The organism is Rhizobium sp. CB2179, from assembly GCF_057653455.1.
In genome coordinates this window covers 3897997-3955242 of the sequence record NZ_CM172781.1, presented here as the reverse complement: position 1 = coordinate 3955242, position 57246 = coordinate 3897997, and the positions used below count along the sequence as shown (strand labels likewise).

53 protein-coding genes and 1 pseudogene (2 of these 54 cut by a window edge) are annotated in these 57246 nt (G+C 60.8%); 34 read left to right on the top strand and 20 right to left on the bottom strand.

Translation table 11 applies throughout. The annotated features are described in order from the left end of the window. From AC244Q_RS19555 to AC244Q_RS19520, 8 genes are all read left to right on the top strand, one after another. Positions 1–578, top strand: the 3' portion of a protein-coding gene (locus AC244Q_RS19555) for a sugar-binding transcriptional regulator (protein ID WP_012759073.1). The gene continues 376 nt to the left of window position 1, outside the view; only the last 578 of its 954 coding nucleotides appear in the window; its start codon lies off the left edge, out of view; the stop codon is at positions 576–578. Positions 579–724: 146 nt separating this feature from the next. Further along, the gene (locus AC244Q_RS19550; protein ID WP_012759072.1) at positions 725–2035 is read left to right on the top strand and encodes an ABC transporter substrate-binding protein; all 1311 of its coding nucleotides are present in this window, start codon (positions 725–727) and stop codon (positions 2033–2035) included. 139 nt (positions 2036–2174) lie between these two features. Then, the gene (locus tag AC244Q_RS19545; RefSeq protein ID WP_020487036.1) at positions 2175–3047 is read left to right on the top strand and encodes a carbohydrate ABC transporter permease; all 873 of its coding nucleotides are present in this window, start codon (positions 2175–2177) and stop codon (positions 3045–3047) included. A 1-nt stretch (position 3048) separates the two neighbouring features. Beyond that, the gene (locus tag AC244Q_RS19540) at positions 3049–3879 is read left to right on the top strand and encodes a carbohydrate ABC transporter permease (protein ID WP_012759070.1); all 831 of its coding nucleotides are present in this window, start codon (positions 3049–3051) and stop codon (positions 3877–3879) included. 18 nt (positions 3880–3897) lie between these two features. Beyond that, positions 3898–4896, top strand: coding sequence for an ABC transporter ATP-binding protein (locus tag AC244Q_RS19535; RefSeq protein WP_012759069.1), 999 nt, complete (start codon positions 3898–3900; stop codon positions 4894–4896). An 85-nt stretch (positions 4897–4981) separates the two neighbouring features. Next, a complete protein-coding gene (locus tag AC244Q_RS19530) occupies positions 4982–6463 on the top strand; it encodes a mannitol dehydrogenase family protein (protein WP_128407412.1) in 1482 nt (493 codons plus the stop codon). Positions 6464–6559: 96 nt separating this feature from the next. Continuing rightward, entirely contained in the window at positions 6560–7249 is a 690-nt protein-coding gene (locus AC244Q_RS19525; protein ID WP_128407411.1) for an HAD family hydrolase, read from the top strand. Further along, positions 7249–8832: an FGGY-family carbohydrate kinase gene (locus AC244Q_RS19520; protein WP_012759066.1), complete on the top strand. Its 1584-nt coding sequence runs from the start codon at positions 7249–7251 to the stop codon at positions 8830–8832. The genes AC244Q_RS19525 and AC244Q_RS19520 overlap by 1 nt, the downstream gene beginning before the upstream one ends. Positions 8833–8883: 51 nt before the next feature. On the opposite strand, the gene AC244Q_RS19515 is transcribed toward AC244Q_RS19520, so the two are convergent. Further along, positions 8884–9738 (bottom strand): MurR/RpiR family transcriptional regulator, encoded by an 855-nt coding sequence (locus AC244Q_RS19515; RefSeq protein WP_003543085.1) that lies wholly within the window; start codon positions 9736–9738, stop codon positions 8884–8886. A gap of 234 nt (positions 9739–9972) precedes the next feature. On the opposite strand from AC244Q_RS19515, the gene AC244Q_RS19510 reads away from it, so the two are divergent. After that, positions 9973–10686, top strand: a complete 714-nt coding sequence (locus tag AC244Q_RS19510; RefSeq protein ID WP_012759065.1) for a sulfate transporter family protein — start codon at positions 9973–9975, stop codon at positions 10684–10686. A gap of 3 nt (positions 10687–10689) precedes the next feature. Here the strand turns inward: AC244Q_RS19510 and AC244Q_RS19505 are convergent, their stop codons facing one another. Continuing rightward, positions 10690–11115, bottom strand: a complete 426-nt coding sequence (locus tag AC244Q_RS19505; protein ID WP_011653606.1) for a VOC family protein — start codon at positions 11113–11115, stop codon at positions 10690–10692. 81 nt (positions 11116–11196) lie between these two features. Between AC244Q_RS19505 and AC244Q_RS19500 the strand changes: the two genes are divergently transcribed. Continuing rightward, a complete protein-coding gene (locus AC244Q_RS19500) occupies positions 11197–11775 on the top strand; it encodes a TetR/AcrR family transcriptional regulator (RefSeq protein ID WP_012759064.1) in 579 nt (192 codons plus the stop codon). On the opposite strand, the gene nth is transcribed toward AC244Q_RS19500, so the two are convergent. After that, a complete protein-coding gene (gene nth / locus AC244Q_RS19495; RefSeq protein ID WP_020487035.1) occupies positions 11740–12546 on the bottom strand; it encodes an endonuclease III in 807 nt (268 codons plus the stop codon). The two genes, AC244Q_RS19500 and nth, sit on opposite strands and share 36 nt — an antisense overlap. Between nth and AC244Q_RS19490 the strand changes: the two genes are divergently transcribed. Both AC244Q_RS19490 and AC244Q_RS19485 read left to right on the top strand, forming a co-directional pair. Then, positions 12545–13042, top strand: coding sequence for a DUF2244 domain-containing protein (locus AC244Q_RS19490; RefSeq protein WP_113548125.1), 498 nt, complete (start codon positions 12545–12547; stop codon positions 13040–13042). The genes nth and AC244Q_RS19490 overlap by 2 nt on opposite strands. Before the next feature lie 79 nt (positions 13043–13121). Then, positions 13122–13994 carry a methylated-DNA--[protein]-cysteine S-methyltransferase gene (locus AC244Q_RS19485; RefSeq protein WP_113548126.1) on the top strand — a complete coding sequence of 291 codons (873 nt, stop codon included), beginning with the start codon at positions 13122–13124 and terminating at the stop codon, positions 13992–13994. A gap of 14 nt (positions 13995–14008) precedes the next feature. Here AC244Q_RS19485 and AC244Q_RS19480 read toward each other — a convergent pair whose 3' ends face one another. Continuing rightward, a complete protein-coding gene (locus AC244Q_RS19480) occupies positions 14009–14524 on the bottom strand; it encodes a hypothetical protein (RefSeq protein WP_012759060.1) in 516 nt (171 codons plus the stop codon). 6 nt (positions 14525–14530) lie between these two features. Continuing rightward, positions 14531–15508: a sugar-binding transcriptional regulator gene (locus AC244Q_RS19475; RefSeq protein WP_113548127.1), complete on the bottom strand. Its 978-nt coding sequence runs from the start codon at positions 15506–15508 to the stop codon at positions 14531–14533. Between the two features lie 425 nt (positions 15509–15933). On the opposite strand from AC244Q_RS19475, the gene tal reads away from it, so the two are divergent. From tal to AC244Q_RS19435, 8 genes and pseudogenes are all read left to right on the top strand, one after another. After that, entirely contained in the window at positions 15934–16899 is a 966-nt protein-coding gene (tal, locus tag AC244Q_RS19470; protein ID WP_105007430.1) for a transaldolase, read from the top strand. A gap of 92 nt (positions 16900–16991) precedes the next feature. Further along, positions 16992–17660, top strand: coding sequence for a DUF1345 domain-containing protein (locus AC244Q_RS19465; RefSeq protein WP_128407410.1), 669 nt, complete (start codon positions 16992–16994; stop codon positions 17658–17660). Positions 17661–17783: 123 nt separating this feature from the next. Next, entirely contained in the window at positions 17784–18230 is a 447-nt protein-coding gene (locus tag AC244Q_RS19460) for a DoxX family protein (protein WP_017995234.1), read from the top strand. A 125-nt stretch (positions 18231–18355) separates the two neighbouring features. Then, positions 18356–18847, top strand: coding sequence for a hypothetical protein (locus AC244Q_RS19455; protein ID WP_128407409.1), 492 nt, complete (start codon positions 18356–18358; stop codon positions 18845–18847). A 194-nt stretch (positions 18848–19041) separates the two neighbouring features. Then, positions 19042–19320, top strand: a complete 279-nt coding sequence (locus AC244Q_RS19450) for a hypothetical protein (protein ID WP_128407408.1) — start codon at positions 19042–19044, stop codon at positions 19318–19320. A gap of 234 nt (positions 19321–19554) precedes the next feature. Beyond that, positions 19555–20295, top strand: a complete 741-nt coding sequence (locus tag AC244Q_RS19445) for a response regulator (protein WP_017995231.1) — start codon at positions 19555–19557, stop codon at positions 20293–20295. Beyond that, positions 20292–21668 carry an ATP-binding protein gene (locus AC244Q_RS19440; protein WP_128407407.1) on the top strand — a complete coding sequence of 459 codons (1377 nt, stop codon included), beginning with the start codon at positions 20292–20294 and terminating at the stop codon, positions 21666–21668. Before AC244Q_RS19445 ends, AC244Q_RS19440 begins: the two co-directional genes overlap by 4 nt. Positions 21669–21827: 159 nt before the next feature. Continuing rightward, positions 21828–22486, top strand: a pseudogene (locus tag AC244Q_RS19435) (DUF3313 domain-containing protein). A 76-nt stretch (positions 22487–22562) separates the two neighbouring features. On the opposite strand, the gene AC244Q_RS19430 reads toward AC244Q_RS19435, so the two are convergent. The 7 genes from AC244Q_RS19430 to AC244Q_RS19400 all read right to left on the bottom strand — a co-directional run bounded on the left by AC244Q_RS19430 (position 22563) and on the right by AC244Q_RS19400 (position 29493). Continuing rightward, on the bottom strand, positions 22563–22736 hold the full coding sequence (locus AC244Q_RS19430; RefSeq protein WP_003552965.1) for a DUF1328 domain-containing protein: 174 nt from the start codon (positions 22734–22736) through the stop codon (positions 22563–22565). 150 nt (positions 22737–22886) lie between these two features. Continuing rightward, the gene (locus AC244Q_RS19425) at positions 22887–24314 is read right to left on the bottom strand and encodes a gamma-aminobutyraldehyde dehydrogenase (protein WP_128407406.1); all 1428 of its coding nucleotides are present in this window, start codon (positions 24312–24314) and stop codon (positions 22887–22889) included. 14 nt (positions 24315–24328) lie between these two features. Then, positions 24329–25141, bottom strand: a complete 813-nt coding sequence (locus AC244Q_RS19420) for an ABC transporter permease (RefSeq protein WP_128407405.1) — start codon at positions 25139–25141, stop codon at positions 24329–24331. Continuing rightward, the gene (locus AC244Q_RS19415; RefSeq protein ID WP_128407404.1) at positions 25131–26096 is read right to left on the bottom strand and encodes an ABC transporter permease; all 966 of its coding nucleotides are present in this window, start codon (positions 26094–26096) and stop codon (positions 25131–25133) included. The genes AC244Q_RS19420 and AC244Q_RS19415 overlap by 11 nt, the downstream gene beginning before the upstream one ends. Beyond that, a complete protein-coding gene (locus AC244Q_RS19410) occupies positions 26093–27079 on the bottom strand; it encodes an ABC transporter ATP-binding protein (RefSeq protein ID WP_128407403.1) in 987 nt (328 codons plus the stop codon). The genes AC244Q_RS19415 and AC244Q_RS19410 overlap by 4 nt, the downstream gene beginning before the upstream one ends. A 228-nt stretch (positions 27080–27307) precedes the next feature. After that, on the bottom strand, positions 27308–28468 hold the full coding sequence (locus AC244Q_RS19405) for an ABC transporter substrate-binding protein (protein WP_128407402.1): 1161 nt from the start codon (positions 28466–28468) through the stop codon (positions 27308–27310). A 116-nt stretch (positions 28469–28584) separates the two neighbouring features. Next, positions 28585–29493 (bottom strand): LysR family transcriptional regulator, encoded by a 909-nt coding sequence (locus AC244Q_RS19400; protein WP_017995223.1) that lies wholly within the window; start codon positions 29491–29493, stop codon positions 28585–28587. Between the two features lie 178 nt (positions 29494–29671). Between AC244Q_RS19400 and AC244Q_RS19395 the strand changes: the two genes are divergently transcribed. After that, positions 29672–30400, top strand: a complete 729-nt coding sequence (locus AC244Q_RS19395) for a hypothetical protein (protein WP_017995221.1) — start codon at positions 29672–29674, stop codon at positions 30398–30400. Between the two features lie 12 nt (positions 30401–30412). Here the strand turns inward: AC244Q_RS19395 and AC244Q_RS19390 are convergent, their stop codons facing one another. Next, a complete protein-coding gene (locus tag AC244Q_RS19390) occupies positions 30413–31303 on the bottom strand; it encodes an AraC family transcriptional regulator (RefSeq protein WP_128407401.1) in 891 nt (296 codons plus the stop codon). Between the two features lie 132 nt (positions 31304–31435). On the opposite strand from AC244Q_RS19390, the gene AC244Q_RS19385 reads away from it, so the two are divergent. Beyond that, the gene (locus AC244Q_RS19385; RefSeq protein ID WP_128407400.1) at positions 31436–32188 is read left to right on the top strand and encodes an SDR family NAD(P)-dependent oxidoreductase; all 753 of its coding nucleotides are present in this window, start codon (positions 31436–31438) and stop codon (positions 32186–32188) included. Between the two features lie 167 nt (positions 32189–32355). Here the strand turns inward: AC244Q_RS19385 and lysS are convergent, their stop codons facing one another. The 5 genes from lysS to AC244Q_RS19360 form a co-directional block, all read right to left on the bottom strand. Continuing rightward, positions 32356–33852, bottom strand: coding sequence for a lysine--tRNA ligase (gene lysS, locus AC244Q_RS19380; RefSeq protein ID WP_128407399.1), 1497 nt, complete (start codon positions 33850–33852; stop codon positions 32356–32358). Between the two features lie 22 nt (positions 33853–33874). Continuing rightward, positions 33875–35341, bottom strand: a complete 1467-nt coding sequence (gene gltX / locus AC244Q_RS19375; protein WP_012759040.1) for a glutamate--tRNA ligase — start codon at positions 35339–35341, stop codon at positions 33875–33877. A gap of 244 nt (positions 35342–35585) precedes the next feature. Further along, the gene (locus tag AC244Q_RS19370) at positions 35586–36335 is read right to left on the bottom strand and encodes a TerC family protein (RefSeq protein WP_018072717.1); all 750 of its coding nucleotides are present in this window, start codon (positions 36333–36335) and stop codon (positions 35586–35588) included. Positions 36336–36544: 209 nt separating this feature from the next. Next, positions 36545–37384, bottom strand: a complete 840-nt coding sequence (locus tag AC244Q_RS19365) for an AraC family transcriptional regulator (protein ID WP_128407398.1) — start codon at positions 37382–37384, stop codon at positions 36545–36547. A gap of 207 nt (positions 37385–37591) precedes the next feature. Next, positions 37592–38272 carry a TetR/AcrR family transcriptional regulator gene (locus tag AC244Q_RS19360; RefSeq protein WP_128407397.1) on the bottom strand — a complete coding sequence of 227 codons (681 nt, stop codon included), beginning with the start codon at positions 38270–38272 and terminating at the stop codon, positions 37592–37594. 151 nt (positions 38273–38423) lie between these two features. On the opposite strand from AC244Q_RS19360, the gene AC244Q_RS19355 reads away from it, so the two are divergent. From AC244Q_RS19355 to xylA, 5 genes are all read left to right on the top strand, one after another. Then, the gene (locus AC244Q_RS19355; protein WP_012759036.1) at positions 38424–39638 is read left to right on the top strand and encodes an HlyD family secretion protein; all 1215 of its coding nucleotides are present in this window, start codon (positions 38424–38426) and stop codon (positions 39636–39638) included. A 27-nt stretch (positions 39639–39665) separates the two neighbouring features. Further along, entirely contained in the window at positions 39666–41264 is a 1599-nt protein-coding gene (locus AC244Q_RS19350; RefSeq protein ID WP_113548139.1) for a DHA2 family efflux MFS transporter permease subunit, read from the top strand. 185 nt (positions 41265–41449) lie between these two features. Further along, positions 41450–42472: a LacI family DNA-binding transcriptional regulator gene (locus AC244Q_RS19345; RefSeq protein WP_113548140.1), complete on the top strand. Its 1023-nt coding sequence runs from the start codon at positions 41450–41452 to the stop codon at positions 42470–42472. 21 nt (positions 42473–42493) lie between these two features. Continuing rightward, positions 42494–43948, top strand: coding sequence for a xylulokinase (xylB, locus tag AC244Q_RS19340; protein ID WP_113548141.1), 1455 nt, complete (start codon positions 42494–42496; stop codon positions 43946–43948). Positions 43949–44163: 215 nt separating this feature from the next. Beyond that, positions 44164–45474, top strand: coding sequence for a xylose isomerase (gene xylA / locus AC244Q_RS19335; RefSeq protein ID WP_003552938.1), 1311 nt, complete (start codon positions 44164–44166; stop codon positions 45472–45474). A gap of 188 nt (positions 45475–45662) precedes the next feature. Here xylA and AC244Q_RS19330 read toward each other — a convergent pair whose 3' ends face one another. Next, entirely contained in the window at positions 45663–46694 is a 1032-nt protein-coding gene (locus AC244Q_RS19330; protein ID WP_012759032.1) for a LacI family DNA-binding transcriptional regulator, read from the bottom strand. A 170-nt stretch (positions 46695–46864) separates the two neighbouring features. Between AC244Q_RS19330 and AC244Q_RS19325 the strand changes: the two genes are divergently transcribed. From AC244Q_RS19325 to AC244Q_RS19305, 5 genes are all read left to right on the top strand, one after another. Then, positions 46865–48391 (top strand): sugar ABC transporter ATP-binding protein, encoded by a 1527-nt coding sequence (locus AC244Q_RS19325; protein ID WP_113546977.1) that lies wholly within the window; start codon positions 46865–46867, stop codon positions 48389–48391. 78 nt (positions 48392–48469) lie between these two features. Then, entirely contained in the window at positions 48470–49474 is a 1005-nt protein-coding gene (locus tag AC244Q_RS19320; RefSeq protein ID WP_003552935.1) for an ABC transporter permease, read from the top strand. A 68-nt stretch (positions 49475–49542) separates the two neighbouring features. Next, positions 49543–50490, top strand: coding sequence for a substrate-binding domain-containing protein (locus tag AC244Q_RS19315; protein WP_012759030.1), 948 nt, complete (start codon positions 49543–49545; stop codon positions 50488–50490). A 251-nt stretch (positions 50491–50741) separates the two neighbouring features. Next, on the top strand, positions 50742–51794 hold the full coding sequence (locus tag AC244Q_RS19310) for a sugar phosphate isomerase/epimerase family protein (RefSeq protein ID WP_012759029.1): 1053 nt from the start codon (positions 50742–50744) through the stop codon (positions 51792–51794). 223 nt (positions 51795–52017) lie between these two features. Then, a complete protein-coding gene (locus AC244Q_RS19305) occupies positions 52018–53205 on the top strand; it encodes a Gfo/Idh/MocA family protein (protein WP_012759028.1) in 1188 nt (395 codons plus the stop codon). A gap of 177 nt (positions 53206–53382) precedes the next feature. Here the strand turns inward: AC244Q_RS19305 and AC244Q_RS19300 are convergent, their stop codons facing one another. Beyond that, positions 53383–53787: a DoxX family protein gene (locus AC244Q_RS19300; RefSeq protein ID WP_012759027.1), complete on the bottom strand. Its 405-nt coding sequence runs from the start codon at positions 53785–53787 to the stop codon at positions 53383–53385. 238 nt (positions 53788–54025) lie between these two features. Here AC244Q_RS19300 and AC244Q_RS19295 point away from each other — a divergent pair, with 238 nt between their 5' ends. Then, positions 54026–55399, top strand: coding sequence for a GH1 family beta-glucosidase (locus AC244Q_RS19295; RefSeq protein WP_128405907.1), 1374 nt, complete (start codon positions 54026–54028; stop codon positions 55397–55399). 208 nt (positions 55400–55607) lie between these two features. Beyond that, positions 55608–57246, top strand: the 5' portion of a protein-coding gene (locus AC244Q_RS19290) for a putative bifunctional diguanylate cyclase/phosphodiesterase (protein WP_113546980.1). Its footprint extends 572 nt past the window's final position; the window shows 1639 of its 2211 coding nt (coding positions 1–1639); its start codon is at positions 55608–55610; its stop codon lies beyond the right edge, outside the window.

The window sequence follows — 57246 nt, the reverse complement described above, 5'->3', positions numbered from 1 at the left end:
TGAAGGCGGCCGTCGACCAGCTTCCGGCGATCGAATGTCCCAATCACCGCATCGTTTCGCTGACCGGCAATATCGCCCCGGACGGATCGGCGGCCTATTACAACGTCATCTTCAGCATGGCCGATGCGGTGAAGGCGCGGCACTATCCGATGCCGCTGCCGGTGCTCGTCACCTCGGCGGAGGAGCGGGAGCTGCTGCATGGCCAACAGCTGGTGCGCTCGACGCTGAATATGAGTGCGCAAGCCGATGTCACCTTCGTCGGCATCGGCGAGCTCGGCATCGATGGGCCGCTCTGCGTCGACGGGTTTCTCGAGAAGGACGAGATGATGGAGCTGATGCGCGGGGGTGCTGTCGGCGAGATCTGCGGCTGGATCTTCGATGTCGATGGCAGGTTGATCGACAACCCGATCAACGAGCGCGTCGCGTCGGCGCCGATCCCGTCCCGCGACGCGTCGATGGTCATTGGGCTGGCCAAGGGCAAGCGCAAGTTCAAGGCGATCAGGGCTGCGGTTGTCGGCCATCAAATCAACGCTCTGATCACCGACGAAGAGACGGCTGAGTTTTTGCTCAGGAGCTGAGCAAAAAATATTCTCGTTAAATCAATAGGATGACCATCGCCTTCGGCACCGCAGCAACGATTGTCGATTGACATTCCTTATTGTTTATTGAGTAATTGCCCATGAGCGAAGCGAATGCTCACACCCCATCTTCTGGGAGGAAGATTATGACATTGAGAACTTTTCTGCTGGGCGCCTGCTCAGCACTGGCGTTTGCCGGTATGGCTTCGGCCGAAACGCTGACAATCGCGACCGTGAATAACGGCGACATGATCCGGATGCAGAAGCTGACGGATGATTTCAAGGCGAAGAACCCCGGTATCGACCTTGAATGGGTAACCCTGGAAGAAAACGTGCTGCGCCAGAAGGTCACGACCGATATCGCGACCAAGGGCGGCCAGTACGACGTTCTGACGATCGGCACCTATGAAGTTCCGATCTGGGCAAAACAGGACTGGTTGCTGCCGCTCGACAATCTCGGCGCCAATTACGACGTCGACGACTTGCTGCCGGCAATTCGCAGCGGCCTGACTGTGGACGGCAAGCTCTATGCTTCGCCGTTCTATGGTGAAAGCTCGATGGTCATGTACCGTAAGGACCTGTTCGAAGCTGCCGGCCTGAAAATGCCCGACGCGCCGACCTGGGACTTCGTTGCCGACGCTGCCCGCAAGATCACCAACAAGGACAAGGAAATCTACGGCATCTGCCTTCGCGGCAAGGCCGGCTGGGGCGAGAACATGGCCTTCTTGACGGCCATGTCCAATTCCTTCGGCGCACGCTGGTTTGACGAGAAGTGGAAGCCGCAGTTCGATCAGCCGGAATGGAAGGACACGCTCGACTTCTACGTCAAGCTGATGAAGGACGCCGGCCCTCCGGGCGCCTCCTCCAACGGCTTCAACGAGAACCTGGCGCTCTTCCAGACCGGTAAGTGCGGCATGTGGATCGATGCAACGGTTGCCGCTTCCTTCGTCGCCGATCCGAAGCAGTCGCAGGTCGCCGACAAGGTCGGCTTCGCGCTCGCCCCGGACAAGGGCCTCGGCAAGCGCGGCAACTGGCTCTGGGCCTGGAGCCTCGCCATCCCGGCAGGGACCCAGAAGGCCGAAGCTGCTGAGAAGTTCGTTGCCTGGGCAACCAGCAAGGAATACAGCAACCTCGTCGCCGAGAAGGAAGGTTGGCTGAACGCACCTCCGGGCACCCGCAAATCGCTCTATGCGAATGCGGACTACCAGAAGGCGGCTTCGTTCGCCAAGATGACGCTCGACTCGATCGAGTCGGCCGATCCGACCAAGCCGACCGTCAAGCCGGTTCCCTATGTCGGCGTCCAGTTCGTGGCGATCCCGGAATTCCAGGGCATCGGCACGGCGGTGGGCCAGCAGTTCTCCGCAGCTCTTGCCGGCCAGCTCTCGGTCGACCAGGCCCTGCAGGCAGCCCAGCAACTGACCACTCGCGAAATGACCAAGGCCGGCTACATAAAATAAAACCTCCTGAGCAAGAGGCGGATCCTTGACAATCCGCCTCTCTGGGCCGCCGATTGCCCGAACTGCATCGGCGGCCGCTTTTTTCCAGACAAAGCTGCCTTGCGGCCGCTCCCCGCTTCAGTCCAGATCGGTGATTGCCATGGCAACGTTACACACCCGCTCCTCCGCGCGCCTGATGATCGCGCCCTCCGTGCTGCTGCTTTTTGCGTGGATGATCGTCCCGCTGGCGATGACGATCTATTTCTCGCTGCTGAACTACAATCTGCTCAGCCCCGGCATGGAGAGCTTCGTCGGTTTCCTGAACTACGAATATTTCCTGTCGGATCCGGCCTTCTTCGCCGCGCTGATCAACACGCTGCTGCTTGTTGCCGGCGTGTTGCTGATCACCGTCATCGGCGGCATCGCCTTTGCGCTGCTGCTCGACCAGCCGATGTACGGCCAGGGCATCGTGCGCATCCTGGTGATTGCACCGTTCTTCGTCATGCCGACGGTGGCAGCACTGGTCTGGAAGAATATGTTCATGAACCCGGTCAACGGGTTGTTTGCGCATCTTGCCAAGGCGCTCGGCCTGCAGCCGATCGACTGGCTGGCGAATGCGCCGCTGTTTTCCGTCATTCTGATCGTCGCCTGGCAATGGCTGCCGTTTGCCACCCTCATCATGCTGACGGCGCTGCAGTCGCTCGACGAGGAGCAGAAGGAAGCCTCCGAGATGGACGGCGCCGGACCGATCTCGAAGTTCATCTACATCATCCTTCCGCACATGGCGCGCGCCATCACCGTGGTGATCCTGATCCAGACGATCTTCCTGCTTTCGGTCTTTGCCGAAATCCTCGTCACCACCAATGGCGGGCCGGGCACCGACAGCACCAACCTCACCTATCTCGTCTATGCCCAGGCGCTGCTGCAGTTCGATATCGGTGGGGCATCGGCCGGTGGTATCGTGGCTGTTATCCTCGCCAATATCGTCGCGATCTTCCTCGTGCGCCTCGTCGGCAAGAATCTGGAGGCTTGAGATGGCCAGAAAAGTCACAACCAAGCGCAAGCTCATCGTCACCGCGATCGCCTGGACGCTCGGCATCCTGATCTTCTTCCCGATTCTCTGGACGTTTCTCACCAGCTTCAAGTCGGAAGCCGATGCCATCGCCTCGCCGCCGCAGTTCCTGTTCTTCCACTGGACGACGGAGAACTACGCGGAGGTGCAGAGCCGGTCGAACTATCTCAGCCACTTCATGAACTCGGTGATCATCTCCTTCGGCTCGACGCTGATCGGCCTGATCATCGCCATTCCGGCCGCCTGGGCGATGGCGTTTTCGCCGACCAAGCGGACCAAGGACGTGCTGATGTGGATGCTGTCGACCAAGATGATGCCGCCGGTCGGCGCGCTGATCCCGATCTATCTGATGTTCCGCAATTTTGGCCTACTCGACACGCGCACCGGCCTGGTGATCGTGCTGACGCTGATCAACCTGCCGATTATCGTCTGGATGCTCTACACCTACTTCAAGGAAATCCCCGGCGAGATCCTCGAGGCGGCGCGTATGGATGGGGCGTCGCTGATGAAGGAGATCGTCTACGTGCTGACGCCGATGGCCGTGCCCGGCATTGCCTCGACGCTGCTTTTGAACATCATCCTTGCCTGGAACGAGGCGTTCTGGACGCTCAATCTCACCGCCTCGAAGGCGGCGCCGCTGACGGCCTTCATCGCTTCCTATTCCAGCCCCGAGGGTCTGTTTTACGCCAAGCTCTCGGCGGCATCGACGATGGCGATCGCGCCGATCCTGATCCTTGGCTGGTTCAGTCAGAAACAACTCGTCCGCGGCCTGACCTTCGGCGCTGTGAAATAACATAAAAGGGAGAGAAACATGGGCAGCATTACCCTTCAGAAGGTTTCCAAGGTCTTCGGCGAAGCCAAGGTCATCCCTTCGATCGATCTCGACATCAAGGACGGCGAGTTCGTCGTCTTCGTCGGTCCGTCGGGCTGCGGCAAGTCCACGCTGCTCAGGCTGATCGCCGGGCTCGAGGACGTCTCCGGCGGCAAGATCGTCATCGACGGCAGGGACGCCACCGAAAAGGCGCCGTCCGAGCGCGGCCTTGCCATGGTGTTCCAGTCCTATGCGCTTTATCCGCATATGAGCGTGCGCAACAACATCGCTTTCCCGCTGAAGATGGCGGGCATCGACAAGGCGGAGATCGACCGCAAGGTCAGCGATGCCGCCCGGGTGCTTAACCTCACCGACTATCTCGAGCGCAAGCCGCGCCAGCTGTCGGGCGGCCAGCGCCAGCGCGTGGCGATCGGCCGCGCCATCGTGCGCCAACCTTCGGCCTTCCTGTTCGACGAACCGCTGTCGAACCTCGATGCGGCGCTACGCGTCAACATGCGCCTCGAAATCAGCGAGTTACATCAGCAGCTGAAGACGACGATGGTCTACGTCACCCACGACCAGGTCGAGGCGATGACCATGGCCGACAAGATCGTCGTCCTGAACCGGGGCAATATCGAGCAGGTCGGATCGCCGCTCGAACTCTACAGCCGTCCCCTGAACCTCTTCGTCGCCGGCTTCATCGGCTCGCCGAAGATGAACTTCATCACCGGCCAAAACGCCGCCGCGCTCAATGCTCATACCATCGGCGTCCGGCCCGAACATGTGCTGCTGTCGATGGAAAGCGGCGACTGGAAGGGCAGGGTCGTGGTCGCCGAACATCTTGGTTCCGACACTTTCCTGCATATCGATGCCGATGGCATCGGCATGCTGACGGCGCGCGGCAGCGGCGATTTCGCCGCCAAAGCGGGCGATACGGTCTTCCTGACGCCGGACCGTTCGCGTATTCATAAATTCAACGAAGGCGGTCTTGCCATCTGAGGCAGCCGGCCGGGCCGGAGGGCAGGCATGCGAGCCGGACGATGGCGCCCGGCCGTCTCGGCAAGACCTTCAAGAGGACTGAAACATGACGTGCAAACTATCGCTGGCAACGCTTTCGGATGTGGCGCGCACTGCTGCCATCCCTGGATATGACAGGGCGTCGCTGAAGGCCGGCATCGTGCACTTCGGCGTCGGCAATTTCCACCGTGCCCATCAGGCGATCTATCTCGACGATCTCTTCAACGCGGGCACGGATCACGACTGGGCGATCGTCGGCGCCGGCGTGCTGCCGTCGGATGCGGCGATGCGCGAAAAGCTTGCGGCGCAGGATTTCCTGACGACGGTGGTCGAACAGGACAACAACAAGACGGCGGCGCGCGTCACCGCACCGATGATCGACATCCTGCCGGTCGGCGATGCCGCTGCGATCATCGCCAGGCTTGCCGATCCCGAAATCCGCATCGTTTCGATGACGATTACCGAGGGCGGTTATTTCATCGATGCCTCAGGCACGTTCAATCCGGCCCATCCGGCCATTGCCGCAGACGGAGAGAACCCCAACGCGCCGAAGACGGTGTTCGGCCTGATCGTCGCCGGCCTGAAGGCGCGCAAGGACAAGGGCATCGGACCTTTCACCGTCATGTCCTGCGACAACATTCCCCATAATGGCATCGTCACCGCCAATGCCGTCGTCGGCACGGCGGCACTTTCGGATCCTGCCTTTGCCGACTGGATCCGGGCGAATGTCGCCTTCCCGAACGCCATGGTCGACCGAATCACGCCGGCGACCAGCCAGCGCGAGATCGATTTCCTCAGGGACAATTTCCAGATCGAGGACAGTTGGCCGGTTTATTGCGAGGAATTCAAGCAATGGGTGCTCGAGGATAAGTTCACCGCCGGCCGGCCGGCGCTGGAAAAGGTCGGCGTCACCTTCGTTGCCGATGTCACGCCTTACGAGCATATGAAGATCCGCATCCTCAACGGCGGGCATGCCGCGATCGCCTATCCGGCGGCGCTGATGGACATTCACTTCGTGCATGATTCCATGGAAGACCCGCTGATCCGCGCCTTCCTCGCCAAACTCGAGAAAGACGAGATCATTCCGATCGTGCCGCCGGTGCCGAACACGTCGCTGGCGGATTATTTCGCGCTGATCGAACATCGCCTGCTCAATCCGAAGATTGCCGACACCATTCCGCGGCTGGCGCAGGACGGCTCGAACCGCCAACCGAAATTCATCCTGCCGTCGACGCTCGACAATTTGAGTCAGGGCAGGGACGTCGTCGGTCTGGCGCTGGTTTCGGCACTCTGGTGCCGTTATTTCGCCGGCAAGACCGACAGCGGCAAGGATATCGTCTTCAACGACGCGAGCGCAGAGCGCCTGCATGCGGCAGCGCTGAAAGCCAAGGACGATCCATCGGCCTTCCTCGTCTTCGACGATATTTTCGGCGAAGTGGCGAAATCCGAACTTTTCCGCAAGCGTTTTGCCCATGCTCTCAAAACCCTGTGGGAAAAGGGCACGCGGGAGACGCTGCAGCTCTATCTCGACGGCAAGCTCGCAGTGTAAGAAATTCGGTGGCGGTCTCTACTGCCGCCATTCATCCGGCCTTGCGAGTGAAGCGGGACGGTAACGCGTCCGAATTGAAGTCAGGTTGGGTCTTGCATGGCTGATGCTGAAACACGGCTGGTGATCTTCGATTGCGATGGCGTACTCGTCGACAGCGAGCCGATCTCGATCAGCGTGCTCGTCGGGGCAATGAACGATCTCGGCGTCTCGATCACCGAGGACCAGGCCTATGAGCGTTTTCTCGGCCGCAGCCTGTCGACCCTCATCGATACGCTGGAAACCGAATTCAACGTCCATGCCGACGAGGAATTCCTCGAGCGTATCCGCATCGAACTCTACGCTCGTTTTCGCACGGAACTGAAGCCGATCGACGGTATCGCCGCGGCGATCGACAGGCTGGGCGTTCGCTGCTGCGTTGCCTCCTCCAGCCAGATGGAGCGAATCCGGTTGTCGCTGTCGGTGACCGGGCTTCTCGACAGGCTGCCCGACATCTTCAGCGCAACGATGGTCAAGCGCGGCAAGCCGGCGCCCGATCTCTTCCTGCATGCGGCGCGTGAAATGCAGGTCGAGCCGGCTCATTGCCTTGTCGTCGAAGACAGCCCGGCCGGCATTGCCGCCGCCAAGGCAGCAGGCATGACGGTCTTTGCCTTCACCGGCGGATCACACGCCAATTTCACCGGATATCGTGCCGAACTCGACCGCCTTTCGCCTGATGCGGTGTTTGACGCCATGCCGGATTTGATACACCTTGTCCGCAACCATAAGCTGGACGGGACCAAGACTTGATGCGTGATCATGTGGTTGCGGTGGATATCGGCACGGGCAGCGCGCGCGCCGGCGTCTTCGATGTACGCGGCCGTCTGCTCGCCAAGGCCGAGCATCCGATCGTGATGAACCGGCCACGCGAAAACCATGCCGAGCATGATTCCGAAGACATCTGGTCGGCCGCCTGCACGGCAGTGCGCAGGGCGGTGGAGCAATCCGGCATCGCCGCCGCCTCGGTCGGAGCGATTGGCTTCGACGCCACCTGCTCGCTCGTCGTCCGTGACATCGAGGGCCGGCAGCTCAGCGTTTCCACAGGCGGCGACCGGCGTTTCGACACGATCGTCTGGCTCGATCACCGGGCGCTGAAGGAAGCCGATTTCTGCACGGCGACGGAGCACAGGGTGCTCGAACATTCCGGCCACGTGATGTCGCCGGAAATGGAAATGCCGAAGCTGATGTGGCTGAAGAAAAAGCTGCCCGCCACATGGGAAACGGCCGGCTACTTCTTCGATCTCGCCGATTTCATGACGTGGAAATCGACCGGATCGGCCGCCCGTTCGCGCTGCACGCTGACGGCGAAATGGAACTATCTCGCCCATCTCGAAAAGGGCTGGCAGCAGGATTTCCTGGAGCGGATCGGCCTCGAGGACCTTCAGGCGCGCGGCCACCTGCCGGATGAGACCACGCCTGTCGGAGACAGCGTCGGCCGGCTGACTGAGGAAGCGGCAGAAGCGCTGGGGCTGACTGTGGACTGCCGTGTCGCTGCCGGGATGATCGACGCCTATGCCGGCGCACTCGGCGCGCTCGGCGGCTATGCCGCTGATCCTGTCAAACGCGAGCACCAGCTGGCGCTGATTGCCGGCACATCGAGCTGCATCGTTACGTTCTCGCGGGAGCGCAAGCCGAGCCATGGCATGTGGGGTCCCTATTACGAGGCTGTCTTCCCGCAATCCTGGCTGGTGGAGGCCGGGCAATCGGCGACCGGCGCGCTGCTCGACCACATCGTGCGCATGCATGCGGCCGGCGGCGAGCCGACGGCGGCGCTGCATCAGAGGATCGTCGCGCGGATCGCCGAATTGCGGGCCGAGGAGGGCGATGCCTTCGGTGCGCGGATCTTCGTGCTGCCGGATTTCCATGGCAACCGCTCGCCGCTCGCCGATCCGCATGCGGTCGGCGTCGTCAGTGGACTGACGCTCGATACGTCCTTCGACGGGCTCTGCGCGCTTTATTGGCGCTCTGCGGTGGGCATTGCGCTCGGCATCCGCCATATTCTGGAAATGATGAAGCAATACGGTTACATGACCGATACGCTGCATATCGCCGGCGGGCATGTGAAGAACCCGGTGCTGATGGAGCTTTATAGCGATGCGACCGGCTGCAAGGTCGTGGTGCCGAAGATGAACGAGGCAGTGCTGCTCGGCACGGCGATCGCAGCATCCGTCGCCTGCGGCCTGTACAAGGATCTGGCGGCGGCCGGCGAGGCGATGTATCCGGGCGCCGACGAACGGCTTCCCGACAAGGCGAAGCAGGCGCTCTACGACCGCGACTACCGCCGACTTCTCGCCATGCACCGGCACCGCGCCGAATTGGAAACGATGCAATAGAGCGCCGCGCGGCGCTCCATCACTTTGAATCTGCGCATGATCCTTTTAAAATTAGTGGTTCGCCGTCTCGCCGAGCACGGTCGCGAACTCCATCATGCGGCGGCGGCGAAGTGCCGCCTCTTCTCCGACTTGGAGGATGACGGATTCCGACAGGCAATCGAGCAGCGCGATCAGCGGCGGAAGATTGTCGAGATCGGGTGCACGAGCGGGCGGCAGAGGCAGCATGACGTTCGACTGGTCCGCCATCCAGTCCGCTTGCTGCGGCGAAATCAGCACGACCTTATAGCCGTAGCGCCGCGCCGTTCTGGCAAGCAACCGCGCCTTGGCGAAGCGGCGACAATCGATGATGACGAGCAGTGCGTCGTCGACCGCCAGCCGGGCGAAGAGTTCCGCAAAACGGTTGTCGGCGGCGTCGAGCGTGCGCACGCCGTCGCGGGCTTGTGTCAGCCGCTGGCAGAAATGATTGGCCAGGCTTGCGAGCCGCGCATGCGTGGCGATCGACACTTCGCGGGCAGTGCTGATCAAGCCGACGGCTTCCGACCAGTGCGGCTGCGCCGTCAGATGATAGATATGATGGAGGGCCTGGATCTGTTCGGCAACCAGCACGGCCAGCGGTTTGCCCTCCGCGGCGTCGGCATGCAGCTCGCTCATGGCGCTCTGTAATTGCGCCGGCGATGTCGTCACGGTCTCGCGAATCTCCACCTTGACGCTGTCCAATCCCTGATAACCAAGCGAGCGCAGGAAGCGCCCGACGGTCATCGGCGAGAGATCCAGCCTGTCGGCAACGGACGCAGCCGTCTCGAATGGCAGGTCGTTCAGATGTTCGGTGAAATATTTCGCGATACGGCGCTCGGCGGGTGTGCCGGTTTTTGCGTATTGCCTGAGTTTTTGCACAAAGTCTTCCACGGCAGCCTCCCCATCTTCCTCAGAGGCGTTCCGTGGATGCGCTGTTGCGACCCCTTGTCTTTGCAACTATTTCGGAAGCTGCTTCTCAGGCCCGTGCGTATTTCATGTATGCCACAATATTATATTAGTATTTGGTTTTCGACAAGTTTTCTATTACTGAATGCAATTTTATTCTCTCTTGTCGGTGGCCCGCATCTTCCCTACATCTTCGGCGCAACCGGAGACGCCTGAGACATGATTCTTGACGCCGCTCGACTTTCGCTCGCCAATCTGTTCGCATCGGAAACACGCTCTGTCTTCTGGAAGGTGCTCGGCCTGACGGTTCTCGTGCTTGTCGGCCTCTGGTTCGCGCTGCGCGGGGCCTTCATGGCCTTTCTCTTTCCCTGGCTCACGAGCTTCTTTCCCGATATGCCGGATTGGGCGGGGTGGTTCGCTCTCATCTTCGCAATTTTTGCCGGAATCGGCCTTGCTCTCATGCTGGCGCTGCTGCTGTCGCCGGTGACGGCGCTGATTGCCGGCCTGTTTCTCGACGACGTCGCCGAGGTCATCGAAAAGCGCGACTATCCCAAGGACGCGCCGGGCACCGCCATGCCGCTCGGTCCGGCGATGGTAAGCTCGATCAAGTTTCTCGGTGTGGTGATTCTCGGCAATATCCTGGCATTGCTGCTGCTGTTCATACCCGGCGTCAATCTGGTCGCGTTCTTTCTGGTGAACGGCTATCTGCTCGGACGGGAATTCTTCGAATTCGCCGCCATGCGCTTCCGTTCGCCGGATGAGGCGCGGCTCTTCCGCGCCAAGCATGCCTCCACCGTCTTTCTCGGCGGGCTGATGATCGCCCTTTTCCTGGCGATCCCGATCGTCAATCTTCTGACGCCGCTTTTTGCCGCCGGTATGATGGTGCATCTGCACAAGTTGGTTTCCGCTAAGGACACCGGTTTGCGTGCCTAAGACTCAAGCGGGCAGGGCGGAGGTGTCGTACATCGCCGCGAATTCGGCGCTCGGCGGGATCGGCTTGATGATGTCGATCAGCACGCCGTTCGGATCGGCGGTGATGAAATGCCGCTGGCCGAAATCCTCGTCGCGGATTTCTCTCAGAATTGGCAGGCCGGCGCTCCGGCAGGCTGCATAGATCGCATCGACATCGCCGACCTCGAAATTGAGGAGAAGGCCGGACACCCTGCCGCGGGCTATGGCCGGGATGGTCTCGTGGCTGCCGTCAAGGATGGCAAGCGCGATATGCTCCTCCTCTGCCGATTGCAGGTGAACATACCAGTCGCTTTCGAACAGAGCTTTGAAGCCGAAATGCGTGCAATAGAAGCTGGCGGTGCCGGCAACGTCGTCGGTCATCATGACAGGATAATAGCTCGTCGATTTCATCTCGTTTTCCTCCTTTTTTACATACAATCTGTATGTTTTTTTCTATTAACATACATTCTGTTTGTATGTAAAGAGGTGTGCATGGGCCGCAGCAATCGCGAGAGAACGGAGCAGACGAGACAGGCACTGATCGATGCCGGTCGACGTCTCTTCGTCGAGAAAGGTTATGCCGAAACCGCGACGCCGGAGATCGTCGCGGCGGCGGGAGTGACGCGTGGTGCGCTCTACCATCATTTTGAAGACAAGAAGGCGCTTTTTAGGGCGGTTATCGAATGCGAGGCGAAAGCGGTGACCGCGGCGATCGAGGCGCGTTCGGCGTCCTACGACGCGCCGCGTGCCATGCTGATCGCCGGTGCCTCGGCCTATTTCGATGCGATGATGGGGCAAGGGCGCACGCAGCTGCTGCTGATCGAGGCACCTGCCGTTCTCGGCCCGCTGGCGAGTGCGGCGATCGATGCAGAGAATGCGGAAGCGACGCTGCGGGCAGGGCTTGCAGCGATGCTTCCAGAGGCCGGCGCCATGCTCGAACCGCTGACGTCGCTGCTATCGGCGGCCTTCGATCGCGCGGCGATCGCGATCGAGGCGGGCGCTGAAAGGCGGCATTACGAGCAGGCGATCGCAGTCCTACTCGACGGCCTCGCCGATCACCTGCGGCGGTAGCTCGACCAGCGGCGCCGGCACATCCCAACTCTTCTCCGGCGATTTGCAGAGGTCGGCGATGATACAGCGCTCGCATTCGGGGCGGCGCGCCTTGCAGGTATAGCGACCGTGCAGGATCAGCCAGTGATGGGCGTGATAGAGGTAATGGCTCGGGATCACCTTCATCAGCCGCGCCTCGACCTCGTCTGGTGTCTTGCCGGGGGCAAGCCTGGTGCGATTGGCGATGCGGAAGATGTGTGTGTCGACGGCCATCGTCGCCTGGCCGAAGGCCATGGAAAGCACGACATTGGCGGTCTTGCGGCCGACGCCCGGCAACCTCACCAGTTCGTCGCGCGTTTCCGGCACCTTGCCGCCGAATTGGTCGATCAGCATCTGCGAGAGCGCGATGACGTTTTTCGCCTTGTTGCGGTAGAGGCCGATCGTCCTGATGTAATCGCGCAGCCGCTCCTCGCCGAGATCGAGCATCTTTTCCGGCGTATCGGCAACCTTGAAGAGCGCGCGCGTCGCCTTGTTGACGCCAACATCGGTCGCTTGCGCCGAAAGCGCGACGGCAACGACGAGCGTGAAGGGGTTGGTGTGCTCGAGCTCGCCCCTCGGTTCCGGCCGCTGCACCGAGAAGCGGCGGAATATCTCCTCGCGTTCGGTCAGCGAATAGGCCGTGCGCACCGCTGCCGCCGGTTTGCGGCGGGCAATCACATTCGTGCCCTGCGGCGTCTTGGTAACGGATTTGAGTTTCGGATTCGCCATGGAAACTCTATACTCAGCAGCCATGATGGAAAGCAACGCCGACAGCTTCAATGAGCAGCCTGTTTTCGCTGCCGAGCTCTTTCCCCACCGGTCGCTCGGCCGCCGGGGCTTCAAGGTGCTGCTTGCCCTATCCGGTGCCGTCTGCTTGCTTTACGGCACGCTCTTCATCGCGACGGGGGCCTGGCCGATCGGCTTCTTCTTCGGACTGGATTTCCTGCTTCTCTACGGCGCCTTCTGGCTGAATTACCGCTCCGGGAAAGCGCACGAACAGGTGACGGTGTCACGTACGGACGTGTCGGTGCGCAAGTTTGCGCCATCAGGACGGATGGTGGAGCATCATTTCAATCCGTTCTGGGCACGCTTCCTCGTTCGCCGGCACCAGGAGATCGGCATCCTTTCCATGCATATCTTCGGCGAGGGCCGGCGCACGGATATCGGCTCCTTCCTCAATCCCGACGATCGCGAAAGCTTCGCCAAAGCCTTCAAGGGAGCACTGGCGACGGTCAAGCAGCGGATCTGAACCTATCCGGCGGATGCGCAAGAATCGGGTGGTTTGCTCACCGCCTATTGACTATCTCCTGGTTACAAGGAGAAAGACGATGAATATGATTGCCAACCTGCAGACAGACATCACGCCTGACGGCCCTGATTATGACATTGTCCGTCGGGTGATCGAACTGATCACCGAGGATTACCGCGACCAGCCTTCGCTGGAGGCGATCGCGGCGCGGCTCAACCAGTCGCCGACCCAGCTGCAGAAGACCTTCACCCGCTGGGCCGGGCTCTCGCCCAAGGGCTTCCTGCAGGCGGTGACGCTCGACCACGCCAAGCGGCTGCTGCGCAAAGAAGACATGCCGCTGCTCGAGACCTCGATCGAGGTCGGCCTCTCCGGGCCGAGCCGCCTGCACGACCTTTTCGTCACCCATGAGGCGATGTCGCCCGGCGAATGGAAGGCCAAGGGCGGCGGCCTCACCATCCGCTATGGCTTCCACATCTGCCCCTTCGGCATCGCGCTGATCATGGTAACCGACCGCGGCCTTGCCGGCCTTGCCTTCAGCGATTCCGGCGACGAGAGGGCCTGCCTCGAGGATATGACCTGCCGCTGGCCGAACGCCGAATATGTCGAAGACCTGCAGGCGACGGTCCCCTATGCCGCCCGGATCTTCGAGCCCGGCAAATGGTCCTCGGACCAGCCGCTGCGTGTCGTGCTGATCGGCACGGACTTCCAGGTACGCGTCTGGCAGAGCCTGCTGAAGATCCCGTTCGGCAAGGCCGTCACCTATTCCGATATCGCCAACGATATCGGCAGCCCGACGGCGCAGCGCGCCGTGGGTGCGGCGGTCGGGGCAAACCCGATCTCCTTCGTGGTGCCCTGCCATCGGGCGCTCGGCAAGAACGGCGCACTGACGGGCTACCATTGGGGCCTCACCCGCAAGCGGGCGATGCTCGGCTGGGAATCGGCGCACGCCTGAGGGGCCTGCCGCAATTAGTCGAAGTCAAAATTGTTGATCCGGGCGATAATGTCGTCGTCCAGATTCAATAGGGCTTCGGCGATGTCGATGTGACCTTTCGCGACTGCTTGGGCTGCGCCTGCCGAGAGGAGCGTCGATCTGCTCCAGGTTTCATGGCGGTGCAAGCTGACGCAGTCAGTCATCGATGTGATCGCGTGGTGGTAGGCCTCTTCCAGATCAGCGGGTATTTCCGGTCCCCGCCCGGTCATCCGGGCAATTTCGATGCTTGCCGGCAGTTGGTAGAAAGAGAAGTCGATCGGTGCCGTCGTCGCAAGCCCGATCCTGACGATATGAGGGACCGCCGCGTATGAAGCAGTGTAGACGTCGCCTTGATGACAGAGGCTTGACCATAGGCTGAACCAAGGTTCCGCATCGGGAGACAAGTCCGGTCCGGCCGGCAAGTCCAATGCTCTCAGCAGTGCCGGAGTATCGGCTGCCGGGCCATAGCAATGGCTCAACTCACCCCAACGCTTGTTGTCAAGTGGGAGCATGTGTTTCTATTCCGCCAATTCCAGCAATGCCCGGGCAGCACTTTCATCGGTGATCAGCGTGTTGCAGCCGATGCGCTTGATCGTCGCACGGATCGCCACGGCCCGATGGGCGCCACCGGAGGAGAGCACGATGTGCTTTGCCTCCTTCAGCGTGTCGAGATCGACGGACATGACGCGCTGATTGATCGAGTGGTCGACCGAATTGCCGTCCTTGTCGAGGAAGTTGAACATCGTGTCACAGACGCAGCCGGCATCGATCAACTCTTGCAGCTCGGCCTTCGAGATCCAGCCCTCCGACAGCGAGGTCGAATGCGGGCCGATATCGCCGCAGCTGACGATCGCCAGATCGAGGTTCTCGGCGAGGCGGTAGATCGTGTCCAGCCCGCATTTCTCGATCAGATTACGTTTGGTCTCGATGGAATCGACGAGAAGCGGCGCCAGGAACATGTAGCATTCGGCGCCAAGCTGGTTTGCCAGCCGCCATGTGTAATCAATCGGGTTCGTCTGATGCACGGCAACGATGCCGCCGAGCAGCGAGACGACCTTGCAATTGGCGCGGCGCGGCGGCCGGAAGCTCGACAGCGAGGCGGTCATGGTGCGGCCCCAGCCGACGCCGATGGTATAGTCGTCGGGGATGGCTTCGGAGAGGAACTGGCCAAGCGCCAGACCGACATTTCTCGCCAGCGAATTGACGTCGCCATTGACCGGCGCAGGGACGACGATCGCCTCGTCGAGGCCATAGGCACGCTCCAGCTTCACCGAAAGTTCAACGCAGTCGCCAATCGAATCGTTGATCCAGATCTGGACTTCGCTGCGTTTCATCGCCTCGTCGAGCAGGCGGATCACCGTGGTGCGGCTGATGCCGAGCTGTTCGGCGACGTCCTTCTGGGTCAGGCCCTCGTTGTAATAGAGCCATGCCGCCCTGAGCCGCAGCGAAGATGCCTCCGAATAGGCCGTGTGCGTGCCGCGTTTGAGCTTGACCACATCTCCTCCGCACGATTTCCTGCCCTAGATCCCTCATGGGATGAAGGCCTTAGCGACACTTTTGTTGCCGGGGATAATGACGGGTGTGACACTTATGTCAATTGAAATGCACAAATGTCCTTGACTTTTCGCAAGGCGAATGGCGATAGTCCGGGTGACACACGTCGTTCTTGTCCGTCCGAGGAGGACATAGTGCGGGCATGCCGAAAGTCACGACCGGCCTTCCAGCCGCAAGCGGTATCGCTTGTGTGCGAGCAGCCGTTCGTTCGCGGCCGGAACACGGCCACTGTCCTTCACGTTTATGAATCATCCGTGACGGATGCGCGCATTTTCGCCTGCAGCATGCAAACAACCTGTCGGTAGATCACCTTTGCCCGGCGGAACTCGCGCCGGTCGCAGCCCAAGTTCAACAAGGATTATTGACCATGACATCCAAGCTTGACCAACTTCGCGAGATTACCACCGTGGTCGCCGATACCGGCGATATCGAAGCCGTCGCCCGCCTGAAGCCGGTCGATTGCACGACGAACCCGAGCATCGTGCTCAAGGCTCTCGGCACGCCGATGTTTGCCGACGCCATCAAGGAAGCCGTCGCCTGGGGCAAGAAGCAGGGCGGCAATCCCGAAGCCGTTTCTTCCGCCGTCGCCGATCGCCTCGCCATCTCCGTCGGTGCAGCCCTGGTGAAACTCGTCCCGGGCCGCGTCTCGACCGAAGTCGACGCCGATCTTTCCTTCGATACCGAGGCTTCGCTAGCCAAGGCGCGGGCCATCATCGCCGCCTACAAGGATCGCGGTATCGGCCAGGACCGCATCCTCATCAAGCTCGCTTCCACCTGGGAAGGCATCCGCGCCGCCGAAGTGCTGCAGAAGGAAGGCATCGATTGCAACCTGACGCTTCTCTTCAGCAAGGCCCAGGCGATCGCTTGCGCCGACGCCAAAGTGTTCCTGATCTCGCCCTTCGTCGGCCGCATCCTCGACTGGTACAAGAAGTCGACCGGCAAGGACTACACTGCCGAGGAAGATCCGGGCGTCATCTCCGTCCGTGAAATCTACAACTACTACAAGGTGAACGACATCAAGACGATCGTCATGGGCGCCTCCTTCCGCAGCGCCGGCGAAATCGAAGCCCTTGCCGGCTGCGACCGCCTGACCATCAGCCCGAACCTGCTCGACGAGCTCGCCAAGGATGAAGGCAAGCTGGAGCGCAAGCTCTCGCCGGAGAGCCGCAAGCCGGATCCGAAGGTCTCCGTCGACGAGAAGACCTTCCGCTGGATGATGAACGAAGACGCGATGGCGACGGAAAAACTCGCCGAAGGCATCCGCGCCTTCGCCAAGGATCTCGGAACGCTGCGCACCATGGTGCAGAAGGAACTGCAGCTCGCCGCCGCCTGATAAGGCTCGGCCACAATCGGAGGCGCGGCTGCCGGCTGGCAGGCGCGCCTTTTTCATGCTGTTATCAAGGGCATATGCTGTCGGAGACCGATATGGCGGATGAGGAACGGGCAAATTCGCTTGCAGCATTTGCCTACAAGCATGCGAGCTTCATCCTTGCCGTTGTTGCCGGACTGGTGGTCTTCTTGGCGCTGACCTCACGCGACGTCAGCGCCGGCAATATCCTGTTCGGCTGGAATGTCAGCGCCGGCGTTTTTGTCGCGCTCAGCTGGCGCAAGATGCTGCGGGCGACGGTTGAAAGCATCCGGAAACGTTCGGAGGATCTCGATTTCTCCGACACCGTCCTGCTGGCTCTGTCGATCGGTGCCGCCCTTGCCAGCATTGCCGGGATCGGCCTCGAGCTTCATTCGATCAAGGAGGCGGCACCTGACGTCGCGCTGGCGCGGGCAGGTGTTGCGGTTCTGACGATCCTGATTTCCTGGATCTTCCTGCATACACTCTTCACCATCCACTATGCCCATTATTTCTATGGCGGGGCGGACGAGGAGGGTGGGCTGAAGTTTCCGGACGGGATCGAAGAGCCCGGCTACTGGGATTTTCTCTATTTCTCCTTCACCATCGGCGTTGCCGCACAGACGGCGGATGTCGCGGTCAGTTCGACCAGCATGCGCAAGCTGACGCTGCTGCATGCCGTGCTGTCGTTCCTGTTCAATACGACGATCCTGGCGCTTGCGATCAACGTCGGGGCTAGCCTGCTATAATGCATCTTGCCAGAGTGGCTGCGAGGATCTGAGGAGCTGTAAAGAGCCATCAGGTCCAGCGGCAGCATAGGATCTGAGCGCACGAGCGGGCGGGCGGACCGCCTGCTCTTCAAATTGGAGGGTGTGATGGAAAGCGCCTCAAGCCGGCCCCGACTGGCCGATCTCATTCTTCTTCTCGGCAGGCTTCTGCTGTCGCTGATCTTCCTGCACGAAGCTTGGTCACTCGCGGCAGATATCACCGCGACTTTCGACATTTTCGCGAAACTGGGGCTGTCGGCGCCGGTCGCGCTTGCCACCATTGCCCTTCAGATCGGCGCCGGCCTTTCCGTTGCGACAGGCTTCTTCAGCCGGCTTGGCGCATCGGCATTGGCGCTCTTTTGCCTGGCGACCGCCTTGCTCTTCCACACGAATTTTGCCAGCCAGAACGAACTGCTGCATTTCGAGAAGGACCTGGCGATTGCCGGCGGCATGTTCGTGCTGGCGGCTTCGGGTGCGGGATCGATATCGATCGACAAGCTGCTGAGAAAGCGGGCCGGGATGCATCCCTGGCTCAAGGCGGTGTTGTCCTAAATATGCACGGAGGACGGCCGTCTTAGGCTGAATTTCTTGAGCGCTCGCGGGCGCAACAAAATCGAATAAAACCGAACAAACAGAAGCGTCGATGCGGGCTAAACTTTTGGCGACAGGTCAGGAGTGTGCCAGTGATGTCTTCCGCGCAAAGCAACCAGCAAAAACCAATTCTCGTCTTTCTCGGAAAAGATGCTGCCTGCGATATCGTCTCGAAGCTGAATGAGAACGGATATGCCGCGACGGCGGTGTCCTCAATACCGGAGCTCTTCGACGCCTTGCGTTCGGATCGATATTTTCTGGCCGTAACGATACGGGCGGACATCGATATGGTCCGAAACATCAAGCCGATACCGGTCATCAATCTCGAGGTGTTTTTCCATGCCGTCCAGCCGGCCACGAAGGCGGTTCACTCCTCGAAGGAATTCGACAGCGATGCATTTCTGAGAAGGATCTCGGCCCTTACCGAGTCAAGGACAGGCAGAATTGCTGCAGTCCAGAGAGCCCCTGCTGCGAACGAGACGGTGATTGCAGGCACGGCGAAGGCATCCCGGTGGCGTGCCGCCACATCCCTTCTTTTAAGCCGCCGCGCTGCGCCCAGCGCAGAACGAGCCGATTAGAGGTGACCGAATTCCCGTCGCCAACGGACCGGTCTTCGCCTGATTCAGATCCCGATGACCCGGCCCCGTCTCTCCGGCCGGCCACGCTGCGCCTCGTTCCGGACGATTCCTATGAGCATATTTCTACCGGGTTTCGGCGGCTTGAAAACGTCATTCCGAGACCGGAGCTTTTTACGTGGTGCGGATGTCTTCTCATGTTTCAGTTGCTCGGTGCAGCATCGGCAAGCGGATATATCATCACGGCATTGTTCCTGCTGGTGGCGATCGGTCGTCTCGCCAGACGCGCTCTCGATAAGCTCACCGCAGGGCTCCCGAAGCGCTCGGCGTTGAAATTTTATACGACGGCGGTCGTCTCTCTGGTGTTCTTTTGCCTGCTGGTCGTCCGGATGTGTTTCATCGCCACGGTCATCATTGACAGCGCCATCCTAGGTGACAAGGTGGAAATCAGCGGCGATCCCGAAAGCCAGTTTTGACGCCGGACTCCGCATTGGCAGTCCCGCAACATATCTCAACATTATCGAATATAGCATTGCACGATACTTGATATCCTGAAGGCGGAGACCGCGTCGGCGCGGCGACCGATATCGTGTGGTGTCTGATTGACTGCGGAGATTAGCCGCCGCGATTGACAGTCGACGAGGCCGCCTGACCGAGACACGGTGAACGTGGTAATTTCGCGCCAAGGGCATCTCCCGGCAAGAGAACGAATGACGATGGCATATGAAATGGCAGCTCCCAATCAGGCTCATATCCTCATCGTCGAAGACGATCCCGCCATCGCGGATATGCTGGTGGATCTTGTCCGAAGCAGCGGCTTCGAGGCCTCGTCGGTGGAAAGCGGCGCGGCTATGGATCGAATGATGGTGCGACAGCAATTCGATCTCATCGTCCTCGATGCGATGTTGCCGGGCGAGGACGGTTTCAGCATCTGCAGGCGGCTTCGTGCGGCGTGCTCGGTGCCAATCCTGATGTTGACGGCGCTCCAGGAGGATATCGACCGCATTCTCGGCCTGGAGCTCGGAGCCGACGACTATGTCACGAAACCATTCAACTCCCGCGAGCTGCTGGCCCGGATCAAGAGTATTCTCCGCAGGGCGTCATATGCGCATCATCAGGAGGAAGCACTTGGACCGATGATGTTCTCGGGATGGCGCATCGATCCAAAAAGCCGTCAACTCCACGACGCCGACGGCGCGCAGGTTTCCATGACAACCGCGGAGTTCGATATCCTCCTGGCCTTCTGCTGCAATCCCAACAAGGTTTTGACGCGCGAACAGCTGTTGTCGATGACACATGCAGGATCGGCGGGGCCGGTCGAGCGCAGCATCGACGCCCACATCAGCCGGGTCAGGCAAAAGATCGAACCAAATCTGAAAGATCCGACGTTCATAAAGACGGTGCGGCTGGGCGGTTATCTCTTCGCATCCAAGGTAGAGCGTCTCTCTTGAGAAATTTTCGGCGCGCTTCGATCCAAAGCCAGATCCTCATATTGGCGACCTTGCTTGTCGTGCTCGTTTCCGTGGTGGCGACCGCCATGGAGCCTTATATCTACGGCCGTCATGACCGCGGGTTTCAAAACGGCCTGTTTGCTGCCAGAGCGGCAATGGTCGCGGAGCAATTTTCCCAGGCAAGTTCAGCGCAAGATGAAGTCGCCGTTCTCAAGAGAGCAGCGGCACTCGGTGTTGGGGTCGAAAAATTGTCCCTGGATCGGCCGCTTGCCGGCCAACAGCAGATGGTATCTCCAAGCGAGTTGGTGGCGCGTATCAATGCAATCCTCGCCGATAATATTTTCGCGGCATTTCATCGCTTCGTCATCGGTCAATCGCACCCTGATATCCTGACCGTCGGAATCGACGACAAGCGTGCCCTTGTCTTTCAGCTACCGGTTTTTCCCAGCTACGTCTGGTTCGTTCCAGCCGCCGCCAGCGGGTTTTTGAAAATCGTCATCCCATTGGTGCTGCTCGCATATTTCAGCAGCTGGCTCATCACCGAACCTCTGAGGCACTTTGCCGCCGCTGCAAAACGAGTGAGCATGGAAGGCAGTTGGGAAAAACCTTTCGAAGCGGACGGCGCAGCCGAGATTCGAAGCCTGGCGGAATCACTGAACGTCATGAGCGATCGCATCCAGAGCATGGCGGAGGATCGAACAAGAATGCTGAGTGGCGTGGGTCATGATCTCAGGACGCCTCTGACGAGATTGCGGATGCGTGCCGAGCGTTCCGCAGAGCCGGAGCTTCGCAGCCTGATGCTGGGCGATATCGCCACCTTGAATTTCATGATCGACGAGTGCCTGGCCTATTTCAAGGATCCATCCGTGAGGGCGGTCGATCTGAAGGTCGATATCTCGAGCCTGCTGCAGACGATTGCGACGGATTTCTCCGACACCGGCGTCGATGTGCGGTTCGCCGGCCTGCGGCGACTGGCGTTTGTCTGCAAACCTCAGGCGTTGACACGCGCGATCACGAATTTGGTCGAGAATGCGTCGCGCTACGCAACGCAAGTCGAAATCGATTTAGAATCTCGTGATGATGGCGGGATCAAAATATCGGTGGGCGACAACGGCCCTGGTTTGACCGATGAGGCGAAGGCGAAAGTTCTGGAGCCGTTCTTCAAAGTGGATAAATCCCGCCAGATCGGTGCCCAGGGCGGCTCCGGGCTTGGGCTCGGTCTTCCGATCGCCAAAGGAATTGTCACCAAAGCGCACAATGGACAGTTGACGTTGCTGGACAGGACGCCAACCGGCCTGGTCGTCGTGATCGATCTTCCCGCCCCTCAGGGGATGCAACCCGAAGGCGCGCCGCCGATCCCTTCATCACAATGACTATTGCCCGGCCGTCGCGTCATCACGCGTCGCGCTGCTTCGGAGCGAACACGGCTCACGAACATTTCCGCATATCATAGCAAACACAGCAACATTCGAATTCCATAAAACCGCTGCCAGCAGATGCCATTCGGCATTTCCAAAGCTGGAGCCAAGTCATTGATAAAAAATTTGAAAGTCGGCGCCGCACTGATACTCGCCTGTTCGAGCGTTGCCGCATGCACGACCCCTGACCCCACGGTCTATTCCGGACTTGCTTCGGCATCACAGCTCCAGCCGAACACTGAGGATAAAACCGGCCGCGTGCCGTATCGCTATCAGACGAAAGTCAACTGGAGCCAGTACAACCGGATCATCGTCGATCCCGTAACCGTCTATAACGGTCCTGACAGTCAGTTTGGCAAGCTTCCGGAAAAAGACAGGATCTTCCTGGCCAATTACATGCAGACTCAATTCACCGAAAGATTGAAGACGCGCTTTGCGGTCGTCAGCGCAGTCGCTCCGGCAACTCTCAGATTGCATCTGACGCTGACGGGCGCCAAGGCAACGACTGCGGTCCTCGGAACGGTCACGCGCATCGACGTTGCAGGCGGATTGTACAACACCGTCCAGGCCGCTCGCGGCCGGGAAGGCTCGATGACCGGCTCGGTGAATTATGCCGTGGAGATCTATGATGCATCGAGCAATCGTCTCCTGTCTTCCTATGTCACCAAGCAGTATCCAATGCGATGAATATCGGCGCAAGCTTTACGGCGATGGATGCCTCCATGGTGGGCGTCCGTAAAGGTGCCGACGCTCTGCTCGCCGAGTTGAAATAGGATCAAGAGCAAAGGGGTTGTGGCGACAACAGACGGCGAGGGCCGCAAGCGCAAGACGCAGCGGCCCCGCGCCCGCTCACAGGATGGCCTGGCCGGCCATCAGCGCAAGGACAAGGAAGATCAGGAAGATCACCAGCGCAATGCCGAAGAGAACGCGGGCGATCGTCGCGGTAGCGGCGGAGACACCCGAGAAACCGAAGAAGCCGGCGATGATCGAAATCACGAAAAATATCAGAGCCCATTTCAGCATGACATCATCCTTTGCGTTTGCCTGGGAAAGACGCAGCAACCGGGAAAATGTTCCAGGTCGCTTGAATGGAATGGCGATCTGTGTGGAGCACCCTCCCAGTGCTACCGATGGGCATTGCGTTGAATTTCGTAGCCTTGCCTTTCCCGGCGATCAGCCGTGATTGATCATCACGTGGCGTACGGCGGTGTAGTCTTCCAGCGCGTAGACCGACATGTCCTTGCCGTAGCCCGACTGTTTGAGGCCGCCATGCGGCATCTCGTTGACCAGCATGAAATGCGTGTTGATCCAGGTGCAGCCATATTGCAGGCGGGCGGCGGTCTTCATGCCGCGGCCGATATCCTTGGTCCAGACGGAGGAGGCCAGGCCGTAGTCGCTGTCGTTTGCCCAGGCAACGGCGTCGTCGGCATCGGAAAAGCGGGTGACCGAGACGACCGGGCCGAAGACCTCGCGCCGGACGATCTCGTCGTCCTGCAGGGCGCCTGCAATGACCGTCGGCGTGAAGAAGAAACCCTTGTCGCCGGAAACCTTGCCGCCGGCGGTGATCTCCATGTGCTTGTGTTCGGAAGCGCGGGCGACGAAGCTTTCGACGCGGTCGCGCTGGCGCTTGGAGATCAGCGGGCCGATCTCGTTTTCTGTATCGTCGGCCTGGTTGAAGCGGATACTCGAGACGGCTGAGGAGAGGTCGGCGACGAAATTGTCGTAGACCCTGGCATCGGCATAGATGCGGCAGGCGGCGGTGCAGTCCTGGCCGGCATTGTAATAGCCGAAGGTGCGGATGCCTGCGACGACCGCATCAATATCGGCATCATCGAAGACAATGACCGGGGCCTTGCCGCCGAGTTCCAGGTGGGTGCGCTTGACCGTCTTGGCCGCGGCCTGCAGTACCTTCTTGCCGGTTGCGACATCGCCGGTGATCGAGACCATGCCGATCTTGGCGTGATTGATCAGGGCGTTGCCGACACTTTCACCACGGCCGAGGATGACGTTGACGACGCCTTCGGGAAGGATTTCGGAGAGCAGCTTCGCCATTTTCAGCGCCGTCAGCGGCGTCTGCTCCGAGGGCTTGAAGACGACGGTATTGCCGCCGGCGATCGCTGGCGCCAGCTTCCAGGCCATCATCATCAGCGGATAGTTCCACGGCGCGATCGAGCCGACGATGCCGATCGGATCGCGGCGGATCATCGAGGTGTGGCCGGGCAGGTATTCGCCGGCCGCCGGTGCGTGCAGGTTGCGCACGGCGCCCGCAAAAAAGCGATAACAATCGACGATCGCCGGGATTTCGTCGTTCAGCACCGCATTGATCGGCTTGCCGCAGTTCAGCGCCTCCAGTGCGGCAAAGCCGGCGGCATCCTTTTCGATTGCATCGGCGATCTTCAACAGGTAGCCGGAGCGCTCGCCGGGCGTTGTCTGTGACCAGCTCGTGAAGGCTTTCTCGGCGGCGTCGACTGCAGCGTCAACCTGGGAAAGCGACGCTTCGGCAAGGTCCAGCACCGTCTCGCCCGTCTTGGGGTTCAGGACGTGCTCTTCCGTTTCCGTGCCTTTTTCAAAGCGGGAACCGATCAGCATTTGGATATCCATGATGTTCTCCCTTTTTATTTACCGGCGCCGGCGATCTGGTCGCCGTCGCGGGTGAGGTAATAGGCTGCCAGGATCGGCAGGAAGGTAACGAGCACGACGACCATGGCGACCACGTTGGTCACGGGGCGCTGGCGCGGGCGGATGAGTTCTTCGAGCATCCAGATCGGTAAGGTCGATTGCTGACCGCCGGTGAAGGTGGTGACGATGACCTCGTCGAAGGACAGCGCGAAGGCAAGCATGCCGCCGGCAAGAAGTGCGGTGCCGATATTCGGCAGGATGACATGGCGGAAGGTCTGGAAGCCGTCGGCGCCGAGATCCATCGAGGCCTCGATCAGCGATCCAGAGGTGCGGCGGAAGCGGGCGACCGCATTGTTGTAGACGACCACGACGCAGAAGGTGGCGTGACCGAGCACGATGGTCCAGACCGAAAACGGGATATCGAACAGGCTGAAGGCGGAGCGCAGCGCAATACCGGTGATGATGCCGGGAAGGGCGATCGGCAGGATGACCAGCAGCGAGATCGCCTCGCGGCCGAAGAATTTCGTCTGGCTGACGGCTGCCGCACAGAGCGTGCCGAGCACCAGCGCGATCGCCGTGGCGATGACGGCGACCTGCACGGAAAGGCCAAGCGCCAACCAGACGTCCGGCCGGTTCCAGGCAACAGTGAACCACTGCAGCGTGAGCCCGGGCGGCGGCCATTGATAGCTCTTTTCCTCCGTCGTGAAGGCATAGACGAAGATCAGCAGGATCGGCAGGTGCAGGAAGAGCAGCCCGCCGGCAGCTGCGATCTTCAGGGGAAGCCGCGATGTCTTGAGGTTAGAGCGCATCGAAGGCCCCCTGTTTCTTGGCGAGCCAGAGATAGAGCGCCATGATGACGATCGGCACGACGGAGAAGGCGGCCGCCAGTGGCACGTTGCCGGCCGTTCCCTGCTGGGTATAGACCGCCTGGCCGATGAAGAGCCTGGACGAGCCGATGATCTGCGGGATGATATAATCGCCCAATGTCAGCGAGAAGGTGAAGATCGAACCGGCAACGATGCCGGGCAATGCCAGCGGCAGCAGCACGGTGCGGAAAGTCTGGCGCGGCGTGGCGCCGAGATCGGACGAGGCCTCTATCAGGTTACCGGGCACACGCTCGAGGGCTGCCTGTGTGGGCAGGATCATATACGGCAGCCAGATATAGACGAAGACGATGAAGGTGCCGAGGTAGCTCACCGAGAGCGAATTGCCGCCGATAACAGGCAGGTCCAGGATGCCGTCCAGCAGCCAGGAGAGATGCAGCTTCTCGAAGATCCAGGTGAGGATGCCTTCCTTGGCGAGGATCAGCTTCCAGGCGTAGATCTTGACGAGATAGCTCGACCAGAGCGGCAGCATGATGCCGAGATAGAAAAGCGCCTTCCATTTGCCTTGCGCATAACGCGCTGTGTAGTAGGCGATCGGGAAGGCGATCAAGGCGGAAGCGATGGTCACCAGCGCTGCCATGACGAAAGTGCGGCTGATGATGTCGAAATTAGTCGGGTTTAGAAGCTGCGCATAGGTCGAAAGGGTGAATTCGTAATTCACCAGGCCTGAGAAATCGTCGATCGAAAAGAAACTCTGCAGAAGCAGGGCGAGCAGCGAACCGATATAGATGATGCCGAGCCAGAGCAGCGGCGGCGTCAGCATCAGGAAGAGCAGCAGTTTCGGGTGCCGCCAGAAGGCATCGGACAGCCGGCCGAAGAGGCCGCCGCGCCCCGGAAGAATCGATGTCGCCTCATCGGTGGTAATGAAGATCGCCGTCATGCCGCGTCATCCATGTAGTGGATATCGCCGGGCTGCCAGGCAAGGCGTATGCCGGCGCCGACGACAGGCACATCTGCGCCGGCGGGCAGCATCACGTGCAGTCGCGCCCCCCGGAGGCCAACGGTGAGGCGCGTGGCTGCGCCGAGGAAGCTCGCATTGTCGACCTGCGCCGCAACACCGTCGCCTGCCAGCCGGATTGCTTCGGGACGGAGGCTTGCCCAGCGTCTTTCGCCGCCGAGTGAGGCCATCAGATCAGGCGCGATGACGTTCGACGAGCCGACGAAATCGGCGACGAAGCGGTTCTTCGGGCGGCGGTAGATATCCTGCGGCGTGCCCTCTTGGACGATGTTGCCGTCGTTGAAGACGGCGACGCGGTCGGCCATGGACAGCGCCTCGCCCTGATCGTGGGTGACGAAGACGAAGGTGATGCCGAGCGCGCGCTGCAGGCTCTTCAACTCCTCCTGCATCTGTTCGCGCAGTTTCAGGTCAAGAGCGCCGAGCGGCTCGTCGAGCAGCAGCACCTTCGGCTTGTTGACGAGCGCGCGGGCGAGCGCCACGCGCTGGCGCTGGCCCCCGGACAGCTGGCCGGGGCGGCGGGCGCCGTAACCCGGCAGCTTGACGAGCTCAAGGGCATCGCCTGCCGCCTTCATCCGCTCCGCCTTGCCGACGCCCTTGACCATCAGCCCATAGGCAACATTGTCGAGGATGTTCAGATGCGGAAAGAGCGCGTAGTCCTGGAACACGGTGTTGACGTTGCGTCGATAGGGCGGAACGCCGTCGGCGGTCTCGCCGAAGATCTGGATATGGCCCGCGGTCGGCTGTTCGAAGCCGGCGATCAATCGCAGGCAGGTCGTCTTGCCTGAGCCGGAGGGGCCAAGCATCGCGAAGAACTCGCCGGGCGCGATCTCGAGATCGACGCCGTCGACGGCGCGAACCTGGCCGAAATGGCGCGATACCTTCTGGAAACGGACGGCTGACGTCATTGGGGGCTCCGGCTTCTTTGCTTTTAGAGAGGCTGCGGTCTTGGTTCATATAACCCCGCCCCAAACCCCTCCCCACAAGGGGGAGGGGCTTAATCTGCCGTACCCCTTTCGCAAATACCTTGGCGTTTCGGCAGGAATTCGACGGTGCCATTCAACGTCCCTCCCCCTTTGCGGGGAGGGGTTGGGGAGGAGCTTACGCTACAACAGTCACCTCAGTGAGGACGCTAATTATCGGCCGCCGATCACGCCGATATAATCCGACACCCAACGATGGTACGGCACGCATTCGCTTTGCGTGGCGCATTTGGCGACCGGGGTCTTCCAGAACTTGATCTTGTCGAAGTGATCGAAGCCGTTGGTGGCGCAACCGCTGTCGCCTATCAGCTCGTTGCCCTTGCAGGCAGCGGGAACGGAGGGCACGGCGCCAAACCAGGCGGCAGCATCACCCTGGACCTTGGCCTTCAGCGAATGTTCCATCCACATATAGGCGCAGTTCGGATGTTCGCTGTCGGCGTGCAGCATGGTGGTGTCGGCCCAGCCGGTGACGCCTTCATCCGGGAAAGTGGAGGCGATCTTCTGTTTGTCGGCCTGCAGCAGGTTCACCTGAAAAGGCCAGGAGCCGGAGGCGACGACGCCTTCGTTCTTGAAGTCGTCGATCTGGATCATCGCGTCGTGCCAGTAGCGGGAGACGAGCTTGCGCTGGCCGCGCAACAGGTCGAGGGCGGCCTTGTACTGGTCCTCGTTCAGCTCGTAGGGATCCTTGATGCCGAGATCCGGCTTATGGGCCATCAGATATATGGCGGCATCGGCGATGTAGATAGCGCCGTCATAGGCCTGGACGCGGCCCTTGTTGGACTTGCCGTCGGGCAGTGTCTGCTCCTCGAAGACGACGTTCCAGCTGGTCGGCGCCTTGTCCTTGAAGGCATCGGTATTGTACATCAGCACGTTCGGCCCCCAGAGATAGGGCACGCCGTAATGCACGCCGCCGACCGTATACCACGGTCCGTTCTGCAGACGCTCGTCGACGGTCTTGAAGCTCGGGATCAGATCGGTGTTGATCGGCTGGACACGCTTGCCGGCAATAAGGCGGAGCGAGGCGTCGCCCGATGCCGTGACGAGATCGAAGCCGCCTTCGTTCATCAGCGACACCATTTCATCCGAGGTGGCGGCGGTCTTGACGGAAACCTTGCAGCCGGTCTCCTTTTCGAAATCGGTGACCCAGTCGTAGTTCTTGTCGGTTTCGCCGCGTTCGATATAGCCGGCCCAGGCAACGATGCTGACCGCACCTTCGCCCTTGCCCAAGGCCTTCAGCGGTTCGGCGGCGATCACCTGCGTCGCGAAGCTCACGCAGGCGAGCGCTGCCGTGCAGGATTTCAACAGATTCGTCATCATCCGTCTCCCGGTTTGCCACTTCTGTGGCGGTTTGTTCCCGGATGAAAAGGTGACGCGAAAAAGCCGCTTTCGCAAATTCATTTATCAGAAAGGCGATATCGGAAATTCCGATATCAGCGGATGCGACCGGATCTTAAGCTCTCGGCGATACCGACGAAATCGCGCGCCGCCTGCGGCAGGCTGGAGCCTTTGCGCCAGACCATGCCGACCTGGACGACCGGCAGCGATCCGGAGACGTCGCGGCTCTCGATGCGGTCGCCTTCCAGCGACCATGGTCGGTAGACAAGATCGGGAAGCAGGGCCACGCCGGCTCCCGTTGCAACCAAGCTGCGCACAGCCTCCACCGAGCGGGTGCGGAAGGCGACATGCGGGCGGGCGCCGAGGGCTGAGAGCAGCTTACCGGTGTTCTCCTCGATTTCGTCGACCGTCAGCATGATCAGCGGTTCGCGGGCGATGTCGGCGACCGAGATGATGTCGGCCGAAACCAGCGGATGGCCCATCGGCAGCCATAGTCGATAGGGCGAGGTTTCCAGGATCTCCGCCTGCAGCGCCATGCGGTCGCGCAGGTTTGATATCACCATGACGGCGACATCCAATTCGCCGCCGACCAGGAGATGTTCGAGATAACCGCCATTGTCCTCGATGGCGCTGACCTCGATGCCTGGACAGGCGCGCCTGTATCGCGCCAGCAGGTCGGAAAGCACGTAGCCGGCGACAAGTGAGGTGACGCCGATGTTCAGCGTGCCGGAGAGGGCGCTTTGCTGGCCGGAAAAGCTGGTCCGCGCATCGGAGACGGAGGCCAGGATCTTCGTCGCGTGACGCAGGAACTGGTGGCCGTTATGGGTGATGGTCAGGCCGCGCGGATGGCGCTCGAAGAGCGCGACGCCGAGGTCGGTTTCGAGCTCCTTCAGCGCTTCCGTCACCGAGGATTGAGAGATCGAAAGGTTCTGTGCGGCGCGCGTCACCGAACCTTGTTCGGCGACGGCGACGAAATATTGAACCTGGCGAAGCGTGAAGGCCATGGGGGTTTAGAGCATGGCGGAACAGGCTGTGGCAAGCGGCCTGGAAAGCGGACCTTTTTTGGTGTTTTCTCAAAATGGCGCAGGCTTCACACGCCCACTTAAACTTTCGGAAACGTCATTTCTTTAGCGTTCTCAGCACTTGTCCTGCGTTGGAGTTTCAGATGGCGGAGCAGTTGGCGTGAAGGCCTTACTGCGCATCTTCCGGCCCTCCCGGAAATTGGCAATCATCATCGGTGGAGTCGCTCTTCTCATGGGCGTTTCCGGCGGCGCGGCGGTGTATGTCGGCAAGGACAGGCTGATCGGTGCAACTGGTGGTGGCTATGGGCTCGAATGCAGCGACGTTAACCTGGTGACGATCAGGAAGCAGGACCACGTCTGGGTGCGCAAATACATCAAGACCGAACCGACCGACGGGATGACGCGCGTCAAGACCGCGCTTCGTGTCGCTCAGGCCGTTTATGCCGCGCAGAAGCCGGATCTGGTCCAGGTGGTGGTGCTTGACGAAAACGGACCGACACTGCGCGCCGATATTCGCGGCCGGGCGATCGGCGCTGATGTCGTCTATATCCCGCATCCCGACAAGACCGTTCCGGGACTCGACGACAAGTCTTATACAGCGCGTTACTACGACGGCAAGGCCAGTGAAAACGGGCTGTTCTTCGGCGAGCGGATAGAGATGCCGTTCGACGAGATCGCCATGATCAGCGCCGCTTTCAAGGATCCCGAGGATTGCGTCGACCCAGTCGCGGTTGCTTCCACAAAGAGTGAGGGCAAGGCAGCCGCCGGCGGACACGGCGCAGCGCCGGAGACCAAGGAACCGTCTGCTCAGGAGCAGGCTGCCAAGGATGCTGCCACTCCAGCAGAAGCCGCTCCCGCAGAAGAACCGCCGGCCAAGAGCGGGCACTAAACCCAAAAAGTATCAGGCGGCAGGCCTGATATTTTCCCTTATCAGCGAGGCGTCGCGCGCCGGCGGCTGGCCGAAGAAGCGTGCATATTCCCTGGTGAATTGCGAGACGCTTTCGTAGCCCACCGAGTAGGCGACCGAGGATGCACTTGCGGACTGGGAAATCAGAAGCTGGCGGGCCTGCAGCAGGCGGATACGCTTCTGGAACTGGATCGGGCTCATGGCCGTCACAGCCTTGAAATGGCGATGAAAGGCCGAGACGCTCATGGCGGTGAGGACGGCGAGTTTTTCGACCTCGACCGCTTCGGCATAGTGCTCGCGAACCCAGCGAATGGCGAGCCGTATCCGCGACAGGGCGCTATCGGGTGCTGCGATATCCCGCAGCATCCAGCCCTGCGGTCCCTGCAGCACGCGATAGAGGATTTCGCGTTCGTAGGCCGGGGCAAGGGCAGGGATATCCTGCGGACGCTCCATGAGTTGCAGCATCCTCAGCCAGGCACCCAGAAGTTCCGGCGTCATGCGACAGACGGAATAGCCACCGGTTTGTCCCTCCTGATAGGATTGCGGCGGAAGATCCAGGAGAAGCGCTGCGACCTTTGCCGGATCGAGCGATAGGCTGACGCCGATATAGGGCCGGTCGGAACCTGCCTGCTGCACCATGCCCGTCGCCGGCACATCGATCGATATCACGAAGTAGCTCGCTGGATCGTAATAATAATCCTGCCCGGCGATCGTCAGCGTCTTGCTGCCATCAAGGATCAGGTTGACCATTGGCTCATAAACGGCGCCGAGCTTGTGTTCGGGGATCTCCCCCTTGACCATCAGTATGCCGGGTATGCCGGTTTCCGTCGGGCGGTTTTCAGCGTGGGCCGTCAAGCGGCGCATCTCTTCGAGCATTGTTTGCATGGCGAAATCCTGCCCCAGCAAGTGACACGGCACAAGGCAAAAGCAGGAATAGGCAAGAACGAGGCAGTTTCCGGCGGAGTGCAGGCCGGCTGTTTCCCATAGCTTCCGGCCATCGAAGCAAAGGAGACAGAGATGAAAATCGCAATCATTACCGGCGGCAGCCGTGGCATTGGTCAATCTGCAGCGCAGGAATGCGCAAGGCGCGGCATGGGTGTCATCCTCACCTATAACAGCCACAAGCCAGGTGCGGATGAAGTCATCGCCGCGATCAAGGCAGACGGTGGTCAAGCCTTTGCGCTTGCCCTCGATGTCGGTGATGCCGACAGCTTTCCGGCCTTCGTGGCGGAGGTGAAACGGCTGCTTTCCACTTATTGGGGCCGGGATGCGTTCGATTGCCTCGTCAACAATGCCGGTTTCGGCATGTTCAATCTCATGGAGACGGTGACGACGGGCCAGTTCGACGCTCTGATGAATGTCCACCTGAAAGGGCCGTTCTTCCTGACGCAGGCCTTGCTGCCGCTGATGGTCGATGGCGGCGTGATCCTCAATGTAACGAGCGCTTCCGTTCGCGTCGCAACAGCAGGTGTTGCGCCCTATGCAGCCCTCAAGTCCGGACTTGAGACGTTGACCCGCTATCAGGCGAAGGAGTTCGGCGATCGCCGGATCCGCGCCAATGCTATCTCGCCCGGTCCTATCCGCACCAATCTTGCCGACGCTGCGCTGGACAAGAACCCGGAATTCGCCGCGTTGCTTGCCTCACAGACGGCTCTCGGCCGTATCGGCGAAGCCGAGGATGTCGGCCGCGTCATCGCCATGCTCGCGTCCGACGACGGCGCATGGATCAATGCGCAGACAATCGAGGTCGCCGGCGGCTACATGATCTGAGTGTGACGACGAACGCGGTCATAACACAAGCCAACGAAATAACGTCATTCCGTGATCGACCAAACCTCTGTGTGTTGGTCCTTCGGTTGGGTCTTTCACCAGCCTTCCTAAAACAAAACGGAGCGTCCTTTCGGGCGCTCCGTTTTTTCAGTTAGAGAGTGTGGTTGTCAGTCGGCTTTGTTGCGGCGGGCCGGGAAGAGGATGACGTCGCGGATCGACGGCGCGTTGGTCAGAAGCATGATGAGACGGTCGACGCCGATGCCGAGGCCACCTGCCGGCGGCATGCCCTGGTCGATGGCATCGAGGAATTCCTCATCCAGCTGCTTTTCCTTTTCGCCGCGGGCATGCGCCTGTTCGAGCTGCTCGACCATGCGGCGGCGCTGCTCTTCGGGATCGTTGAGTTCCGAGAAGGCGTTGCCGAGTTCCCAGGCGTTGCAATAGGTCTCGAAGCGCTCGACCAGGCGCGGCTCGCCCGGCACTTCCTTGGCGAAGGGCGAAATATCCTTCGGGAAATGCGTGACGTGCGACGGCTGGATCAGGGTGGATTCGACCTTTTCCTCGAAGATGAAGGCAAGGCATTCCCCCCAGGTCCAATCCTTCTCGACCGCGAAGCCGGCAGCCTTGGCGGCAGTGCGCGCCTCTTCATCGGTCTTGATGGCGAGGAAGTCGATGCCGGTCGCTTCCTTGACGGCATCGGGCATCGGCACGCGCTTGAACGGACCCTTGAAGGACATGGTCTTGTCGCCGAACGGGAATTCCGTCGTGCCGTGAATGGAAAGCGCCAAGCTCTCGAACAGCCGCTCGACGAGGTCCATGATGTCCTCGTAATCGGCATAGGCCCAGTAACACTCCATCATGGTGAATTCGGGATTGTGCCGGGTGGAAACGCCTTCGTTGCGGAAGTTGCGGTTGATCTCGAAGACCTTGTCGGTCAGCCCCGAGACCAGCGTGCGCTTCAGGAACAGTTCCGGCGCGATGCGCAGGTACATGTCAAGCTTCAGCGTGTTGTGATGCGTCTTGAACGGCTCGGCGGTGGCGCCGCCATAGACCGAATGCAGCATCGGCGTCTCGACTTCCATGAAGCCGTCATTTTCCATGAAGCGGCGGATGCCGGAGAGGATCTTCGAGCGCTGCTGGAAGCGGAGCTTCGAATCCTCGTTGGTCATGATGTCGAGATGGCGCTTGCGATAGCGCAACTCGATGTCGGAGAGGCCGTGCCACTTTTCCGGCATCGGCAGCAGCGACTTCGTCAGCATGGTGATTGTCTGCGCGTTGATCGTCAGCTCGCCGCGCTTGGTGCGGCGCACGATGCCGGTGACGCCGATGATGTCGCCGATGTCGATCATCGGCAGCAGGGCGCGGGCTTCTTCCGGGGTCGTGTCCTTGTGACTGAAAATCTGGGTCTTGCCGCCGGCATCGTGGATGTCCATGAACATGCCGGAGTTGCGCGACGAGTAGACGCGGCCGGCGACGGTGACGACATCCTGCGTCTCGACGTCAGGTTCCAGATTCTCATATTTCGCGATGAGCTCGGCATTGGTCATCGTGCGGTGGAAATGCGCCGGATAGACCTCGCCGATCTGCTCGCGCAGCAGCTTCAGCTTCTGGGCGCGCACTTCCGTCGCGTCGGAGGAAAGGGTGTTTTCGGTCTTGTTGTCAGCCATTGTCGAAATCCTCTGACTGTTCTTACTTCGAGCCGACGAGGGCGGCGACCGCCTGCGAGGCGAGCTTCAGGCGCTGACGCACAACGGACCGGCCGAGGATCGCCATGGAATCGAAGAGCGGCAGCGAGCGCGACGAGCCGGACACGGCGACGAAGAGCGGCGAGACCACGACCTTCAGCTTCTTGCCCATGCGGTCGGCGATCGCGCGCAGCTCCGCCTCGATCGTCTCGACATTCCATTCCAAGATCTTTTCGAGATCCGGCTGAACGGTGTTGAGGATCTCCAGGATCTCTTCCGGCGGCGACTTGATCTTGGCGAAGTCGGAAGGCTGCAGGCCGAGATCGGACTTCAGCAGGAAGCCGGCAAGATCGGGCAACTCACCGAGCTTGGAAATGCGTGTCTGCGACAGGCGCAGACCTTCCTTCAGGCGGTCGTTTTCCATCGCCCAAGTCAGCACACGCGCCTGGAATTCCTCCTCGGAGAGCTTCTCGCGGATCCAGCGGCCGTTCAGCCAGTCAAGCTTCTGAATGTCGAAGATCGCACCGGCCTTGGAGAGGTTTGCCGGGTCGAACTTCTCGGAGAGCTCGTCCATACCAAGGAGCTCTTCGCCCTCGGCGATCTGGATGAAGAACAGGCCGAGGAAGTTCATCAGCGCTTCCGGGATATAGCCGAGCGCGGAGTAATACGAGATCGAGGTCGGGTTCTTGCGCTTCGACAGCTTCGACTTGTCGGCATTGCGCATTAGCGACAGATGCATGAAGACCGGCTGATCCCAGTCGAAATAGCGATAAAGCAGGATGTGCTTCGGCACCGAAGCCAGCCATTCCTCGCCGCGTGCCACATGGGTGATCTTCATCAGATGGTCGTCGATGACGTTGGCCATGTGATAGGTCGGCATGCCGTCGGCCTTGACGAGCACCTGCATGTCGACCGAATCCCACGGAATGGAGACATCGCCGTAGACGCCGTCGGTGAAGTCGCATGAGCCTTCGGCAGGAATCTTCATGCGGATGACGGTCGTCTCGCCGGCGGCAATGCGCGAGGTGACTTCCTCGGCCGTGAGGTTGAGGCAGAGACCATCGTACTTCGGCGGCTTGCCGGCGGCGCGCTGGGTTTCGCGCATCTGCTCCAGCCGCGCGGGTGTGCAGAAACAGCGGAAGGCATGGCCCTTATCCAGCAATTCCTGCCCGTAAGGCTGGTACATTTCCTTGCGGTCGGACTGGCGATAGGGGCCGTAGGGGCCGCCGATATCAGGGCCTTCCTTCCATTCCAGCCCGCACCATTTCAGCGCGTCCAACACCTTCGTTTCGAATTCCGGGGTCGAGCGTGTCGCATCGGTATCCTCGATGCGCAGGATGAACTCGCCGCCATGCTTCTTGGCGAAAAGGTAGTTGAAAAGAGCGATGTAAGCGGTGCCGACATGCGGCTCGCCGGTCGGCGAGGGAGCGATGCGGACGCGGACGCCGGTAGCTGTCCCGGAAACTGTCATTGTGTGTGCCCGTCAATGAATGCCGGACGGCTTTCATGGGAAAGCGACGTACGGCCGGAAGGATGCAGATAGCTTCATCGGCAAACCGGCCGGAAAAGGGCATAAGCCCGCACTATCCGCCGATCGTCCGTTCGGCTGGCCTTAGGCCATATTCAACCGGGCGCGTCAAGAAAAACACGCCAGGAACGGCCTGATGGCAATGCGTGAGGGCGCGCCGGTTCCGCCGCGCCCTCCTGCCCAAGCCTCAATGCGCGGCGTCGCGTTTTCGCTTGCGGGCGTTGCGCGCGAACATGTTCAGCACCTCGACCAGCGCCGAGAAGGCCATGGCGGCGTAGACGTAGCCCTTCGGCACATGGAAGCCCATGCCTTCGGCGATCAGCGTCGTGCCGATCATCAGCAGGAAGGCGAGCGCCAGCATGACGATCGTCGGGTTCCTCTCGATGAAGTTGGCAAGCGGGGTCGCGGCAACAAGCATGACGGTGACTGCGGCGACGACGGCGACCACCATGATCGGCAGATGTGGCGTCATGCCGACGGCGGTGATGATGCTGTCGACGGAGAAGACGAGGTCGAGCAGAAGGATCTGGCCGATGGCCGATGCAAAGCCTGTCGTGGCCGAACTTGCGATGAAGTCCTCGCCGTGATCTTCCGGATCGACGCTGTGGTGGATTTCCTTGGTGGCCTTCCAGACGAGGAACAGACCGCCGGCAATCAGGATCAGATCCTTCCAGGAGAAACCGTGGCCGAAGGCTTCAAACAGCGGTTCGGTCAGCTGCACGATCCAGGCGATGGTGCCGAGCAGGGCGAGACGCATGACGAGCGCAAGACCGATGCCGATCTTGCGGGCCTTCTCGCGGTGCTCGGGCGGCAGTTTGTTGGTGAGAATGGAAATGAAGATCAGGTTGTCGATCCCGAGAACGACTTCCATCACCACCAGCGTGATGAGCGCCACCCAGGCGGCCGGATCCTGAATGAGCGTCATGATTTCCTGCATCAGCATATATCCCTTTTGCGCCACATGAGTAATGACGCTCGCAATGTAATGTCGCCGGCCTGCCAGGCAAGCGCCGCAAGGGGGTATACGAAACCGATGTGACTTTTATTCCCTGGAACAGGATTTAAGGCCGGGTCGGCCTTAAAATTGAATCTTGATTAAAGAGTTAGAGCATGATGTCGTCCGAAAACCGCTCGCACTTTTCGGCATTATGCTCTGATCGGCAACCAGATTTCGGTGACGCCCATGCCGGTATAGGGGTCGAAGCGCTCGTCGTAGCGTTCGAACATGTCGGGTGTCTCGCCGTGCTCTAGGCCCGAGGTCGGCCACCATGCGCCAAAAATGCGGTTCATCGTCGCCGGAATGCCGGAGACGTGGCCGCGATGGGCAAAGACGACGTAGCGCTGGCCTGGAAGCTTGAGCGTTGCAAAATCCGCCGGCAGATCGCCCGCATCGGAGATCTCGACCGCGGCCATATAGCGGAATTTCTCCGCTTCTCCGTCGATATGCGTACAGATGCCGTAGGCGACATTGCCTTTCTGACCGGAGATATGTCCGAAATGGGCATTGAATTTCTGCCAGAGAGAGGGGATGGCGGCATTGCCGCCATAGGGGTAGATCTCCTGCAGGCCGGCAAACAGCATCGGTTGGAGGGTTTCGAAACGGGGCGGTTCGAGGTCGTTGAGGTGGGCGGGGTCCATTCTGATCGGCTCCAGCAAGACAAGGTTACAGGCGTGCCCCTGTCTGCGCACCGCATCCGGCGTCATGCCGAACTGGTCGCGGAAGGCACGGGTGAAGGCCTCGTGCGAGCCGTAGCCCGCGCAAAGCGCAACCTCGAGAATGGTGGATGAGCTGCCGACCAGTGTGGGCACGGCGCGGCTGAGGCGCCGCCCTCTTATATAGCCGCTGATCGAGTAGCCGGTGACGAGCCCGAAGACGCGCGACAGATGGTAGCGCGACAATCCGGCTGCTTCCGATATCTCTTCCAGCGATATATCGCTTTCGAAATGGCTCTCGATGAACCAGATCGCCCGTCCGACAGCGCTCATCCTTATTCTCCTACAGCGCCGCGCGTCTTTTCCAGACGCGCAAAGGACGCTGTAACACTTTGAAGTGCTGCATAATTTTATCCTTAAATCGATTCCGATTTAAGGAATTATGCAGTGTTGCGACTCTTCCTTAAAGAAAAGTCGGCAGCCGGATTTGATCGCTATTGCTGGATTTTGGCCGACGGAGCGCGGCAGTCAAGGATGCGGTCAGGCGGTCTCGTGCCGGCGCGCGCCGTAGGCGGCCATGAAGACCCGGATCGCGCCGCGGATGACGCGCTCGATTTCGTCACGCGACGGCGGCTCTTCCATGCTTCCGAACAGGCGGAGTTTGAAGAAACTACCGCTGGCGAGATCGAGGAACTGGCCGGCGGCCAGATCGATGTCGTCGATCTCAAACCTGCCTTCGGCGATGTGGCGTTCCAGGAAGTCGCGCATGATGGTGCGCAGGTTTTCCGGACCCTTGAAGAAGCGTTGACAGAGCACCGGCATGCGGTCGCGAACGCCGAGAACGGTGCGCATCGCGCTGATGACCTTTTCATCGGTCATATGGGTGACGAAGCTGATCCCGAATTCGTACAGGCCGGCTTCGGGATCGTCATGTTCGGCAAGCGCCATGCGCACGGCCGCCACGAAGGCGGCGCGCTCGGTCTCGATCATCGCCGAAAACAGCTCTTCCTTGTTGGTGAAATAGACGTAGAGCGTTCCCTTGGAGACGCCGGCCTCACGCGTCACGTCGTTCATGCTGGCGGCGTCGAAACCCATCTTCATGAAAACGCGCTTGGCGCCGGCGAGGATCTGCTGGCGCTTGGCCGGATCTTCGCCTGCGGCAAATCGGCCTCCGGCAGCGGGAGGACTGAATACGGCGGCGTGGTCGGGTTTCAGCGTCATGTCCTCTTAACCGTGTTGACGGTTTCGCTTTTTCTTTAAAAGAAATCGAACCGATTGGTTCTATACATCTTGATATGACGATAAAACAGGTTTAAGTCAACTGAACCGAACCGTTCAGTTCGATTATTTACTCCAGATCGGTAAAGTGGCTATGTCGAGCAACCAAAAGAGCAACGTCGCGCGGATCGTCAGCGAAAACGCCGAGACCGAAGAGGTTAAAGCCGACGTCGCGGCCGTAGAAGCCCCGACGGCAGAAGCCCGCGAACTTCCCTCTGCTCCCGCGCAGTCGGCGCCGGCTTCGGTCGCCGCCGCACCCGCGGCTGCGAAGAAGCGCCGCAGCCCGGTGCTGCCGATCGTCGTGCTTGCCCTTCTCGCAGGCGGCGGCTGGTATGGTTACGAATGGTGGACGAACGGCCGCTTCATGGTGTCGACCGACGACGCCTATATCGAAGGCGATATCGCAACGATTTCGCCGAAGGTCACGGGCTACGTCGCGAAGGTGAACGTTGTCGCCAACCAGGAAGTCAAAGCGGGCGACGTACTTGCCACGCTTGATAACGGCGACTATCAGAACGCCCTCGATTTGGCCCAGGCCCAGATCGTCACCGAACAGCTTTCGCTGCAGCGTATCGACGCGCAAATCGAAGGCGCGAATGCGAGCCTGGTGCAGGCGCAGGCGCAGAAGGTGGCACTCGAAGCGGCCGTTCGCGGTGCCGAGATCACTCAGAAGCGCCAGAGCGACCTTCAGGCGAAGTCGGTCGGCACGGCTGCGGATCTCGACAACGCCAATATCGCCCTCGATCAGGCCAAGGCCAATCTTGCCGGCGGCGACGCCAATATTACCGCGGCACAGGCCAACATCACCATCCTCCAGGCCCAGCGCAAGGAAGCCGAAGGCTCGGTCCGTTCGCTGGAAATCTCGCGCGACAAGGCCGTCCGCGACCTTTCCTTCACCGTGCTCAAGGCGCCTTATGACGGCATTGTCGGCAACCGCTCCGTCCAGGAAGGCGACCTCGTTTCTCCGGGCCAGCGCCTGATGGCGCTCGTTCCGGTGCGCCAGCTCTATATCGACGCCAATTTCAAGGAAACGCAGATCCAGCATCTGGTGCCGGGCTCGAAGGTCAACGTCCAGGTCGATGCCTATAGCGATCATCCGATCGTCGGCACCGTCGAATCGATCTCACCAGCTTCCGGCTCGGTCTTTTCGATGCTGCCGCCGGAAAACGCCACGGGCAATTTCACCAAGGTGATCCAGCGGGTACCGGTGCGCATCGCGCTGCCGCAGGAAGCGCTCGACAGCGGGCGGCTGCGCGCGGGCCTGAGCGTCGTCGTCGACGTCGACACCCGTACGGCGCCGAGCAAGTAAGCCTTCAGGAAAGGCGGAGGTGGTCTGATGGCCGGGAGCGCGACAGCAACAGCGGGGACGATTCCGGCGGCACCCGCCCATGCCGACGAACGCATGGATCCGAAGAAGCTTATCGCCTTCTTCGCGATGGTGCTCGGCATGTTCATGTCGATCCTCGACATCCAGATCGTCTCGGCTTCTCTTGCCGAAATCCAGGCCGGCCTTTCGGCAGGCAGCGACGAGGTCGGCTGGGTGCAGACGGCCTATCTGATCGCCGAAGTGATCATGATCCCACTTTCGGGCACGTTGGCGCGCATCATTTCGACGCGTTATCTCTTCGCAATCTCGGCTGCCGGCTTCACCATGGCGAGCGCGCTGGCGGCGACGGCCACCAATATCGATCAGATGATCGTTTACCGCGTCATCCAGGGCTTCATCGGCGGCGGCATGATTCCGTCGGTCTTCGCGGCCGCCTTCACCATCTTCCCGCCGTCGAAGCGTAGCATCGTCTCGCCGATCATCGGCCTGATCGCGACGCTGGCGCCGACCATCGGCCCGACCGTCGGCGGTTATCTCAGCCATGCCTTTTCCTGGCACTGGCTGTTCCTCGTCAACATCGTTCCCGGTATCATCGTCACCATCGTCACCTGGAACTTCATCGATTTCGACAAGCCGGAACTGTCGCTCTTCAAGAAGTTCGACTGGTGGGGTCTGATCTCGATGGGCGTCTTCCTCGGCGCGCTGGAATATGTGCTCGAAGAGGGCAATTCGAACGACTGGTTCAACGACAGCTCGATCGCCATCGCAGCGGTTGCCTCCGGCGTTGCGGCCATCGTCTTTTTCTATCGCGCCTTCACGGTGGATTTCCCGGTCGTCGACCTCAAGGCCTTTTCGAACCGGAATTTCTCCTTCGGCTCGGTGTTTTCCTTCGTCATGGGCATCGGCCTCTATGGCCTCACCTATATCTATCCTGTTTATCTCGGGCGCATCCGCGGCTATGATTCATTGATGATCGGCGAGACGATGTTCGTCTCCGGGCTGGCGATGTTCTTCACCGCGCCGATCGCTGGGCGGCTGTCGACCAAGATGGACCTGCGGTTGATGATGGTGATCGGCTTCGTCAGCTTCGCCGCCGGCACCTTCATCATGATGCATCTGACGGCGGATTGGGATTTCTACGAACTCTTCATCCCGCAGATCCTGCGCGGCTTCGGGCTGATGATGTGCATGGTGCCGATCAACAACATCGCGCTCGGCACGATGCCGCCCTCGCGCATCCGCGGCGCGTCCGGCCTGTTTAACCTGACCCGAAACCTCGGCGGCGCCGTCGGCCTTGCCGTCATCAATACCGTGCTCACCAACCGGCAGGACGTGCATTATGAGCGGCTGCGGGAGAATATGGATTGGGGCAATCCGGCGGCGATCGACCAGATGAACAACATGGCTGCCAATTTCAACACCTATGGCATGGATGGCACCTCAGTCGCGATCAAGCAGATGGTCGGCCTTGCCACCAAGCAGGCGATCATCCTCTCCTTCAGCGACGTGTTCCTGATCCTGACCGCGCTTTTCCTCGCGATGATCCTCGGTGTCGCCATGATCAAGAAACCCGCGCCGCAAGGCGGGGGAGGCGGTGGCGGCCACTGACCTCCGGCCTGCCGCCCCTTGAAAAGGCCCTCTCCGGAGGGCCTTTTTGTTGCCGTTTTCCGGCCGCTTTGGCATCAGGCGGATGACTGTGGGCTGGGTCGGAAAAACGACGTGGAAACCGGCCTGTCGGATTTTTTGATTTACGTACATCAAAATTGGCGCTAATGGTCTCGTCAGGAGGAATGATGAGACCAACCGTTCACGATATCGCCGCTGCCGCCGGTGTCAGTCTGGCGACTGTCGACCGGGTCCTCAACCAGCGCCCCGGTGTGCGCCACGTCACGCGGGAAAAGGTCGAGACCGCGATCCGCGAGCTCGGTTATGTCAGAGACGTCGCCGCCGCCAATCTTGCCAAAGGGCGCACCTATCCGCTGGTCTTCATCCTCCCGGCCAGCGACAACTCCTTCATGCACGGGCTCAATGCCGAGATCCGCCAGGCAGTCCTCCGATCGTCGGCCGAGCGTACCGATATCCGCACCGTCGAGGTGCCGGCCTTCGATCCAGACGCCCTTGTCGCCGTGCTCGAAACGCTTTCCCGGGAAAAGCCCTGCGGCATCGCGCTGGTTGCGACCGATGCGCCTGACGTGCGCGCTGCCGTCGACAGGCTGGTGCGCGAGCGCTTTCCAGTCGTCACCCTGGTTTCCGACCTCACGGGGTCGCTACGCCATCACTATGCCGGCGTCGACAATATCGCAGCCGGCCGCACAGCCGCCCGCCTGCTCGGACGATTCCTCGGGCCGCGAAAGGGCGAAATCGCGGTGCTCGCCGGTTCCATGCTGGTGCGCGACCATCGCGAGCGGCTGGAGGGCTTCACCGCTGTCATGGCCGAGGAGTTTCCCGATCTTGCTATCCTGCCGGTTCTCGAAGGCCGCGACGATCCCGAGGTCGCCCATAGGCTCGTTGCCGACGCGCTCGGGAATGCCGGCATCATCGGCGTCTACAGCCTCGGCGCCGGCAATCGCGGCCTGATCCGGGCGTTGAAGGAGAAGGCCGTCGATCGCATACTGACTGTCATTGCCCACGAGTTGACCGCCCACACGCGTGCAGCACTCATCGACAATACGATCGATGCGATCCTCAATCAGGATGCCGGCCATGAGGTGCGTAGCGCGATCCGCGTGCTGAAAGCCAAGGCGGACGGGCTTGCCGTCATCGAAGCGCAGGAGCGCATCCGCCTCGACATATTCCTGAAAGACAATCTGCCGTAACGGCAAAGGGAGAAATACCACATGTATCTGGGTCTCGATCTCGGAACCTCCGGCGTCAAGGCGATGCTGATCGACGGTGATCAGAAGATCGTCGGCTCGGCCAATGGTTCGCTCGACGTCTCGCGTCCGCATTCCGGCTGGTCGGAGCAGGAGCCGGCCCACTGGGTGCGCGCCACGGAAGAGGCTGTCGCCGGCCTCAAGGCAAAACATCCGAAGGAGTTGGCGGCGGTCAAGGGCATCGGCCTTTCCGGCCAGATGCATGGCGCAACGCTCATCGATGCCACTGATAAGGTGCTGCGCCCCTGCATCCTCTGGAACGACACGCGCAGCTACGTCGAGGCCGCCGCACTCGATGCCGATCCGCGCTTTCGCGCGCTCACCGGCAACATCGTCTTTCCCGGCTTTACGGCGCCGAAGCTCGCCTGGATCGAGAAGCATGAGCCCGATGTCTTCGGCAAGATCGCCAAGGTGCTGTTGCCGAAGGACTATCTGCGTCTTTGGCTGACTGGCGAATATATCTCGGAAATGTCGGATTCGGCCGGCACCTCCTGGCTCGACACCGGCAAACGCGCCTGGTCCTCCGAACTGCTCGCCGCCACCAAGCTTTCCGAGGAGCAGATGCCGGCGCTTGTCGAAGGCACCGAGCAGGCCGGCAAGCTGCGGTCCGAACTGGCGGCGCAATGGGGCATATCAGGCGATGTCGTCGTGGCCGGCGGTGCCGGCGACAATGCGGCCTCGGCCTGCGGCATGGGCACGGTCAGCGATGGCGCCGCCTTCGTCTCGCTCGGCACATCAGGCGTGCTTTTTGCTGCCAACGCTTCCTATTTGCCGAAGCCGGAAAGCGCCGTTCATGCCTTCTGCCATGCACTGCCGAACACCTGGCACCAGATGGGCGTCATCCTGTCGGCCACCGATGCACTGAACTGGCATTCTGGTGTGACTGGGAAGTCGGCCGCAGATCTCACCGGCGAACTCGGGGAGACGCTGAAGGCTCCCACCGGCGTCACCTTCCTGCCCTATCTCTCCGGCGAGCGCACGCCGCACAATGATGCCGTCATCCGCGGCGCCTTCATCGGCCTCGAACACGAAAGCAGCCGTGTCGTTCTCACCCAGGCGGTGCTCGAAGGTGTCGCCTTCGCCATTCGCGACAATCTCGAAGCGCTGCGTTCGGCCGGCACCGGCATATCCCGGGTCACGGCAATCGGCGGCGGTTCGCGCTCGCGTTACTGGCTGGCGTCGATCGCGACTGCGCTTGACGTTCCGGTCGACCTGCCGGCTGACGGCGATTTCGGCGCGGCCTTCGGGGCAGCCCGCCTCGGCCTGATCGCAGCAACGGGCGTCGATCCGGTCTCCGTCTGCACGCCGCCGGTGACGGCAGGCACGATCGAGCCTGTGGCGGCGCTAAGCGACGCTTATGAGGATGCCTACAAGCGCTACCGAGCGCTTTACCCGGCGATCAAGTCGCTGGCGCATTGAGAACTGGAGCCAGCGGCCCCCTCATCCGCCTGCCGGAACCGACCGGGGTCGAGCCACGGGTCTCAACCCGTCCTTCGGACCCCCGAGGGGAGAAGAGGTTCGCAGCGGCGCCTCATTCCCCTTCTCCCCTGGGGGAGAAGGTGGCCCGAAGGGTCGGATGAGGGGGCTGCACGGCACGAACGATAGACTGAATTACGAACCCAAGGAGAACCAAAATGAGCACCGGATTTTTCGGCGATATCCAGAAAGTCAAATACGAGGGCCCTGACAGCACCAATCCGCTGGCCTTCCGCCATTACCAGCCGGACGAGATCGTCATGGGCAAGCGCATGGAAGACCATCTGCGCTTTGCAGTGGCCTATTGGCACACCTTCACCTGGCCGGGTGGCGATCCCTTCGGCGGGCAGACCTTCCTGCGTCCCTGGTTCGAGGACACGATGAAGGCCGCCAAGCTCAAGGCCGACGTCGCCTTCGAATTCTTCTCGCTGCTCGGCTCGCCCTACTATTGCTTCCATGACGCCGACGTGCGTCCGGAAGGCAAGACTTTTGCCGAGAACACTAAAAACCTCAACGAGATCGTCGATTATTTCGCCGAGAAGCAGGCCGCAACCGGCACCAAGCTGCTTTGGGGCACGGCGAACCTCTTCTCCCACCGCCGCTATATGTCGGGCGCTGCGACCAATCCGGATCCCGATGTCTTTGCTTTCGCAGCCGCGACGGTAAAGACCTGCATCGATGCCACGCAGAAGCTCGGCGGCGAAAACTACGTGCTCTGGGGCGGCCGCGAAGGTTACGAGACGCTGCTCAACACCGATATCGGCCGCGAGCTCGACCAGCTCGGCCGCTTCCTCAACCTCGTCGTCGAATACAAGCACAAGATCGGCTACAAGGGCACGATCCTGATCGAGCCGAAGCCGCAGGAGCCGACCAAGCACCAGTATGACTATGACGTTGCGACCGTCTATGGCTTCCTCAAGAAGCACGGCCTTGAAAACGAGGTGAAGCTCAATATCGAGCAGGGCCACGCGATCCTTGCCGGCCACTCCTTCGAGCACGAGCTGGCGCTTGCCAATGCGCTCGGCATCTTCGGCTCGATCGACATGAACCGCAACGACTACCAGTCCGGCTGGGATACCGACCAGTTCCCGAACAATGTTCCCGAAATGGCGCTCGCTTATTACCATGTTCTGGCTGGCGGCGGCTTCAAGACCGGCGGCACCAACTTCGACTCGAAGCTGCGCCGTCAGTCTCTCGACCCGGCGGATCTGCTGATCGGCCATATCGGCGGCATGGATTGCTGCGCCCGCGGCCTGAAGGCCGCTGCCAAGATGATCGAGGACAAGGCTCTGTCGCAGCCGCTCGCCGATCGGTATGCCGGCTGGGAATCCGCCGAGGCGCAGAAGCTCTTCCGCGGCGAGTATTCGCTGGATGAGATCACCCACTATGTCGAGAGCCACGACGTGAACCCGCAGCCGAGATCCGGCAAGCAGGAACTGCTGGAGAACGTCGTCAACCGTTACGTTTGATAAAGCGCGCCGGCGGCCATTGGTCGCCGGCGCATTTGCCGGCTAGAGCATGATGCCGAAAAGTGTGCGCGGTTTTCGGACGACATCATGCTCTACTTCTTTGATTTAGATCAGGATTCAGATTTTAGGCCGATCGGGCTTAAAATCATCCTGATCTAAATGCGCCTTAAGCGCTCAGTGATACGGGTTCAACGTTTCGACCAGCTGCGCGACGGCGCCGAGACGGAGTTTCGAACCACCAGATCCGGCCGCAGCAGGATTTCCGTTTCGGTTGGCCGGCCATCGGACAGAAGTTCCAGCAGCAGCGCCATCGCCTGCTTGCCGATCGCCGTTCTCGGCTGGCGGATCGTGGTCAGCGGTGGGGATATGAAGACGGCCTGCGGCACGTCGTCGAAACCGGTCACCGAGAAATCCCGCGGAATATCATAACCTCGTGCGCCGAGCCCGACCATGACGCCGATCGCCGTCTGGTCGTTGACGCACATGAAGGCGGTTGGAAGCGTGTCGCGCATGAAAAGCTGTTCGACCGCATGCCGCCCGCTTTCGATCGTGCCGTCACCTTCCAGCACGATCCTGGTGTCGGGCGGGATGCCTGCGGCATCGAGACCGGCATCGTAACCCATGCGGCGTCTCGTATAGGCAAGCCGGGTGCGTGAATCGCCGATGAAGGCGATCTTGCGATGCCCTTCAGCCAGCAGCAGGTCCACCGCTTTCCGAGCGCCTTCGGTATCGTCGACGCCGACATAGGGAATGCCGCCGTTGAAGACGGGCTCGAAAACGCCGACGCTCGGCGGCAGCCGCGCGGTCATCGTCTGATGCCCGAAGGGCAGGATGCCGGTGAAGAGGATCAATCCAGCCGCCTGGTTGGAATTGAAGAATTTCAGATATTCCAGGCCGCGCTGGGCATCGTTCTGGGTGTGGCCAATCAGGATGCCGTAGCCGTGCGCGCGCGCTTCGTTCTCCAGCCCGACGAGAATATTGGAGAAATTGGGATCGCCAATATCGGGCGCCACGACAAGGATCATATTGGAGCGGCCGAGCCTCAGGCTGCGCGCCATGGCATTGGTGGTATAGCCGGTGATGGCGATCGCCTGGTTGACCTTGAGGCGGGTGGAGTTGGCGACCTTCTCCGGCATGTGGATTGCCCGGGAAACCGTCGCGATAGAGACCTCGGCGATCCGGGCGACGTCTTCGATGGTTGCGGGCGTGGAATTCGACACTGAGCTCTGCCTTGGGCTGTCTTCGCCGCGACACTACACAGACTTGTCGAGAGGTCAAAGGCAGGCTTCAACTGATCTGTGTAAATCAACGATGTAAACCTTTACACGATGTATGTAAAGGTTTACATAAGGCTTCTGAGTGGACGGAGAGCCGCTTTGGGGAGGACCAGATGACCGTGGAGACCGCCGACACCGCACCCGTGGTGCTGTCCGCCAGGCGCATATGCAAATCCTTCAGTGGAGTGCAGGTCCTTTTCAGCGTGAACTTCGATCTCCGCGCCGGCGAAATCCATGCGCTGATGGGTGAAAACGGCGCCGGCAAATCCACGCTTGTCAAGGTATTGTCGGGTTTCGAGCAGCCCAGTTCCGGCGAAATCCTGCTTGATGGCAAGCCCGTCGTCCTGCCGCCCAACGGCGACGCCGAGGCGCTCGGCATCGTCATCATTCACCAGGAATTCAACCTCGCAGAACATCTGACCGTGACGGAGAGCCTCTTCCTCGGGCGCGAAGTCACGCGTTTCGGCATGCTCGACCGTAAATATATGCGGTCGGAGACACGCAAGGTTCTGGACGTGCTCGGTTCGCATGTCGATGAGAATGCGCTGATCAGCACGCTTTCCATCGCCGACAAGCAGATGGTCGAAATCGCCAAGGCGATCAGCCGCGATGCGCGGGTGGTGTTCATGGACGAGCCGACCGCGGTGCTGTCGCGGGAAGAGACCAATATGCTGTTCAAACAGGTTCGCAAGCTTCGCGACCAGGGGACCAGCTTCGTCTTCGTGTCCCACAAGCTCGACGAGGTGATGGAGTTGACCGATCGTGTCACGGTGCTGCGCGACGGCCAGTGGATCAAGACTTCGCCGACGTCCGTTCTGGACGGGGAATCGATCGCTCAGCTGATGGTCGGCCGCGAACTCTCCAGCCTCTATCCCGCCAAGGTCGAGCCTGATGTCGACGAGGAGGTCGTCCTCAGGGTCGCTTCGGTATCAACGGGTTATGTGAAGGATGCGAGCTTCGAGGTGCGCAAGGGCGAGATCATCGGGTTTTCCGGCATGATCGGCTCCGGCCGCACCGAACTGATGGAAGCGATCGCCGGGTTGCGGACCCGTCTCGAGGGCGAGGTGGTCATCAAGGGGGAAACTGTTCCCTCCGGCGACGTCCATGCCGCCAATCGCTGCGGGCTCGCCTACATGACCAAGGACCGCAAGTCGAAAGGCCTGCTGCTGCGCTCCGGCATGGTGACCAATCTGACACTGCAATCGCTCGGAAGGCACGCTCGTCACGGCTATCTCAGCCCGGGCAGCGAGGCGGCCGCGATGGCAAAGGCCAAGCGCCGCTTCGATATCAGGGTTCGTGACGGCAATATCGTCGCCGGCCGGATGTCGGGGGGGAACCAGCAGAAGCTGCTGCTCGCCAAGGTCATGGAGACCGAACCTCAGATCATCATCATCGACGAGCCGACGCGCGGCATCGATGTCGGCACCAAGCAGCAGATCTATCATTTCATCTCGGCCCTCGCCCGGGACGGCCGGTCGATCATCGTCGTGTCCTCGGAGATGCCGGAGGTCATCGGCCTCTGCACCAGAGTGGCGGTGATGCGCGAAGGGCGTATCGTCGGCGTGCTCGAGGGAGACGAGATTTCCGAGCAGGAGATCATGCGTTACGCCGCCGGGCTCAAGAGGAAGGCGGCCGCCTGAAGGCTGAAGCAGGGCTTTGCCGATCAGGACGACAGATAAAATGCCCAGAAAATATGGGACGGGAGGTTGATTTTGGAAATGAGTGTCAACGAGGAGACCAGGGAAATCCGGCGCCGATCCTGGCGGGATGTCGACCTGCGTGCGGTCGCTCCCTTCGTCGCCCTGGCGCTGCTGCTGATCGTCGGAGCCTTGGTCAATCCCAATTTCATCGGCATCACCAACCTTGCCAATGTCGCGACGCGCAGCGCTTTCATCGCCATCATCGCGGTCGGTGCGACCTTCGTGATATCAGCAGGCGATCTCGACTTGTCTGTCGGCTCGATGGTGGCCTTCGTCGCCAGCCTGATGATCCTGCTGATGAATTCGGGCGCCATCGAAAACCCGGCTTTGATGCTGACGGTCGCCGCCGTCTTCACGATCGTCGCCGGCGCGCTCTGCGGTCTGGCAAACGGTCTGATCACGACGGTGGGCCGGATCGAGCCCTTCATCGCGACGCTCGGCACAATGGGCATTTATCGCGGCCTGACGACATGGCTGTCGCAGGGTGGCGCTATCACGCTTCGCTCCGCCGATATCCAGACGCTCTATCGCCCTGCCTATTTCGGCAATGTCGCCGGCATACCGGTGCCGATCGTGGTGATCCTGGCAGTGACGGCGGTTGCGGCCTTCATCCTCTATCGCACCCGCTACGGGCGCCACGTCGTCGCTGTGGGATCAAACAGCGATGTCGCCCGCTATTCCGGTATCGCGGTCAACCGTGTGCGGACGATCGCCTTCGTCATCCAGGGATTGTGCGTCGCCATTGCCGTGCTGCTCTATGTTCCCCGTCTCGGCTCGACGTCGGCGACGACGGGCATCCTATGGGAGTTGCAGGCGATCACGGCCGTCGTCGTCGGCGGCACGGCGCTCAAGGGTGGCGCGGGCAGGGTCTGGGGCACGATCTGCGGCGCCTTCATTCTCGAACTGGTCGGCAACATCATGCTGCTTTCGAATTTCATCAGCGAGTATCTGATCGGCGCCATCCAGGGTGCGATCATCATCATCGCCATGTTCGTCCAGCGCTCGCTGGTGCGCAAATCATGACTTGATCGGGCTTACAGGGCGTCCGGTCCCGTATGGAAAAGTCCCTGAAATTATTGGGAGGAAATAGCATGCGTAAATTGATGTTGGGCCTGACGGTTGCGGCGGTGACGTTCGCCGGCGCCGCTCACGCCCAGGACAAGAAATTCACGATCGGCGTGTCCATTCCGGCCGCCGACCACGGTTGGACATCGGGCGTGGTGTTCCATGCCGAACGCGTCGCCAAGCTGCTGATGGCCGAACATCCCGGTCTCAACGTCATCGTCAAGACCTCGCCGGACGCCGCAAGCCAGGCCAATGCCGTGCAGGATCTCGATACGCAGGGCATCGACGCCCTCGTCATCCTGCCGTCGGATCCGGATCCGCTCGTCAACGCCATCAAGGAAGTCAAGGGCAAGGGCAAGTTCGTCGCCCTCGTCGACCGTGCGCCGAGCAACAACGACAATTCCGTGCGCGATCTCTATGTCGCCGGCAACAACCCGGCTCTCGGCGAAGTCGCCGGCAAGTACATCAAGGACACCACTCCGGACGCCGAAGTGGTCATCATCCGCGGTCTGCCGATCCCGATCGACCAGCAGCGCCAGGACGGCTTCGACAAGGGCATTGCCGGCTCGAACGTCAAGGTTCTCGACCGCCAGTACGGCAACTGGAACCGCGACGATGCCTTCAAGGTCATGCAGGACTACCTGACCAAGTATCAGAAGATCGACGTCGTATGGTGCCAGGACGACGACATGGCCGTCGGCGTTCTGCAGGCGATCGAGCAGGCCAAGCGCACCGACATCAAGTATGTCGTCGCCGGCGCCGGCTCCAAGGACATGGTCAAGAAGGTCATGGACGGCGATAAGCTGATCCCGGTCGACGTCCTCTATCCGCCGGCAATGGTCGGCACAGCGATGGAACTGACGGCGGCGGCACTTTATGATCAGGTTCCGGTTCACGGCAGCTACATCCTCGACGCGACGCTCGTCACCAAGGACAATGCCAAGGACTTCTACTTCCCGGATTCTCCGTTCTGATCCATCGACTGGAGACATGCGCCCATTCGTAAGGATGGGCGCATTTTTTATGCTTCCAATAGAGCGGGTGGCCGAAAATGCTGCACGTACCTCTTGCCCGCCAAAGCCCATCATGATTAGCTCGCCGCCATATCGCATCTGGCTTCGCGCCAAATCACGAGCCAAGGGCGAGGAGGCGCCTTGCTCCCGCCAAATTGCGTGCTACAACACTTCAGAAACGTTTACGGCCGATATTCAGGGAGGAATCTGACATGAAGACGATCAAGGGCCCCGGCCTTTTCCTTGGCCAGTTCGCGGGCGATACTGCTCCTTTCAACTCGTGGGACGCGATCACCAAATGGGCGGCCGACATCGGTTACAAGGGCGTCCAGGTGCCGACCTGGGCCAGCCAGCTGATCGATCTGAAGAAGGCTGCCACGTCCAAGGATTATTGCGACGAATTCGCCGGCAAGGCGCGTGAAAACGGCATCGAGATCACCGAACTCTCCACTCATCTGCAAGGACAGCTCGTCGCCGTTCACCCGGCCTATGACGAAGCCTTCGACGGGTTTGCTGCACCGGAGGTGCGCGGCAATCCGAAGGCGCGTCAGGAATGGGCGGTCGAGCAGGTCAAGATGGCACTGACGGCATCCAAAAACCTCGGTCTCAAGGCGCATGCGACCTTTTCCGGCGCGCTTGCCTGGCCCTTCATCTATCCCTGGCCGCAGCGTCCTGCCGGTCTGGTCGAGACTGCCTTCGACGAACTCGCCCGCCGCTGGACGCCGATCCTCAACCATGCGGACGAGAACGGTATCGACGTCTGCTACGAGATCCATCCGGGCGAGGACCTGCATGACGGCATCACCTTCGAGATGTTCCTGGAGCGGGTGAAGAACCATCCGCGCGCCAACATGCTCTACGATCCCTCGCACTACGTCCTGCAGTGCCTCGATTATCTCGACAACATCGACATCTACAAAGACCGCATCAAGATGTTCCACGTCAAGGATGCTGAGTTCAATCCGACCGGGCGCCAGGGCGTCTACGGTGGCTATCAGGGCTGGGTCGAACGCGCCGGCCGGTTCCGTTCGCTTGGCGACGGCCAGGTCGATTTCGGCGCGGTGTTCTCGAAGATGACGGCGAATAATTTCGATGGCTGGGCCGTGGTCGAATGGGAATGCGCGCTGAAGCATCCGGAGGACGGCGCCCGCGAAGGCGCCGAATTCGTTGCCGCCCATATCATCCGCGTGACCGAGAAAGCCTTCGACGATTTCGCCGGCAGCGGCACGGACCAGGCGGCGAACCGGCGGATGCTGGGGCTCTAGGTTTCTATTCCCTTCTCCCCAGCGGGGAGAAGATGCCCGTCAGGGCAGATGAGGGGGATGAGGAGCGATAGCGACGAATGCCTTGAGCGACAAGCGAAAGGCATATCTACCGCGAAGCCCCCTCATCCGACCCTTCGGGCCACCGACCGGGGTTGAGCCACGGGGCTCAACCCGTCCTTTGAACCCCCCAGGGGAGAAGGGAAGAAAAATTGAGGAGGAATCAATGGCAATCGAAGCATCATCCGAACAGACACGCGAGCCGCGCATCCGGCTCGGCATGGTGGGCGGCGGCGCGGGCGCGTTCATCGGCGCGGTGCACCGTATCGCGGCCCGCATCGACGATCAGTACGATCTCATCGCCGGCGCGCTGTCGGCTTCGCCCGAAAAGGCGATCGCATCCGGCCGCGACCTCGGCCTCGATCCGTCGCGGACCTATTCCAGCTATCGCGAGATGGCGATCCGCGAGGCGAAGCTGAAGAATGGCATCGAGGCGGTGGCGATCGTCACGCCGAACCATGTTCACTACGATGCAGCCAAGGAATTCCTGAAGCGCGGCATTCATGTCATCTGCGACAAGCCGCTGACATCCAACCTTGCCGATGCGAAGAAGCTGAAGAAGATCGCCGACGAGAGCGGGGCACTCTTCGTGCTGACGCATAATTACACCGGCTATCCGATGGTCCGCCAGGCGCGGGAGATGATCGCGAATGGTGAACTCGGCGACATCCGCGTCGTCCAGGCCGAATATCCGCAAGACTGGCTGACGGAAGCGGTCGAGCAAACCGGCCAGAAACAGGCTGCCTGGCGCACCGATCCGGCGCAGTCCGGCGTCGGCGGCTCGACCGGCGATATCGGCACCCATGCCTATAATCTCGCCGCCTTCATCACTGGCCTGGAGCTCGACAGCCTCGCCGCCGATCTCGATAGCTTCGTTCCCGGCCGCCGGCTGGACGATAATGCGCATGTCATGCTGCGCTTCAAGGCGAAGGGTTCGGAGAAGCCGGCCAAGGGCATGCTCTGGTGCAGCCAGGTTGCGCCCGGCCATGAAAACGGCCTGATGGTGCGTGTCTACGGCACCAAGGGCGGGCTGGAATGGACCCAGAAGGACCCGAACTACTTGTGGTACACGCCTTTCGGCGAGCCGAAGCGGCTGATCACCCGCGGCGGCGCCGGTTCAGGCGCGGCTGCCGGCCGTGTCACGCGCGTGCCATCAGGGCATCCGGAAGGTTATCTCGAAGCCTTTGCAACGATCTATACGGAAGCCGCGCATGCGATAAACGCCCGCAAGAAGGGCAAGGCCGTCGACAAGGCGGTGGTCTATCCCACAGTCGATGACGGCGTGAAGGGTGTGGCCTTCGTGGAAGCCTGCGTCGCGTCTTCGAAGAGGAACGGCGCCTGGATCAAGGTCTGAATTTAACGATCTCGGCTGCCCCATGAAAAACGCCGAGGCGATCTACTGCATAATTCCTTAAATCGGAATCGATTTAAGGACAAAATTATGCAGTAATTCTAAGCGCTACAGCGCCTTTGCGCGTCTGAAAAGACGCGCGGCGCTGTAGAGTCGCCTCGGCGTTTTGTTTTATTTTGATCAGACCGCAGCAGTGCGGCCACGCTTCAGCAGGTTGTCGACGCTCAACGGTCCGGCACCTGCCGCCACCAGATAAAGAAACACGAAGCAGAACAGGATCGCCGCGACGCCGCCGTTCTGGGCGGGGTAGATGCCCTTCGATGCATGTGCGATGAAATAGGCGACGGCCATCAGGCCGGAGAGCACGAAGGCGGCGATACGGGTCTGGAATCCGACAAGCACCAGGAACCCGAAGGTGAGTTCGAGCAGGCCGGCAATCCAGGGCAGCGAGCCTGCGGGCGGCACGCTTGCCGCAGCCGGAAAATGCAGGATCTTCTGTGTTCCATAGCTGAAAAGTACAAGTGACGAGACAATGCGCAACAGGCTCAGCAGATGAGGCTGCAGCGAATGGACCGAAGAGAGCATTGGATCCCTTTCATATTTGTGATGCCATTTCCCGTGTAAGGATCGCGGTCTCAACGGCCAAATCACGACTGCTGACATTGCCGTTATGAGGGCGGCAGCGCGGCGAGGGAGCGGCGCTGCAGCTGTTCTGTTTTTCCTCCTGCAACGTTGCAGTTTTTCTTCCGGCCAGCCTGTACTTTGCCTTCAGGCTTGGCTAAATCCGGCGCAAACGGCTCAACCTGAGAGATAGGATTTCCAGATGATCGATCCGAAGAAACTCGCGGAGCGCTTTCCCGGCGACTTCATTTTCGGCGTTGCCACCGCTGCCTTCCAGATCGAAGGCGCCAGCAAAGCCGATGGCCGCAAGCCATCCATCTGGGATGCTTTCTGCAATATGCCTGGCCGCGTCCATAATCGCGATAACGGCGATGTTGCCTGCGATCACTACAATCGCCTGGAACAGGACCTCGATCTCATCAAGGAGATGGGTGTCGAAGCCTACCGGTTCTCGATTGCCTGGCCGCGCATTATCCCGGACGGCACGGGTCCGGTGAACGAGGCCGGCCTCGATTTCTACGACCGGCTGGTCGACGGCTGCAAGGCGCGCGGTATCAAGACCTTCGCGACGCTCTACCACTGGGATCTGCCTCTGTTGCTCGCCGGCGAGGGCGGGTGGACCGCGCGCTCGACCGCCTATGCGTTTCAGCGCTATGCCAAGACGGTGATGAACCGCCTTGGCGATCGCCTCGACCGGGTCGCGACCTTCAACGAACCCTGGTGCATCGTCTGGCTCAGCCACCTCTACGGCATCCATGCTCCGGGCGAGCGCAACATGCAGGCTGCCCTTCACGCCATGCATTACATGAACCTTGCCCACGGCCTCGGCGTCGAGGCGATCCGCTCGGAAGCGCCCAATGTGCCGGTCGGCCTCGTGCTCAATGCCGCCTCGATCATTCCCGGCTCCGACAGCCCGGCCGACCTTGCCGCGGGCGAGCGGGCGCATCAGTTCCACAACGGCGCTTTCTTCGATCCCGTCTTCAAGGGTGAATATCCGAAGGAATTCGTCGCGGCGCTCGGCGACCGCATGCCTGTCATCGAGGATGGCGACCTGAAGCTCATCAGCCAGAAACTCGATTGGTGGGGCCTGAACTATTATAAGCCCGAACGCGTCACCGACGATGCCGAACGCAAAGGCGATTTCCCCTGGACGGTGGAGGCGCCGCCGGCAAGCGACGTCAAGACCGATATCGGCTGGGAAATCTATGCGCCGGGCCTGAAGCTCTCGATCGAGGATCTCTACCGCCGCTACGAACTGCCGGAATGCTACATCACGGAGAACGGCGCCTGCGACAACACCGATGTCATCGACGGCGAGGTCGACGATACGATGCGCCTCGACTATGTCGGAGATCACCTCGAAATCGTTGCCGGCCTCATCAAGGACGGCTATCCCCTACGCGGCTATTTCGCCTGGAGCCTGATGGACAATTTCGAATGGGCGGAAGGCTACCGTATGCGCTTCGGTCTCGTCCATCTCGATTATGAAACCCAGCTGCGCACGGTGAAGAAGAGCGGCAAGTGGTATCGCCAACTCGCGGCGCAATTCCCGAAGGGCAATCACAAGGCGGTTTAGCGCAGCTGCCTCGCGGGCACTTGACGCTTATCGCGAGCCATCTGGGGGCGCGGACTTCCGGCCGGCATGGCAAGCTGACGTTGCTTGCCAGCATTTTCGCGACGACCGGCGGCAGGCAGAAAAATAGATCGCGAGAGGCCTGCAACAGGCGGTTGCTTAAACGTTTTTGAACCCTTGACTGGCAAAGTCCAACGGTCAGGGAGTCGTAATGCAGACAGCCGGAAAGTCGCAGAGCAAAGGATCGGGAATAAGCCGTCACATCACCGTCACCGGCGTGCTTTTCTCGTTCGCAGTCATCGTCGCGGTCGTCACCATCATGGTGCTGACGGCGCTTGAACGCGTGGCCGAAAATTCCAATGTTCTCGATGACGAGCGCTCGCGCGAAACGACGATCGGCGCGTTGAAGACCTTCGAGGATCAGCTTGGTGCGACGCTCGACGATTACGCCGCCTGGGATGACGCTGCCGTCAACGTCTACGCAGCCGACGGTATGGCCTGGACGGTGAGCAACTACGGCGAGATGTCGGTCAACAGCTCGCTGTTCGACATGGCGATCGTCATCGATGGCGAGAAGAAGGCGATCATGGCCTATCGCGACGGCAAACCGATGGAGGAGCCGCTCACAGATTTCTTCGCGCCTTCGCTCTGGACCCTCTTCGACACGGTAAAGGCGGCCGGCCCGGCCGATCGTCCTCAGGCGATCGGTTTCGTCACCACCAAGCGGGGCATTGCCGCCGTCGGTGTGGCATTGGTGCGGAAAAAGTCCGGTGCGCTGGATGTGCCCGCCGGCCAGCAGCGCTATCTCGTTTTCGCCCGCCATCTTGACGACGACAGGGTGACCGCTCTCGGCCAGACCTATGTCATCGGCGGGCTGAGGCTGGCGCCGCCGAGTTTTGCGGCCGACTATCTTGTGCCGATCGTCGATCCGACGGGGGCAACGCTCGGCAAGCTGGTTTGGATCTCGCGTTCACCCGGCGATATCGGCTATGCACAGGTGCGGCCGATGGTCATCCAGGCGCTCGGCCTCGTCGGGTTGTTCTTCGTCGTGCTGCTGGTCATCGGCTGGCTTGCCGGCCGCCGCCTGAAGGCGGAGGAAAACAGCGCTCGCGAGGAGGCGCTGCGCGACAGGCTGAGCGGGCTTTCCAATCGTGATGGCCTCGGGCTGGCCGTCGATCGTTTTGTCGTCGAGGCACGCCAGACCAAGCGCAACGTGCTCCTCCTCTATCTCGACCTCGATGGCTTCAAGGAAGTCAATGACAGCTATGGCCATGGCACCGGCGACCAGTTGATCCGTGCGGTCGCGGCCGGGCTCGCTGTGCTCATTCCGCAGGGTGCCGTTCTCGCCCGCATCGGCGGCGATGAATTTGCCATCGCCTTTCTCTCCGACAGTGAGAATGCCGCCGCACTACAGCTTGCCGAGCAGATTCTCGATTTTCTTGTCGAGCCGCTGGAGATCGGTCGCCGTGTCGTTGTCGTCGGGGCAAGCATCGGCATTGCTATGTCGCCTTCCGGGACGATCGGGCGTGAGGAGCTGGTGCGCCGTTCCGACCTTGCCATGTACAAGGCGAAGGAAGCCGGCCGCGCGCGCATGACCCTCTACGATCCGTCGATGGACACCGATCGAGAGCAGCGCAACGCGCTGGAGCTCGATCTCCGGATCGCCATCGAAAGCGGCGACCTGACGCTCGCCTACCAGCCGCTGATCGATGCGGCGACGCATGCGATGACCGGCGTCGAAGCACTGGTGCGCTGGAACCGTCCGGGCCATGGCCCTGTTTCGCCCGAGCTGTTCATCCCGATCGCCGAGACCAGCGGCCTCATCGAATCGCTCGGTCTGTTCGTACTGC

Coding starts and splice junctions, on each gene's coding strand:
- AC244Q_RS19420 (WP_128407405.1), bottom strand. CDS start 25,141: ATGCGCTCTAACCTCAAGACATCGCGGCTTCCCCTGAAGATCGCAGCT.
- AC244Q_RS19520 (WP_012759066.1), top strand. CDS start 7,249: ATGCGTGATCATGTGGTTGCGGTGGATATCGGCACGGGCAGCGCGCGC.
- AC244Q_RS19385 (WP_128407400.1), top strand. CDS start 31,436: ATGAAAATCGCAATCATTACCGGCGGCAGCCGTGGCATTGGTCAATCT.
- AC244Q_RS19530 (WP_128407412.1), top strand. CDS start 4,982: ATGACGTGCAAACTATCGCTGGCAACGCTTTCGGATGTGGCGCGCACT.
- AC244Q_RS19390 (WP_128407401.1), bottom strand. CDS start 31,303: ATGCAAACAATGCTCGAAGAGATGCGCCGCTTGACGGCCCACGCTGAA.
- AC244Q_RS19490 (WP_113548125.1), top strand. CDS start 12,545: ATGATGGAAAGCAACGCCGACAGCTTCAATGAGCAGCCTGTTTTCGCT.
- AC244Q_RS19465 (WP_128407410.1), top strand. CDS start 16,992: ATGGCGGATGAGGAACGGGCAAATTCGCTTGCAGCATTTGCCTACAAG.
- AC244Q_RS19315 (WP_012759030.1), top strand. CDS start 49,543: ATGCGTAAATTGATGTTGGGCCTGACGGTTGCGGCGGTGACGTTCGCC.
- AC244Q_RS19450 (WP_128407408.1), top strand. CDS start 19,042: ATGTTTCAGTTGCTCGGTGCAGCATCGGCAAGCGGATATATCATCACG.
- AC244Q_RS19535 (WP_012759069.1), top strand. CDS start 3,898: ATGGGCAGCATTACCCTTCAGAAGGTTTCCAAGGTCTTCGGCGAAGCC.
- AC244Q_RS19545 (WP_020487036.1), top strand. CDS start 2,175: ATGGCAACGTTACACACCCGCTCCTCCGCGCGCCTGATGATCGCGCCC.
- AC244Q_RS19400 (WP_017995223.1), bottom strand. CDS start 29,493: ATGGCCTTCACGCTTCGCCAGGTTCAATATTTCGTCGCCGTCGCCGAA.
- AC244Q_RS19540 (WP_012759070.1), top strand. CDS start 3,049: ATGGCCAGAAAAGTCACAACCAAGCGCAAGCTCATCGTCACCGCGATC.
- AC244Q_RS19425 (WP_128407406.1), bottom strand. CDS start 24,314: ATGGATATCCAAATGCTGATCGGTTCCCGCTTTGAAAAAGGCACGGAA.
- xylB (WP_113548141.1), top strand. CDS start 42,494: ATGTATCTGGGTCTCGATCTCGGAACCTCCGGCGTCAAGGCGATGCTG.
- AC244Q_RS19500 (WP_012759064.1), top strand. CDS start 11,197: ATGGGCCGCAGCAATCGCGAGAGAACGGAGCAGACGAGACAGGCACTG.
- AC244Q_RS19510 (WP_012759065.1), top strand. CDS start 9,973: ATGATTCTTGACGCCGCTCGACTTTCGCTCGCCAATCTGTTCGCATCG.
- AC244Q_RS19370 (WP_018072717.1), bottom strand. CDS start 36,335: ATGCAGGAAATCATGACGCTCATTCAGGATCCGGCCGCCTGGGTGGCG.
- nth (WP_020487035.1), bottom strand. CDS start 12,546: ATGGCTGCTGAGTATAGAGTTTCCATGGCGAATCCGAAACTCAAATCC.
- AC244Q_RS19415 (WP_128407404.1), bottom strand. CDS start 26,096: ATGACGGCGATCTTCATTACCACCGATGAGGCGACATCGATTCTTCCG.
- AC244Q_RS19505 (WP_011653606.1), bottom strand. CDS start 11,115: ATGAAATCGACGAGCTATTATCCTGTCATGATGACCGACGACGTTGCC.
- AC244Q_RS19360 (WP_128407397.1), bottom strand. CDS start 38,272: ATGACGCTGAAACCCGACCACGCCGCCGTATTCAGTCCTCCCGCTGCC.
- AC244Q_RS19350 (WP_113548139.1), top strand. CDS start 39,666: ATGGCCGGGAGCGCGACAGCAACAGCGGGGACGATTCCGGCGGCACCC.
- lysS (WP_128407399.1), bottom strand. CDS start 33,852: ATGGCTGACAACAAGACCGAAAACACCCTTTCCTCCGACGCGACGGAA.
- AC244Q_RS19310 (WP_012759029.1), top strand. CDS start 50,742: ATGAAGACGATCAAGGGCCCCGGCCTTTTCCTTGGCCAGTTCGCGGGC.
- AC244Q_RS19525 (WP_128407411.1), top strand. CDS start 6,560: ATGGCTGATGCTGAAACACGGCTGGTGATCTTCGATTGCGATGGCGTA.
- AC244Q_RS19300 (WP_012759027.1), bottom strand. CDS start 53,787: ATGCTCTCTTCGGTCCATTCGCTGCAGCCTCATCTGCTGAGCCTGTTG.
- gltX (WP_012759040.1), bottom strand. CDS start 35,341: ATGACAGTTTCCGGGACAGCTACCGGCGTCCGCGTCCGCATCGCTCCC.
- AC244Q_RS19445 (WP_017995231.1), top strand. CDS start 19,555: ATGACGATGGCATATGAAATGGCAGCTCCCAATCAGGCTCATATCCTC.
- AC244Q_RS19320 (WP_003552935.1), top strand. CDS start 48,470: ATGAGTGTCAACGAGGAGACCAGGGAAATCCGGCGCCGATCCTGGCGG.
- AC244Q_RS19355 (WP_012759036.1), top strand. CDS start 38,424: ATGTCGAGCAACCAAAAGAGCAACGTCGCGCGGATCGTCAGCGAAAAC.
- AC244Q_RS19345 (WP_113548140.1), top strand. CDS start 41,450: ATGAGACCAACCGTTCACGATATCGCCGCTGCCGCCGGTGTCAGTCTG.
- AC244Q_RS19365 (WP_128407398.1), bottom strand. CDS start 37,384: ATGAGCGCTGTCGGACGGGCGATCTGGTTCATCGAGAGCCATTTCGAA.
- AC244Q_RS19480 (WP_012759060.1), bottom strand. CDS start 14,524: ATGCTCCCACTTGACAACAAGCGTTGGGGTGAGTTGAGCCATTGCTAT.
- AC244Q_RS19295 (WP_128405907.1), top strand. CDS start 54,026: ATGATCGATCCGAAGAAACTCGCGGAGCGCTTTCCCGGCGACTTCATT.
- AC244Q_RS19405 (WP_128407402.1), bottom strand. CDS start 28,468: ATGACGAATCTGTTGAAATCCTGCACGGCAGCGCTCGCCTGCGTGAGC.
- AC244Q_RS19550 (WP_012759072.1), top strand. CDS start 725: ATGACATTGAGAACTTTTCTGCTGGGCGCCTGCTCAGCACTGGCGTTT.
- AC244Q_RS19430 (WP_003552965.1), bottom strand. CDS start 22,736: ATGCTGAAATGGGCTCTGATATTTTTCGTGATTTCGATCATCGCCGGC.
- AC244Q_RS19410 (WP_128407403.1), bottom strand. CDS start 27,079: ATGACGTCAGCCGTCCGTTTCCAGAAGGTATCGCGCCATTTCGGCCAG.
- tal (WP_105007430.1), top strand. CDS start 15,934: ATGACATCCAAGCTTGACCAACTTCGCGAGATTACCACCGTGGTCGCC.
- xylA (WP_003552938.1), top strand. CDS start 44,164: ATGAGCACCGGATTTTTCGGCGATATCCAGAAAGTCAAATACGAGGGC.
- AC244Q_RS19485 (WP_113548126.1), top strand. CDS start 13,122: ATGAATATGATTGCCAACCTGCAGACAGACATCACGCCTGACGGCCCT.
- AC244Q_RS19325 (WP_113546977.1), top strand. CDS start 46,865: ATGACCGTGGAGACCGCCGACACCGCACCCGTGGTGCTGTCCGCCAGG.
- AC244Q_RS19305 (WP_012759028.1), top strand. CDS start 52,018: ATGGCAATCGAAGCATCATCCGAACAGACACGCGAGCCGCGCATCCGG.